The organism is Blastococcus sp. SYSU DS0753, from assembly GCF_054051175.1.
On the sequence record NZ_JBJHAT010000012.1, the window covers coordinates 1 to 57671 of the forward strand.

A 57671-nucleotide genomic window follows, 5' to 3' on the forward strand; every position below is an offset into this window, starting at 1 on the left:
CCCTGGCAGCAGCAGCCGGCGGTGACCGCGCACCTGACCGTGGTGGCGCCGCTGCCCGCGCTCACCCCGGCGGGTTTCCTCGCCTCTGGTGCATCACTGCCGGCCGCGTTCACCCGGCCCGGCACGCCCGCGCCGGTGGGGGAGGTGGACGGGGAACCGATCACCGCCGCCCACCTGCGCGAACTACTCGCCGCCCTGGATGCCGCAGGCGTGCAGGCCCCGCCCGCCGGCAGCCTGACCATCGCGCTCACCGACGCCACCGGAAGACTGCGGGCGGTCACCGGCCGCCGCGAGCTGGAGAAGCTGGCCACCCGCGGCTGCCCGCTGCTCGGCCCACCGGGTCCGGTGGACCGCTACCGGCCCTCGGCCGCCCAGCAACGCTTCCTCGCAACGCGGGACCGCACCTGCCGGCACCCCGGCTGCACCGTGCCCGCCGGCTGGGCCGATCTGGACCACGTCATCCCGCACGCCGACCGCGGCGCCACCGCCTGCGAGAACCTGTGCTGCCTGTGCCGCCACCACCACCGGCTCAAGACCTTCGCCCCCGGCTGGACCCACACCCTCAGCGACGACGGCGTCCTCACCGTCATCACCCCCACCGGGGTCACCCGCACCAGCCGACCACCCGGCTACCGCGTCCTCACCGCACCACCTCAACCACCACCGCCACCACCGGCGGAGGACCCACCACCCTTCTGAGGCCCCGCCGCGGGCGCCGGCCGCCGTCAGTCGCGGACAGGGAGCGCGTTCCACTCCGCCCAGGTGAGGTCCCGGCCGACGAGGCGGGCAGGGGCGGGCAGCGGCCACTCCTCGGCCAGCCACCGGGGCACGAACTCGTCCAGCGCGCGCTCGACGTCGCTGCCCACGAGCCGGTCGACGACCCACCACGACACCTCGGCCCCGACGTCGCCGGTCTTGGTGGGCGGGTCGATGTAGACACAGCCGAGCAGCTCGGCCTCGTCCTCGGGGAAGACCCCGTAGAGAAAGCTCTCGTGCGCGGCGATCTCGCGCTCGTGGTGCGCGAGGTCCTCGCGATCGGCCTCGACCGTCATGTGCGCCGGGGGCCAGCCCCACGCCTCGCCGTAGATCGACCACAGCCGCTCCCGCGATCCCATGACCGCCGGGTGGTCGATCTCGGTGTCCGCCGCCCCCATCGGGCGCAGGTGCTCCCCCGTGGGCAGCTCGGCACGCAGGGGGTGGGTGAAGGTCTCCGGCAACCAGGGCACGCGCCGGAACCTAGCGCCACCGGCGTCAGCGCGTCCGGCGGAGCAGCGCCATGAACATGGCGTCCGTGCCGTGCCGGTGCGGCCACAGCTGCGCGTAGTCGCCGCGTGCGATGCCGGGGATCTCGGGGAACAGCGGCGCCACCGGCAGCACCTCGACGTCGTCCCGGGCGGCGGCGGTGTCGACGACGGCCACCGTCTCCTCGGTGTGCGGCGAGCACGTCACGTAGGCCAGCACGCCGCCCGGGCGCACCGACGCCAGCGCGGCGGCGAGCAACTCGGTCTGCAGCTCCACCAGCGACGGGACGTCCTCCGGTGTCCGCCGCCAGCGGACCTCCGGCCGGCGGCGCAGCGCGCCGAGCCCGGTGCAGGGCGCGTCCAGCAGCACCCGGTCGAAGCTCCCCGGCGCCCACGGCGGCTCGCGGCCGTCGGCGGCCACCACCTCGACGTCGTCCTCGCCGGAGAGCGCCTGGCGCACCAGCTCGGCCCGGTGCGGGGCGCGGTCGGCCGCGGTGAGCCGCACGCCCTCCGGCCGGGTGACGGCGAGCAGCCCGGCCTTGCCGCCCGGCCCGGCGCACATGTCCAGCCAGGCGCTCTCCGGCCCCTCGCTCGGTGCCCGGGTGAGCAGCAGCGCGGCCAGCTGGCTGCCCTCGTCCTGCACCGCGGCGCGGCCCGAGCGCACCGACGCCAGGCGGCCGGGGTCTCCCCCGCCCAGCCGTACCGCGTACGGCGACCACGGCCCCGGCTCGCCGCCGGACTCCTCGGCGAGGTCCTCCCGCGCCATGCGCCGGGCGACCAGGTGCACCTCCGGGGCGGCGTCGTCGGCCAGCAGCGCCTGCTCCAGCTCCGCCTCGTCGCCGAGCGCGTCCCGCCAGGCGTCGACGATCCACCGCGGGTGGTCGGTCGTCAGCGCCAGTCGCTCGTCGCCCTCGGGGGCCAGCCTCGCCAACCACGCGGCCCGATCACCGCCCGCGGCGACCTTCCGCAGCACGGCGTTGACCAGCCCGGAGGCGCCCGCGCCCACGATCGCCCGGGTGAGGTCGACGGTGGTGTCCACGGCCGCGTGCGAGGGCACCCGGAGGTCGACCAGCTGGTAGGCGCCCAGCCGGAGCAGGTCCAGCACCCGCGGGTCCAGCTCGCCCAGCGGGCGGGAGACGAGGCCGGAGAGGATCGCATCGAGCGTCCCCTGCGCGCGCAGCGTCCCGTAGGCCAGCTGGGTGGCGAAGCCGGCGTCCCGCGGGTCGAGCTGCCGCTCGCGCAGCAGCTGCGGCAGCAGCAGGTTGGCGAACGCCTTCCGCGAGGAGACGGCGTCCAGGACGTCGTAGGCGGTCAGCCGGGCGCCGTCCAGCACCGGGCGGCGGGTGGCCGGGTGCCGCCGTCGCCCCTGACCGCCGCCGCGCGCCGGGCGGGTCACTCGCCGCCCAGCCGCTCGCCGGGGGCCGGCCGGGCGCCGCGGGCCCAGTCGGCCGCCGGGAACATCCGCTTGCCCGCCGGCTGCACGTCGCCCAGCCGCACCGGGCCGCTCCCGGTACCCACGAGCACCTCCCGGCCCTCGGCATGCACCTCGCCGGGATCCAGTGCGGCTCCGTCGGGCAGCGGCGTGACGGGCCCGAGCCGCAGCCGCTCGCCGCGCCACGTCGTCCAGGCACCGGGCGCCGGCGTCACCCCCCGGATCCGCCGGTCCACCACGTGCGCGGGCAGCGCCCAGTCGACCCGGGCGTCCGCGGTCTCGACCTTCGGGGCCAGGCTGACGCCGTCGGCCGGCTGCGGACGGGCCTCCAGTGCTCCGGCGGCGATGCCGTCGAGGGTCGCCAGGAGCAGCTCCGCGCCGCTGACCGCCAGGCGCTCGAGCAGGTCACCGGCGGTGTCCCGCGGCCTGATCGTCTCGGTGAGGGTGCCGTACACCGGGCCGGTGTCCAGCCCCGCCTCCAGGAGGAACGTCGATGCCCCGGTCACCTCGTCGCCGGCCATGATCGCGTGCTGCACCGGCGCGGCGCCCCGCCACGCGGGGAGCAGCGAGAAGTGCAGGTTGACCCAGCCGTGCCGCGGCACGTCGAGCGCCGCCTGGGGCACGAGGGCGCCGTAGGCGACGACGGGCACACAGTCGACGCCGAGCTCCACGAGCTGCTCGAGGAACTCCGGGTCCCGGGGGGTCCGTGGCTGGAGCACCGGGACGCCGGCGGCATCGGCCCGCTCGGCGACCGGCGAGCGGCTGACCTTGCGGCCTCGCCCCGAGCGGGCGTCCGGGCGGGTGAGGACGGCGACGACCTCGTGGTCGGAGGCGAGCAGCGCCTCCAGGGACGGGACGGCGGGTGCCGGGGTGCCGGCGAACAGGAGCTTCAGTGCGGACTCACCTTCACGACGGGGAGGTAGCTGCCGTAGCCGGCCCACTCGGCGGCCTGGATCTCGGCGAGCGCGGCGGCGCGGTCGACCTCGGACAGCCGGTCGACGAACAGGACGCCGTCGAGGTGGTCGGTCTCGTGCTGGATGGCCCGGGCCAGCAGCTCCGAGCCCTCGACGCGCACCGGGTCGCCGTGCATGTTCCAGCCGGAGGCGACCACGTGCAGGTGCCGGCGGCAGTCGTAGCGCAGGTCGGGGATGGACAGGCAGCCCTCGGGGCCGTCCTGCACCTCCTCGCCCACGGCAGCGACGTCCGGGTTGACCAGGTGACCCACCTCGCCGTCGACGTACCAGGTGAACACGCGCAGCCCGACGCCGATCTGCGGCGCCGCGAGCCCGGCACCCCCGGCCGCCTGCATGGTCTCGGTCAGGTCGGTGACGAGCTGCCGGAGCTCGGCGTCGAAGTCGACGACCGGCGCGGCCGGCCGGTGCAGCACCGGGTCGCCGAACAACCGGATGGGGGTGACGCTCACCCGACGATCGTAGGCGGGAGCCCGGCACGGTCCTCGGCCAGCGCGGCCCGGACGGCGGCGGCCACGTGCAGCGCCGTCGTCGGGAAGGTGGGCACGGCGACGTCGTAGGGCCGCCGGACTACTCCAGGACGGTCCCCAGCACCTCACACCAGGTCGAGCGGGTCCAGGTGGACGCGGACGTGCTCGGGCACCTTCTTCGCGCTGCGGACGCCCTGCACCTCGGCCAGCGCGGAGGCCAGCGCCGCCCCGGAGCTGCGGGGCACCCGCACCAGGTAGCGCTCCCGCTCGCCCTCCTGCCCGGGCCGGGGACGTTCGGGGACGGGCCCCAGCAGGTCGGCGTCCTCGGGCAGCCGCAGCGCCGCGAGGAACTCGGCGAGGGCCGCGGGCGAGGCGGACAGCGATGCCATGCGGGTCACCGGGGGGAAGCCCAGCTCGCGGCGGTCGGCGAGCTCGCGTTCGGCCAGCCACGCCGGGTCCCAGCGCACCAGCGCCTGCACGACCGGATGGGCGGCGTCGGCGGCGACGACGACCTGCCCGCCCGCCGGCGCCGGGCGCACCAGCGCCGCGGCGTTCATCCAGCGGCGCAGCGTCTCCTCCCCCGCCCGCAGATCGGCCCGGCCGAGCAACGCCCACGAGTCCAGCAGCAGCGCGGCGCCGTAGCCGTCCTGGGCCACCGGTTCGGCGCCGGGCGTGGCCACGACCAGCGCCGGACCGGCCGGCACCGTGGCGAGCACGCCCGAGGTGCTGCCGGAGGTGCGCACGGTCGTGCCCGCGAACGCCCGCGCGAGCTCCTCGGCGGTGCGCGACTCCCCCACCACCGCGGCCCGCAGCTTCGTGCCGTGGCAGTGCGGGCAGTCGAAGGTGGCGGCCGGGCGGGCGCACCAGCGGCAGGCCGGGATCCGGGTGCCGTCGGGGCCCGGCCGCGGGGAGATGCCCAGCGGACCGGCGCAGTGGGCGCACCGTGCCGGCGCCCGGCAGCGCGCGCAGGACAGCGACGGGACGTAGCCGCGGCGGGGCACCTGCACCAGCACCGGGGCGCCGGCGGCCAGCGCCCTGCGCGCCGCGTCGTAGGCCAGCGAGGGCAGCCGGGCGGTGCGGGCCGCTGCGTCGCGCGCCAGCTCGAAGTCGTCCCCGAGCGCCTGCACCCGGGGAGCCGCGGCGCGCAGCACCGCGCGGTCGGCGACCAGCTCGTGCGCCCAGCCGGACTCCACCAGCAGCGCGGCCTCGGCGGTGCGCGAGGTCCCCGCGACGACCGCGGCGCAGGAGTCCAGCCAGGCCCGCTGCACCAGCACGTCGCGGGCGTGCGGGTAGGGGGCACGCTCCTCGGAGTGCAGGTCGTCGCCGTCGTCCCACACGACCACCAGACCGAGGTCGCGGACGGGGGCGAACATCGCCGCCCGGGTGCCCAGCACCACCTGGGCGGCGCCGCGGGAGGCCGCGAGGAAGCGGCGGTAGCGCTTCTCCGGCGCGTCGTCGGCCCGCAGCACCGTGAACGAGTGCTCCGGCAGCAGCCGCTCCGCCGCCGCCGTCAGCCGGTCCAGGTCCTTGCCGTCGGGCACGACGACCAGGGCGCCGCGTCGGCCCGACAGCGCGGCGCGGCAGAGCTCGACCATCCGGGTGGGCCAGTCCTCACCGGGCAGCGCCGTCCAGACGGCGCGCGCCGGGCGCCCCTCGGCCAGGGCACCCAGCAGCGCGGGGCCGGCCTGGTACCGGGCGAAGCCGACCGCATCCGGCGGGGCGGGCAGCTCCTCGGGGGTGGGCGAGGGGCGCTTCTCGGCGGCCCCCCGGCGCGGCGGCAGGGCCAGGCGGAGCACGTCGCTCGCGGTGCCCGCGTACCGGTCGGCGACGGCGCGGACCAGGCGGGCGACCTGCGGGGTGAGCACCGGCTCCCCGGAGGGCACGTGCGACAGCGGCTGCAACCTGCCCGCGAACTCGGTGGTGCCCGCCAGCTCCCACACCACGCCGTCGACCAGCCGGCCGTGGAACCGGACCCGTACCCGGCAGCCGGGCCGCACCGTGTCGGCGTACTTCTCCGGGACCGCGTAGTCGAACGGCCGGTCCAGGTGGGCCAGCGGGACGTCGACGACGACCCGGGCGACCTGCACCGGACCAGTGTCCCCGGCCCCACCGACAGGACCGCGCTCCTCCCCCGGCCCCGCGGCGGGCGGGCGGGGCCGGGGGGCGGGCTCGGGCCTCAGGCCCCCACGGCCGAGCGCAGCGCCTCGACGCGGTCCAGCCGCTCCCACGGCAGGTCCAGGTCGGTGCGGCCGAAGTGGCCGTAGGCGGCGGTCGGCCCGTAGATGGGGCGCAGCAGGTCCAGGTCGCGGACGATGGCGCCGGGGCGCAGATCGAACACCGAGGTGATCGCCTTCTCCAGCACCTCGTCGGCGACCGTGCCGGTGCCGTGCGTGTCGACGAACAGGCCGACCGGGTGCGCGGCGCCGATGGCGTAGGCGACCTGCACCTCGCAGCGGCGGGCGAGGCCGGCGGCGACGACGTTCTTCGCCACCCAGCGCATCGCGTAGGCCGCCGAGCGGTCCACCTTCGACGGGTCCTTGCCGGAGAAGGCGCCGCCGCCGTGGCGGGCCATGCCGCCGTAGGTGTCGACGATGATCTTGCGGCCGGTCAGGCCGGCGTCGCCCATCGGGCCGCCGATGACGAACTTGCCGGTCGGGTTCACCAGCAGCCGGTGGCCGGTGGTGGGCAGGCCGAGGGCGGCCAGCTCCGGCTCGACGACGAGCTCCTCGATGTCGGGGGTCAGCAGCGTCTCGATCGAGATGTCCTCGGCGTGCTGCGAGGAGACGACCACGGTGTCGACCGCCACCGGCCGGTCGTCCTCGTAGACGACGGTGACCTGGGTCTTGCCGTCGGGCCGCAGGTAGGGCACCGAGCCGTCCTTGCGCACCGCGGACAGCCGGCGGGAGAGCCGGTGAGCGAGCGCGATCGGCAGCGGCATCAGCTCGGGGGTCTCGTCGGTGGCGTAGCCGAACATCAGGCCCTGGTCACCGGCGCCCTGGCGCTCGATCGCGTCGTCCTCGGAGCTGCCGCCCGTGCGCGACTCGTACCCGGTGTCGACGCCCTGGGCGATGTCCGGCGACTGGGCGCCGATCGACACGCTGACGCCGCACGACGCGCCGTCGAAGCCCTTGCGGGAGGAGTCGTAGCCGATGCGGAGGACCGTCTCGCGGACGATGGCCGGGATGTCGACGTAGCCGGCGGTGGTGACCTCACCGGCGATGTGCACCTGGCCGGTGGTGATGAGGGTCTCGACGGCGACCCTGCTGCGCGGGTCCTGCGCCAGCATCGCGTCCAGGATCGAGTCGCTGATCTGGTCGGCGATCTTGTCCGGGTGGCCCTCGGTCACCGACTCGGACGTGAAGAGACGGCGTGGCATGTCGGTACTCCTGGGTCGCGGGACACGATTCGGCGAGCCGCTCGGTGCCACGACTCGTGGAGGGACGTTACCCGGGCGAGACCGGGCGCCCCTCGGCGCGGGTGGACCCGTGCCAGGGCCTCGGCGCCGGCGCCTCCGCGCCGCAGTGCGCCCGCGTCCGTGCGGGAGCCCGACCCGGTCCGCGCCGGACCCCGCCGAGGAGGCGGCCCCGCCCCGGTCGCGTGAAACCACCGGGGGCGGGGCCTGGGCCCGCCGCTCATGGCGAGTGGGCGGAGGACCTGGACCCGACCGTACGTGCCGACGGCCCCGCCCGTGGACGGGTGGGGTCGGGCACGGGAACGCGCGGTGGCGGGAGAACGCGCCCGGCACGGTGACTAGACAGAGCGTCTGAGTAGAGGCACTATCGAGTCATGACCGGCCCCGCCCAGCCCAGTGAGTGGCTGCGCGGGGTCCTGGAACTGTGCGTGCTGCGCGTCATGGCCGACGGACCGACCTACGGCTACGCCATCGCCAGCGAGCTGGCGGCCGCCGGTTTCGGGGACGTCAAGGGCGGCACGCTGTACCCACTGCTGGCCCGGCTGGAGAAGAACTCGCTGGTCACCGTGGCCTGGCGGACGGGAGACGGGGGGCCGGAACGCAAGTACTTCACGCTCACCGACGCCGGGCGCCGCGAGCTCGAGCACGGCCAGGACCGGTGGCAGAGCTTCTCCGCCCGGGTCACCGACCACCTGTCGGCCGCCGACGCCATCACCCCGAGGAGCAGATCGTGAACGAGACCCCGCGCGTCCAGGAGCCGCACCAGGAGGTCTGGCAGCGTCCCTTCGTCCTCGCTCAGCAGGAGTGGTGCGGCGCGTTCGTGCTCGAGCTGCGGCTGCGCGACGTCCCCGGTCCGGTGATCGGGGAACGCCTGGCGGAGGTGGAGCGGCACTGCGCGGAGAGCGGCGAGACGCCAGCCGAAGCGTTCGGCGATCCGACGTCCTACGCCCGGCAGATCGACACGGAGAGCTCGCCCGAGCGGGTGTCCGGGGTCTGGACGGTCGCGGCGCTGGGCGCGGCGCAGGCCGTCGCCCTGATCGTGGGCACGGCAGCCACGCGGACCTGGGCCGAGGGTGGCGTCCTGACCTGGAACGGCGTCCAGGTCGGCTGCCTCGCCCTGGTCCTGCTCGTGGTGCTGGCCGTCCCCCGACTGGTCCGTCCGCTGATCACCCACACGTGGGTGGTCGGCCCCGCCGTGGTTGCCCTCGTCGTGCTGGCCTCGCTGGGCTCGGCGGTGTCCGGCCGGTTCGTGACGTCGTCGGTCCTGCCCGTGCCGGCGGCCGTGGTGGCCGTCGGGTTGTTCGGCGTGGTCGTGGTCCTGGCCTGGCTCGAGTACCGGGAGCTGGCGACCGACGACCTGGTCACCTCACCGCTGCCCCCCGCTGCGGGCGACGGGGCGCAGCAGGTCCGGCGTCGCTGGAACGCGCTCGTGCCGACAGCGCTGGTCCCGGTCTGCTACCTCGCCCTGGGGGCCGCTCCCTGGTTCGTGGGCTGAGCCTCGTCGCCGGGCCGCGATGGGCCCCCAGGGCGAGCTCCGGGCCGTGCTGGGCCCACCGGACGGGTCAGCGGCCCGTCAGCCGGGCTGCCGCCACGGTCCAGATGCCGGCGGCCACGGCGTCCTTGCTGCCCCGCGGCACCTCGGTCGCGGAACCGTCGGCCGCGAGCACCACGACGGCGTTCTCGGACCGGCCGAAGACCTGGCCGGCCGACACGTCGTTGACCACGAGCAGGTCGCAGCCCTTGCGGGCGAGCTTCGCGCGGGCGTGGGTGAGCACGTCGCCGTCGTCGTCACCGGTCTCGGCGGCGAAGCCGACCACGAGCCGGCCCGGCGCGCGTTCGGCGACCAGCTCGGCCAGGACGTCGGGGTTCCGGACGAGCTCGACGGCGCTCGGCTCGCTGGCCGCGCCCTTCTTCAGCTTGGTGGCGGCGACGCCGGCCGGCCGGAAGTCGGCGACCGCGGCGCTCATGACCACGACGTCGGCGGCGCCCGACTCCGCCAGCACGGCCGTCCGCAGCTCCTCGGCCGTCCCGACCGGGACCACCCGGACGCCGAAGGGCGCGGGCAGCTCCACGTTGGCGGCCACCAGCACGACCTCCGCGCCGCGGGCGGCGGCGACCCGCGCCAGGGCCCAGCCCTGCTTGCCCGACGACCGGTTGCCCAGGTAGCGCACCGGGTCCAGCGGCTCGCGGGTGCCGCCGGCACTGATGACGACCCGGCGGCCGGCGAGGTCCTGCGGCAGCGCGTCGGCGCCCCCGTCGAGCACGACCGCGGCCAGCGCGGCGATGTCGGCGGGCTCGGGCAGCCGGCCGGGGCCGGAGTCCGGTCCGGTGAGCCGGCCGACGGCGGGCGGCAGGACCACCGCTCCGCGGCGGCGCAGCGTGGCCACGTTGTCCTGCGTGGCGGGGTGCAGCCACATCTCGGTGTGCATGGCCGGGACGAACACCACCGGGCAGTGCGCGGTGAGCAGCGTCGCGGTCAGCAGGTCGTCCGCCCGGCCCGCCGCGGCCCGGGCCAGCAGGTCGGCGGTGGCCGGGGCGACGACGACGAGGTCGGCAGTCTGCCCGATCCGCACGTGCGCCACCTCGGGGACGTCGGACCAGACGTCGGTGGTGACCGGGTTGCCCGACAGCGCCTCGAACGTGGCCGCGCCGACGAAGTGCAGCGCGCCGGGGGTGGGGACGACGCGCACGTCGTGCCCGGCCTCGGTGAGGGCGCGCAGCAGCAGCGCGGCCTTGTAGGCGGCGACGCCACCGCTGACACCCAGCACGATCCGGCTCATGCGCTCATCCTCCCCCACGCACGACGACGCCCCCGGCACAGGCCGGGGGCGTCACCAGAAAGGGATGGAACGGCCCCCTCGCAGGGCCCCACCACGAGCGGAGCGAGTGGTGGGGGGCGAGGGGGTCCTTCCTCAGTTCTCGCCGGCGGTGTGCGCCAGGAGCCCCTCGTTGATCTCGCGGAGCGCGATGGACAGCGGCTTCTCCTGGGGCGCGGTGTCGACCAGCGGGCCGACGTACTCCAGCAGGCCCTCGGAGAGCTGGCTGTAGTAGGCGTTGATCTGGCGCGCGCGCTTGGCGGCGAAGATGACCAGGCCGTACTTGCTGCTGGTGCGCTCGAGCAGCTCGTCGATCGGCGGGTTGGTGATGCCCTCGGGGGCGGGTGCGACTCCGGACACGGTCGGACGGGTCTCCTCGATCGTTTTCGTGGGAGCGGGCGGGCCGGCTGACCGGCGGGCTCACTCGTGGGCGCCGCTGCCCGGAACGAGACCGGGTGACGGCGCAGTCAGCAAGCCTACCAACTCGTCCGCGGCGCGGGCCACGTCGTCGTTGACCACCACCACGTCGAACTCCCCGGAGGAGTCCAGCTCGGCCTGCGCGATGGCCAGCCGGCGCTCCTGCACGGCGGCCGGCTCCGACCCGCGACCGGCCAGCCGGCTGACCAGCTCGGCCCACGACGGCGGGGCCAGGAAGACCAGCTGCGCCTCCGGCGCCCGCGCCCGCACCTGCCGGGCACCCTGCAGCTCGATCTCCAGCAACGCCGGCCGCCCGGTGGCCAGCTGGGCCCGGACCGGCGCCACCGGGGTGCCGTAGCGGTTGCCCGCGTACTCGGCCCACTCCAGCAGCCCGTCCTCGGCGATCAGCCGGTCGAACTCCGCGTCGGAGACGAAGTGGTAATGCACACCGTCGACCTCACCCGGCCGGGGACGACGAGTGGTGGCCGACACCGACACCCACACGTCGGGGTGCCGCCGCCGGACCTCGGCTATCACGGTGCCCTTGCCGACCCCGGAGGGTCCGGAGAGCACGGTCAGCCGTGCCGGTGTCGCTGCAGCCACTCGTCGTCCTCGCCCGGGGTCGTCGGCGGTGCCGGCGGCCCCTCCTCAGACGGAGCCGTCAGCGGGAACCTGCTCGGCGTCGACCTTCTCGCCGCCGAACTCGGCCTCCAGCGCCCGCCGCTGGTTGGCGCCCAGCCCCCGCACGCGTCGCGTGGGGGAGATCTCCAGGCGTTCCATGATCTTCGCAGCCCGGGCCTTGCCGACCCCGGGCAGGGATTCCAGGACGGCGGAGACCCGCATCTTGCCGATCACTTCGTCGGTCTCGCCCTGCTTGAGGACGTCGCCGACCGTGGCGCCCTTGCTCTTGAGTCGCTCGCGCAGCTCGGCGCGCGCCTTGCGGGCGGCGGCCGCCTTCTCGAGAGCGGCGGCCCGCTGTTCCGGGGACAGGTCAGGCAGGGGCATGGTGCAACCCAATCGTCTCGTTCGTCGACCGTGCTCCGGCCGGCGGTCGTTCGGTTCGCGGGGACGCACCGCGCCCCCGCTGCGAGCCTCACCGTCGCGTTGGTTCCCGGCAAATCCGCTGGTCACGCACGAACGAGCAGGGCGGTCGCGGAGCCGTACGACCCCGGGTCCGCACGATAGCCGCCCATTGGGTCACTCGGTGTGATCATGCCTGGTCAGCCCCGGTATCCGGACGGTCTGGTTTCGCCGGGGCGGCTCCCGTCGCAGGTGGCGCGCCCGCCCCCGACACGCCGACGACACGACACGCCCGGCAGGGATGCGGCGCTGCTCAGGGGCCCGGCTGGACGGCGACGATGGCCACGTCGTCCTGACCACCGCGGGGCACCATCCGCGCGAGGACGGCATCGCACAGGTCCTCCAGCTCCTCCCCGGCGTGGTGGCCGACGGTCGCGAGCAGCAGCTCCAGCCCGTCGTCGAGCGTGTGCCCGCGGTCCTCGACGAGACCGTCGGTGAACAGCAGGAGTGTCGACCCGGGCGGCAGGGTCGTCTCCTCGGTGCGCCGGTGCGCGGCCGGGTCGACGCCCAGCAGCAGATCGGGTCGCCCGGCGCGGTACGTGAGCAACCGGGCGGTGCCGTCGGGTTCGAGGAGGACCGGTGGGGGGTGCCCGGCGTTGGACCAGCGCAGCCGTGCGCCGCCCCCGCCACCGGCACCCGTCGGCGACAGCTCGGCGAGGATCGCCGTCGCCATCGTCGCGAGCTCCAGCCCCTCGGCGGCCTCGTCGACCGCGGTCAGCACCTGGTCGGGCGCGCCCGCGGTGGTGTAGGCGATGCCGCGCACGAGCGACCGCAGCTGGCCCATGGCCGCCGCTGCCCGCGTGTCGTGTCCCACGACGTCGCCGATGACCACCGTCAGGTCGCCGGTGCGCCGGCGGAAGGCGTCGTACCAGTCGCCACCCACCTGGGCCTCCCGCGCCGCGGCGACGTAGCGCACCGCGACGCGGGCGAAGGGCAGGTCCGGCGGGGCGGTGAGCAGGCTGTTCTGCAGCTCGGTGGCCAGGTGCCGCTGGCCGGCGTAGAGCCGGGCGTTGTCGAGCGCGATGCCCGCCCGCCGGCCGATCTCCCTCGCCAGGGACAGGTCGCGCTCCCCGAAGGGCGCGGCACCGGCCCCGCGGGCCAGCAGCAGCGAGCCCAGGATGCCGGACCGCCCGGGCACCGGCACCGCCAGCGCGCTCGCCGTACCCAGGCGCTCCACGAGACCGCGCAGCTCGACGTCGGGCACTTCCTCGACCAGGGTGCCGGCGTCGACGACCGGCAGCAGGACCGCCTCCCCGGCCGCCGCCCGCCGGCCGAGCCCGCTCCCCGTACCCCGCGCGGCCACGAGCGCCTCGATCCGGCGGGCCACGGGCGCCAGCGCCGGGTCGCGCTGCCGGACGACGTGGGCGGCGAGCCGGTCGTGCTCCTCGCGCACCTGGACGCTCGCCCAGTCCGCCATCGCGGGGACCACCGCCTCGGCCAGCCGGGCGATCGATTCGGAGACGTCCAGGGAGCCGGCGAGCGACTCCGAGACCCGCGCGAGCAGGCTGACCTGACCGGCGAGCCGGTCCCGCTCCCGCTCCGCCTCCCGACGGGCGGTCACGTCGACCGCCAGGAGGAGCGCCACGGGCCGGCCGTCGTCGGTCTGGCTGCGGACCGCGGTCAGCTCCACGTCCACGCGGCCGCCGACGAGGACGTGGGCCGCCGTCGGGGTCGCCTCCGGGAGCTCGCTGCCCGAGGTTGCCCCGGCGAGGACCGGCGCCAGGAAGGCGGCGGCGCCCGGGAGCACGGTGTCCACCGGCCGGCCGGTGGGCGTGCGGACGAGCTCGAACAGGACCTCGGCACGGCGGTTCCAGCCCACCAGCGCCCCGGCGGGGTCCACGACGAGCACCGCGATGGGGGCGTGCTCGAGCACCCCGCCCACCTCCGCCGGGCCGCGCGGGGCGTCCTCGATCGCACCGGCCGCCCGGCGGGCCACTGCGGCCAGCACGGCGCTGTGCCGGCGCCGGTCGACGGCCGCCCGGCGGATGGCGCGCAGGCGCTCGGGCAGGTCCGGCTCGCCGGGCGAAGCGACCAGCAGCTCGAGCGGCACCCCCGGGGCGTACGACGTCTCGCGCCGCAGCGTCGTCGGGGTGGTCGACAGCACGGCCACGGCCGCCCCAGGCGCCAGCCGGTGCGCGCGCTGCACCAGCGCCACCGGAGCGGCGGCCAGCGAGCCGATCACCACCAGGTCGACCGGTTCGGGCGGGTCGACGAGGCGGACCTCCAGCTCCCCGGGGGCGACGTGGTCCATGCCGGGCAGCGCCCGGAGCAGCTCGACGTCGGTGGTGGAGGGCTCGACCAGGACCCAGCGGCCCGCGCCGTCCGGGGGGCCGGTCACTCGCCCAGCAGCGGCAGGCCGAGCGCCGCCCGGCCGGTCCAGGTGCGCAGGATGTCGGTCGTCGGGCTCATCACGTCGGCCGCCCGGGCGTCGCGCAGGTGACGCTCCAGCGGGGACCGGTCCCGGTAGCCGATGCCACCGACCAGGGTCATGGCCTCGTTGGTCACGTCGACGGCGCACCGGGCCACCTCGGCCTTCGCCGACGTCAGGCCCGGCAGCGCCGCGGGTCCGCCGGCGTCGGCCTCCTCGGCCGCCCAGTGGACCAGCCGGCGGGTGCGCTCCACCTGCGCCCAGAGGACGCCGAGCCGGTGCTGCAGCAGCGGCTCGCCCGCCAGCCGGCGGCCGGTGTGCGCGTGCGCCCGGCGGGACAGGTGCGCGGTGGCCTCGTCGAGCGACGCCTGGGCCACGCCGACGTAGGTGCCCGCCATGGCCATCAGGAAGTACGGCGCCACGACCTCGAAGACGTACCAGATCTGGTCGCCCTCGGTGCCGAGCAGGTGCTGGGGGGCCAGCCGGACGTCGTCGAGCCGCATGCCCCGGGAGGAGTTGCCGCGCATCCCGATGCCGGTCCACTCGTGCCCCCAGGCCACGCCCTCGGCGTCCGCCGGCACCAGGACGCAGGAGAACTCGCCCACCGGGGCCCCGGGGTCGGCCGCCACGGTGCTCACGACGTAGGAGTCGGCCCTGCCCCCGTTGGTCACGAACGACTTCTCCCCCGCGACCAGCAGGCCCTCGCCGTCCCGGGTCATCCGGGTCTGCGGCAACCAGAACTGGGCTCCGGTGCCCGGCTCGGACAGGGCCAGGGTGGTGAGGTGCTCACCGGCCACGATCGCGTCGAGGAACTCGCTCCGCTGCCGGTCGGTGTGCTTGGCCGACAGCACGGCGGTGGCCACGCAGTGCATGCCGAAGCACAGCGCCGTCGACGCGCACACCCGGCCCAGCGCCTCGCAGACCGCCTCCACCCCGCGCAGGCCCAGCCCGGAGCCGCCCACCGACCGGGGCGCGGCCAGCCCACCCAGCCCGGCGGCCTGCAGCGCGCGCACCGCTTCGGCCGGCCAGACCCCGGAGTCGGTCCGCTCCACCAGGGGCAGCGCGACGGTCCGCGCCACCTCCTCCGCGCGGGCGACGGCGTCCGCCACGCTGGTCGGGGTCGTGGTCACGATCGCCGAGGATAGGCGGACCGCTGCGCGGTCGAGGCGGCCGGGAGCAGGGCGTTCACCCGACGGAGGCCCACGGCCGCACCCGCCTCACGCGGCCAGCGCCTCTGTCCAGCGCTCCGCGGCGGCGCGCAGTGCGGCCGGGTCCGGACCGGCGCCGAGCACGTCGCGGGAGACCGTCGGCACGGCGGCGCGCCCGGCGCCGAAGAGCCGGCGCAGGTCGGCCGCTGTGCCCCCCTGGGCGCCGAGGCCGGGCGCCAGGATCGGCCCGCCGAGCCCGTCGAGGTCCACGTCGAGCTGCTCGAGCGTGGCGCCGACGACGACGCCGAAGGACCCCAGGGCCGGGCCGAATCCGCTGTCCGCCGTCCCGCCGGAGACGTTCCAGCCGCGGACGGTGTCGACGACGACCTGGGCGACCGACCGCTCCCCCACCACGGCGTGCTGCAGGGCGGCCGCGTCGGGGTTGGACGTGCGGGCGAGGACGAACAGCCCGCCGCCGGCGGCGCTCGCCGTGGCGACCGCGGGCGCCAGCGACTCCGGCCCGAGGTAGGGGCTGACGGTCATCGCGTCGACCTGCAGCGGGTGGCGGTCGCTCAGGTAGTCGGCGTAGGCGGCCATCGTCGAGCCGATGTCGCCGCGCTTGGCGTCGAGCAGCACCAGGGCGCCGGCAGCACGGCTGGCGGTGACCGCCTCCTCCAGCACCGCGATCCCCCGGGAGCCGAAGCGCTCGTAGAAGGCCAGCTGCGGCTTCAGCACGGACACCGTGCCGGCGAGCGCCTCGACCACCGCGTCGGTGAAGCGGCGGAGCCCGTCCAGCGAGTTCCCCACCCCCCAGTCGAGCAGCAGCTGCTCGTGCGGGTCGATGCCGACGCAGAGCGGGCCGCGCTCGGCGACGGCGGCCGACAGGCGCTGCCCGAAGGGGTCGGTCACGGGGCCTCCACGGCTCGGGGCAGGGTCTCGCCCAGGGCGGCGACGCACCGCTGGGCGAGGAACGGGTCGGCGAACGCGCCGGCCGCGGACTGCACCGCGTCGGCGCCGGCGGTGAAGATCGCCTCGAAGGACGCCGGGTCGGTGACCCCGCCCATGGCGAGGACGTCGAAGGGCACCCCGCCGGCCTCCCGCAGCGCGACGAGCCGCCGGGTGAAGTCCAGCGCGGAGTCGCGGACCGCGATGCCCGAGAGCCCGGCCAGCTCGCGGCCGGGGAAGGTGGGCCTGCCGTCCCTGCGGCGCACCCGGCTCTGCAGCGTGTTGATCCCGGCGATGCCGTCGACCAGCGGGGCGAGCCGCGGCACCAGGGCCGCGAGCCGGGCCTCGTCGAGCCAGGACAGCTTCGCCACCAGCCCGGTGCGGTCGTCCAGCGCCCGGCGCACCGCCTCCACCACGGCGACGGTCGCGTCGGGGTCCAGGCACAGCGGCGGCTTCACGCCGCTCCCGGAGGCCGACAGCGTGTTCGGGCACGACAGGTTCAGCTCGACGACCGACGCCCCGGCCTCCTGCGCCAGGCGTGCGGTCCGGGCGAAGTCCTCGACCAGGTCGAGCCCGTTCCCCTCCCCCATGACGCTCACCAGCAGCAGCTGCTCGTCGCCGACCGCGTCGACGGCGCGCGCCAGGTCGGGCATCCACTCCTCCGGCGCCGGGGAGGGGACGCCGAAGGAGTTGACGCTGCTGACCGCCGGCGAGCCCGGCGCGACCCAGTCCCAGGGGTCGGCGACCACGTCGGCGTCCGCTCCCGGCGGGAGGCCGGCGGTCTCCCGGGCGGCGAACACCCAGTTCGGCTGCTCGTTGGGCGGGTGGGCGCGGCCGCGGACGGTCTTGTAGGTCAGCACGTTCCAGCCGTTGGCCGCGTTGTGCCGCACCCACGCCTCGCTGCCGTTGAGCACGCAGGCGGGCACGCCGATCGGGAAGCCCACGGTGCGCCCCAGCAGCTGCCAGCGCCGGCCGCCTGCCGTCGGCCGCTCGGGCAGCCGCGGGCCGAGCGGCCGGTCGAGGTTCTCCCGGAAGGACCCGAGGACGTCGTACGCCGGCGTGGGCAGCCCGTGGGCGGCCAGCAGCTCGGGCTGCCGGGCGAAGAAGAGCACCCGGGTCAACAGCGGCAGGTCGTCCTCGCCGGCCGCCCCGGAGGCCAGCCGGGCGGCCAGGTCGGTGGCCGCGCCGGTCAGCGCGTCGAGCTCCGGCCGCGGGGGCCGCCCGAACCGGGTGACCCCCGCGGCGAACGCCGCCGGCAGCCCCTCCAGGAGGCCGCGCGCGACGAGGTCGTCGCGCAGCCCCTGGACCGCACCCGGCGACGGCGTCGTCACGCCCCCGTCCCGGCGAAGCTGCTCGGCCCGCCGTGCGTGCCGCCGGCCAGCGCCGCGTGCACCTCCTGCAGGCTGCGCACGCCGATGCCGCCCTGCCGCAGCGCCTCGATGCCCTGGACCGCGGCCGCCATGCCCTGCACCGTCGTGATGCACGGGATGCCGGCGCTCACCGCGGCCGTGCGGATCTCGTAGCCGTCCAGGCGGGGGCCGCTGTTGCCCGGCGCACCGAACGGCGTGTTGAACACCAGGTCGACGTCGCCGGCCTGGATGAGCTCCACGATGTTGCCCGGGCCCTCGCTGAACTTGCCGACCACCTCGGCGGCCACCCCGTGGCGGCGCAGCACCTGCGCCGTGCCGGTGGTGGCCAGCAGGCGGAAGCCCAGGTCGGCCAGCCGCTTGATCGGGAAGACCGCGGAGCGCTTGTCCCGGTTGGCCAGCGACACGAACACCGTGCCCTCGGTCGGCAGCGAGCCGTAGGCGGCGGCCTGCGACTTGGCGAACGCCGTTCCGAACTGCGCGTCCAGGCCCATGACCTCGCCGGTGGACTTCATCTCCGGGGACAGCACGGTGTCCACCCCGAACCCCTCGACGGTGCGGAAACGGTGGAAGGGCAGCACCGCCTCCTTGACTGCGATCGGCGCGTCGTCGGGCAGGTCGGTGCCGTCGCCGGTGGCCGGGAGCACGCCGGCGGCGCGCAGGTCGGCGATGGACTCGCCGACGGCGATCCGCGCGGCCGCCTTGGCCAGCTGCACCGCCGTCGCCTTGGAGACGAAGGGCACCGTGCGGCTGGCCCGCGGGTTGGCCTCGATGACGTAGAGGATGTCGTCCTTGATCGCGTACTGGACGTTCATCAGCCCGCGGACGCCGATCCGCTCGGCCAGCTTCCCTGTCGCCGCGCGGATCTTCAGCAGGTCCGCGGAGCCGAGGGTGATCGGCGGCAGGGCGCAGGCCGAGTCACCGGAGTGGATGCCGGCCTCCTCGATGTGCTCCATGACCCCGCCCAGGTAGAGGTCGGTGCCGTCGTAGAGCGCGTCGACGTCGATCTCGACCGCGTCCTCCAGGAACCGGTCGACCAGCACCGGGTGGTCGGCGCTGACCTCGGTGGCCTTGGCGATGTACGCCTCGAGCGTGGCGTCGTCGTACACGATCTCCATGCCGCGCCCGCCCAGCACGTAGGAGGGTCGCACCAGCACCGGGTACCCGATGCCGGAGGCGACCTCGTGCGCCTCGGCGAACGTCGTCGCCGTGCCGTGCTTCGGGGCGAGCAGGCCGGTGTCGGCCAGCACCCGGGAGAACGCCCCGCGGTGCTCGGCGTCGTCGATCGCCTCCGGCGACGTGCCCAGCACCGGCACCCCGGCGTCCTTGAGCCGCTGCGCCAGCCCCAGCGGGGTCTGCCCGCCGAGGGTGCAGATGACCCCGGCCACCGGGCCGGCCGCGCGCTCGGCCTCGACCACCTCGAGGACGTCCTCGAACGTCAGCGGCTCGAAGTACAGCCGGTCGGCGGTGTCGTAGTCGGTGGAGACGGTCTCCGGGTTGCAGTTGACCATCACCGCCTCGTAGCCGGCGTCCTGCAGCGCCATGACCGCGTGCACGCACGAGTAGTCGAACTCGATGCCCTGCCCGATCCGGTTGGGGCCCGAGCCGAGGATCAGCACCGCCGGCTTCTCCCGCGGCTGCACCTCGGTCTCCTCGTCGTAGGACGAGTAGTGGTACGGCGTGCGGGCGGCGAACTCCGCGGCGCAGGTGTCCACGGTCTTGTAGACCGGCCGCACGCCCAGCCGCCAGCGCAGCACCCGGACGCCGTCCTCGCCGGCGAGCTCCGGCCGCAGCGCGGCGATCTGCCGGTCGGAGAGGCCGTGCCGCTTGGCCCGCCGGAGCAGCTGCGGCGTCAGGGCCGGTGCGTCGCGGACCTCGGCCGCCACCTCCTGCACCAGCACGATCTGGTCGACGAACCACGGATCGAACCCGCTGGCCTCGGCGACCTGCTCGACCGTCGCACCGGCGGCCAGCGCCCGCTCCGCGGTGTAGAGCCGGCCGTCGACCGGGGTGCGCAGGACCTCCAGCAGCTCCTCGGCCGAACGGGGATCCGGCGTCCCCGTCCAGAAGCCGGCCACCTTCGTCTCGGTGGAGCGCATCGCCTTGCCCAGCGCCTCCGGGAAGTTCCGCCCCATCGCCATGACCTCGCCGACGCTCTTCATCGTCGTGGTCAGCCGGGGGTCGGCGCCGGGGAACTTCTCGAAGGCGAACCGCGGGATCTTCACCACGACGTAGTCCAGCGTCGGCTCGAACGCCGCCGGGGTGACGCCGGTGATGTCGTTGGTGATCTCGTCGAGCGTGTAGCCGATGGCGAGCTTCGCCGCGATCTTCGCGATCGGGAAGCCGGTCGCCTTGGACGCCAGCGCGCTGGAGCGGGAGACCCGCGGATTCATCTCGATGACGACCATCCGGCCGTCGGCCGGGTTGACGGCGAACTGGATGTTGCAGCCGCCGGTGTCGACGCCGACCTCGCGCAGCACCGCGATGCCGACGTCGCGCATCCGTTGGTACTCGACGTCGGTGAGGGTCATCGCCGGGGCGACGGTCACCGAGTCGCCGGTGTGCACGCCCATCGCGTCGATGTTCTCGATCGAGCAGATGACGACCACGTTGTCGCTGCGGTCGCGCATCAGCTCCAGCTCGTACTCCTTCCAGCCCAGCACCGACTCCTCGATCAGCACCGTGTGCACCGGGGAGTCGGCCAGCCCGTGGGCGGCCATGCGGCGCAGCATCGGCTCGTCGGTGGCGAAGCCCGAGCCGAGGCCGCCCATGGTGAAGCTCGGCCGGATGACGACCGGGTAGCCGACCTCCTCGGCGGTCTCCAGCGCCTCCTCGACGGTGCCGCAGACCCGCGACCGCGGGGCGTCGGCGCCGATCGAGCGGACGATGTCCTTGAACAGCTGCCGGTCCTCACCGCGGTTGATCGCGGCGACGTCGGCCCCGATGAGCCGGACGCCGTACTTCTCCAGCACGCCGTTCTCGTACAGGCCGATGGCGATGTTGAGCGCGGTCTGGCCGCCGAGGGTGGCCAGGAGCGCGTCGGGCCGCTCCTTGGCGATGACCTTCTCGACGAACTCCGGCGTCAGCGGCTCGATGTAGGTGGCGTCGGCGATCTCCGGGTCGGTCATGATCGTCGCCGGGTTGCTGTTCACCAGGCTGACCCGCAGCCCCTCGGCCCGGAGCACCCGACAGGCCTGGGTGCCGGAGTAGTCGAACTCCGCGGCCTGCCCGATCAGGATCGGCCCCGAGCCGATCACCAGCACGTGCTCGATGTCGGTGCGCTTGGGCATCAGTTCTTCTCCCCCGTGCTGGACTGGACCTGCGGTGCCGGCCCGCCGGCGCGGGCCTCGCCGTCGCGGGCGGACTGCATGAGGTCGACGAAGCGCTGGAACAGGGGTGCGGCGTCGTGCGGGCCGGCCGCCGACTCCGGGTGGAACTGCACGCTGAAGGCCGGCGTCTCGAGCAGCCGCAGGCCCTCGACGACGTCGTCGTTGAGGCCCACGTGGCTGACCTCGACCTGCCCGTAGGGGGTGTCGGTGGGCCGGTCCAGCGGGGCGTCCACGGCGAACCCGTGGTTGTGGCTGGTCACCCGGACGGTCCCGCTGACCCGGTCGAGCACCGGCTGGTTGAGCCCGCGGTGCCCGAAGCGCAGCTTGTAGGTGCCCAGGCCCAGCGCGCGGCCGAGGATCTGGTTGCCGAAGCAGATCCCGAACAGCGGCCGGCGGGCGTCGAGCACCCCGCGCACCGCTTCCACGGCGTAGTCGGCGGCGGCCGGGTCGCCGGGGCCGTTGGAGAGGAACACCCCGTCCGGGCCGGCCGCGAGCAGCTCCTCGGCGGTCGCCGTCGAGGGCAGTACGTGGGTCTCGACGCCGAGCGCCGCCAGGTGCCGCGGGGTCGCCGTCTTGATTCCCAGGTCGAGCGCGGCGATGGTGAACCGCTTCTCCCCCACCGCCGGGACGACGTAGGGCTCGCCGGTGCTCACCGTCGGTGCGAGGTCGGCGCCGGTCATGCCCTCGGCCGCGGTGACGCGGGCCAGCAGCTCCTCGGCGGTCAGCTCGGTGCTGATGCCGGCGCGCATCGCGCCGCGCTCGCGCAGGTGGCGGGTGAGCGCGCGGGTGTCGATCCCGCTGATGCCCACGACCCCCTGCGCGACCAGCTCGTCGTCGAGGGTGCCGGTGGCCCGCCAGTTGGCCGGGCGGCGGGCGGGGTCGCGCACGACGAAGCCGGCCACCCACATGCGGCTGCTCTCGTCGTCCTCGCCGTTGACCCCGGTGTTGCCGATGTGCGGGGCGGTCATTGCGACGATCTGGCCCGCGTAGCTGGGGTCGGTCAGCGTCTCCTGGTAGCCGGTCATGCCGGTGGCGAACACCGCCTCGCCGACCGTCGTCCCCGTCGCTCCGTAGGCCTCGCCCCGGAACGTGCGCCCGTCCTCGAGCACGAGGAGCGCTTCTGTCACTTGACTGCCTTTCCGTCCAGAACGGTCGGCGTCCCCCGCAGGAACGTCGCGACCACCCGGCCGGGGAGTTCCCGGCCGGCATAGGGGCTGTTGCGGCTGCGGCTGGCCAGCGCCGCGGGGTCGACCACCGCGCGGGCGGCCGGGTCGACGAGCACCAGGTTGGCCGGCTCGCCGGGGGCGATCGGCCGGCCGTGCTCACCGAGGCGGCCGATGGCGGCGGGCCGGACCGACATGCGGTCGGCGACGCCGGCCCAGTCCAGGCGACCGGGCTCGACCATCGTCTCGATCACCACCGAGAGCGCCTGCTCCAGCCCGAGCATGCCGGGCCGGGCCTGCGCCCACTCGCTCTCCTTGTCCTCCACCGCGTGCGGGGCGTGGTCGGTGCCGACGGCGTCGATGGTGCCGTCGGCCAGGCCCGCCCGGAGTGCCTCGACGTCGGCGTCGGTGCGCAGTGGCGGGTTGACCTTGAAGACCGGGTCGTAGGACTCGGCGCAGGCGTCGGTGAGCAGCAGGTGGTGCGGCGTGACCTCGGCGGTCACCTGCACGCCGCGGGACTTCGCCCAGCGCAGGATCTCCACCGACCCGGCGGTCGAGACGTGGCAGACGTGCAGCCGCGCGCCGACGTGCTCGGCCAGCAGCACGTCGCGGGCGATGATCGCCTCCTCCGCGGCGGCCGGCCAGCCGGTCAGGCCGAGCCGGGCCGAGCGGTCGCCCTCGTGCATCTGCGCGCCGGCGGTCAGCCGCGGCTCCTCCGCGTGCTGGGCGACCACACCGTCGAACGCCTTCACGTACTCCAGCGCCCGCCGCATGAGCGCCGGGTCGGCGACGCAGTGCCCGTCGTCGGAGAACACCCGCACCCGGGCGGCGGAGTCGGCCATCGCGCCGAGCTCGGCCAGCCGCTCCCCCGCCAGCCCGACCGTGACGGCGCCGACCGGGACGACGTCCACGAGCCCGGCCTCCTGCCCCAGCCGCCACACCTGCTCGACGACGCCGGCGGTGTCGGCGACCGGATCGGTGTTGGCCATCGCGTGCACTGCGGTGAACCCGCCGAGCGCCGCGGCGCGGCTGCCGGTCTCCACGGTCTCGGCGTCCTCCCGGCCGGGCTCGCGCAGGTGGGTGTGCAGGTCGACCAGGCCGGGCAGCGCGATCAGACCGGCGGCCTCGACCACCTCGGCGCCGGGGACGTCGAGCGACGCGCCGACCGCGGCGATCCGGCCGTCGGTCACCAGGATGTCGGCAGGGTCGCCGCCCAGCGGCCTGGCCCCCGTGATCAGGTAGGTGCTCACGTGTTCCCTCCGAGCAGCAGGTAGAGCACGGCCATGCGGGTGGAGACCCCGTTGGCGACCTGCTCGACGATCGTGGAGCGGACGGAGTCGGCCACCTCGGCGGCGATCTCCATGCCGCGGTTCATCGGGCCGGGGTGCATGACGATCGCCTCGTCGGGCAGCGCGGCCATCCGCGGCGCGTCGAGGCCGTAGCGGCGGCTGTACTCGCGGGCGCTGGGGAAGAACGAGGCGTTCATCCGCTCGGCCTGGACCCGCAGCATCATCACCACGTCGCTCTTGGGGAGCACGGCGTCGAGGTCGTAGCCCACCTCCGCCGGCCAGCTGCCCACGCCCACCGGCAGCAGCGTCGGCGGCGCGACCAGCGTGACCTGCGCTCCCAGCGTGTGCAGCAGCCCCACGTTGGAGCGGGCCACCCGGCTGTGCAGGACGTCGCCGACGATCGTCACGCGGACGCCGTCGAGCCGCCCCAGCCGCTGCCGGATCGTGTAGGCGTCCAGCAGCGCCTGGGTGGGGTGCTCGTGGGTGCCGTCGCCGGCGTTGACCACGCTGCCGCGCACCCAGTTCGCCAGCCGGTGCGGCGCACCGGAGGCCGAGTGCCGGACGACGACGGCGTCGGCGCCCATTGCCTCCAGGGTGAGCGCGGTGTCCTTGAGGCTCTCCCCCTTGGAGACGCTGCTGCCCTTGGCCGAGAAGTTGATGACGTCGGCGGAGAGGCGCTTGGCGGCGAGCTCGAAGCTGATCCGGGTCCGGGTGGAGTCCTCGTAGAAGAGGTTGACCACCGTGCGCCCGCGCAGCGTCGGGAGCTTCTTCACCTCGCGGCCGGCCAGGGCCGCGTCGATCTGGGCCGCGGTGTCCAGCACCAGCGTCGCGTCGTCCCGGTCGAGGTCCGCGGCCTCCAGCAGGTGCCGCTTCACGCGCCCTCCCCCTCGGTCAGCAGGACCTCGTCGATGCCGTCGACCTCCTGCAGGTGCACCTTGACCTGCTGGCTGCGTGCGGTCGGCACGTTCTTGCCGACGAAGTCGGCCCGGATCGGCAGCTCGCGGTGCCCGCGGTCGACCAGCACCGCCAGCTGGACGCCGCGCGGGCGGCCCAGGTCGCGCAGCGCGTCGAGCGCCGCCCGGACCGAGCGCCCGGAGAAGAGCACGTCGTCGACGAGGACGACGAGCCGGCCGTCGATGCCGGCGTCCGGGAGCACGGTGGGCTCGAGGGCCCGGACGCCGCGCAGCCGCAGGTCGTCGCGGTACAGGGTGATGTCGGCGGTGCCGACGTCCACCGCGGTGCCGGTGAACGCCTCGATGCGCGCGGCGAGGCGGCGGGCGAGCGGGGCCCCGCGGGTCGGGATGCCGACGAGGACCAGGTCGGAGAGCCCGCCGTCGGCGTGGTCGGCGCCGTCGTCGGCCCGGAGGCTCGCCGCCCGCTCGATGAGCTGGTGGGCCATGCGGTCGACGACGCGGGCGACGTCGGCGGAGGAGAGCAGGGTGCCGGGGGCGCTGCCGGGAGACGGGCTGCGGGCAGGCTCGGGTGAGCGGGCCATGAGGCCTCCTTCCCCGCCTCACTGGACGGGTCGTTAAAGGAGTGGTCGGACCGCGGTCGACGGTACTGCACGTCCGCTCGCGTCCCGCCGGCGCCCGGCCCGGTGCCCGGCCCTGCGCCCGGGGTGGTCGCCCGGCGCGGCGCCCGGGGCAGCGCCTGCCCCGGCACCAACCTGCGCTTTCGCGTCCACCCGCCTGTTGTGATCCCCGCTTCGCACGTACGCTGCGTGACGAACAACCTCGATCCGAGACGACGGACAGTGAGCAGACAGCGATGAGCACCGACTACTCACGGGCCCTCGGCGCCCGGCTTCGCGCGATCCGCAACCAGCAGGGCCTCTCCCTGCAGGGTGTGGAGGACAAGTCGCACGGCCGCTGGAAGGCGGTCGTGGTCGGCTCCTACGAGCGCGGGGACCGCGCCGTGACCGTGCAGCGCCTCTCCGAGCTCGCCGTCTTCTACGGCGTCCCGGTCTCCGAGCTGCTGCCCGACCCGCGGCCCAGCTCCGCGGTCACCTCGACGAACAAGATCGTCCTGAACCTGGAGTCGCTGGGCTCCCTGCCCGCGGACGAGGCCGGCCCGCTGGCCCGCTACGCCTCGACCATCCAGGCCCAGCGGCACGACTACAACGGCAAGGTCCTCTCGATCCGCGCCGAGGACCTGAAGTCGCTGGCCATCATCTACGACATGAGCCCCGACGAGCTCACCTCCCGGCTCATCGAGTGGGGGGTGCTCTCCCCCGGCATGGAGGGCATCGTCAGCTCCGGTGGCGACGACGACCTCGAGGAGGACGTCGACGAGTCCGCCTGGGGCGACCGCCGGCGCGCACCCCGCTGACGACCGGCTCCACCCAGCGAGTCACGAAGGCCCCCGCCGATCGGCGGGGGCCCTCGTCGTTTACGGCCCGGCCCGGTCTCGACACGCAGGTCGGGACACTGTTCCCGCAGCACCACGTGTGCCACTGTGCTGCCAGCCGGGTGCCCGGCCCGGACGAGCAGGGAGGCCGCATGCCGGCGGTGCAGATGGCGGGGGTCACCAAGACCTACCGCGGGAAGGGCGGGCAGCCGCACAAGGCGCTCGACGGGCTGGACATGACCGTCGACACCGGCGGCGTCCACGGCCTGCTCGGCCCGAACGGCTCGGGCAAGACGACGTCGATCCGGGCGCTGCTCGGGCTGGTGCGCGTCGACGCCGGTAACATGCAACTGCTCGACCGCCCGGTGCCCGCCGGCCTGTCCGGCGTGATCGGCGACGTCGGCGCCCTGGTCGAGACACCGCTGTTCTTCCCCGGCTTCTCCGGCCGGCGCAACCTGCGCCTGCTGGCCGAGACCGCCGGCGTCGCGCGGGCCCGCGTCGAGGAGTGCCTGGAGCTGGTCGACCTGCGCGACCGGGCCGACGACCGGTTCAAGGGCTACTCACTCGGCATGAAGCAGCGCCTCGGCATCGCCGCCGCGCTGCTCAAGGCGCCCCGGCTGCTGATCCTCGACGAGCCGAGCAACGGGCTGGACCCCGCCGGCATCCGCGACGTCCGCGAGCTGATCCGACGCCTGGGGTCCGACGGCCGGACGACGGTGCTCGTCTCCTCCCACCTGCTCGCCGAGATCCAGCAGGTGTGCGACTCCGTGACGATCCTGGCCCGCGGCCGGCGGGTGGCCTCCGGACCGGTCGCCTCGGTGCTCTCCCAGGCCGGCACGGGCGACGTCCGCGTGGCGGTCCCCGACCCGGCGGCCGCGGCCGCGGTGCTCGGCGCCGCCGGGTTCAGCCTCTCTCCCGCGCCCGACGGCCAGGTGCTGGTGCACGGCGCGCCCGCCACCGGCGAGATCACCCGCGTGCTCGCCGAGCACGGCCACTACGTCGAGGAGCTGGTCCGCGTGACCCCCGACCTGGAGAGCGCGTTCCTCGCCATCACCGGGGGCCAGGCATGAGCGCGGTGACCGAGCAGCCGACTGCCTCGCCCGAGCCGACGTCGGCCCGGCGGGGCGGCAGCCTGTTCCGGGCTGAGCTGCACCGGTTCACCGCCCGCCGGTTCATCCAGGTCCTGCTGGGGCTGGCCGTCCTCGGCTGGCTGGCTGCGATCGTCATCGGGTTGCTCCAGTTCGGCGAGCCGACCGACGCCGACTACGCCGCCGCCCGCGAGCGCATGGACGAGATCATCGCCAGCGAGGAGGCCTGGCGCGCGGACTGCGCGATCGAGGCCGAGAACGTCGGCGAGCCGGTCGACCAGTTCTGCGGCCCACCGCTGGATGCCTCCGCCTGGCGCGTCGAGGACTTCCTCGACAAGGCCCCCTTCGACCTCGGCGCGCTCGGGGAGCCCGGCGCGATCGGCTTCGCGGCCGCCGCCGCGGTGCTCGCCTTCCTCGTGGGCGCCACCTGGATCGGCGCGGAGTGGTCCACCCGGACCATCGTGGCGCTGCTGTTCTGGGTGCCGAACCGGCTGCGGGTCATCGGCACGAAGATCGGCGTCCTGGTCCTGGCCGCGCTGGTCATCGGCGTGGCGGCCCAGGTTGCCTGGCTGGTCATGGCCTGGGTCCTGCGGACCTTCGTGGGCACCGACCAGGCTCTGCCGGAAGGGTTCTGGGGAGAGCTGCTGGCCGCGCAGGGGCGCGGGGTCGTGCTCGGCGTCCTCGTCGCGCTGATCGGCTTCGGGCTGGCCAACCTGGTGCGCAACACCGGGGCGGCGCTCGGCATCGGGTTCGTCTACTTCGCGATCGTCGAGACCGCGCTGCGGATCTACGACCCCATGCTCGAGCGCTGGCTGCTGTCGACCAACGCGGTCGCCCTCGTCGTCCCCGGCGGCGTCCCGGTCGTCGACTACAGCGTCATGAGCACCGGGCCCGAGGGACCGCCGACCTACCTGGTCACGAACCTGCAGGGCGGCCTGGTCGTCGGCGCGTTCGCCACGGTGATCCTCGGCGCCGGCATCTGGCTCTTCGCCCGCCGCGACCTGCAATGACATCGTCGTCCTCCGGACGACACCGCGGCCAATGGCCGTTCCCGACCGGCGACGAGCGTGTCCGCACGCTCCTCGCCGGACCCTCCGGGCCCACCTCGTCGGTGCCGTGCGCCCTCGCTAGGCCGTGGGGACCTCGGCGGCGAGGATGGCGCCGAGGACGCCGTTCACGTACTTCGGCGACTCGTCGGTGGAGAGCGCCTTGGCCAGCTCCACCGCCTCGTCGATGACGACGGCGTCGGGCACGTCGTCGACCCAGAGCAGCTCGAAGGTGGCCATCCGCAGGATCGCGCGGTCGACGTCGGGCAGCCGCTCCAGCGACCAGCCGGAGGTGTGCGCCTCGATCAGCGCGTCGATGCGCGCGCCCTGCTCATCGACGCCCTCGACCAGCCGGATGGTGTGCTCCGGGACCGGCGGGTTGCCGTCAGCGACCCGCTCCCGGAGCAGCTCCAACCGGTCCCGCCCCCGGACGTCGGCCTCGTACAGGACGTCCACGGCGCGCTTGCGGGCCTTGGACCGTGCAGCCACGCGTCTGGCCCGCGCTCAGTTGACGCGGCCGAGGTACCGGCCGTCGCGGGTGTCGACCTTCAGCTTCTCGCCGGTCGTGATGAACAACGGCACCTGGATCTGCGCGCCGGTCTCCAACGTGGCGGGCTTGGTGCCGCCGGTGGAGCGGTCGCCCTGCAGCCCCGGGTCGGTGTGCTCGACGACGAGCTCCATGGTGACGGGGAGCTCGACGTACAGCGGGGTGCCGTCGTGCACCGCCACGATGACCTCGGTGTTCTCGAGCAGGTAGTCCGCGCCCCCGCCGACCGTCTCCGCCGGCACGTAGATCTGGTCGAACGTGTCGCCGTCCATGAAGACGAAGTCGGTGCCGTCCTTGTACAGGTACGTCATCGACCGCTTGTCCACGTTGGCCGTCTCGACCTTGGTGCCGGCGTTGAAGGTCTTGTCCACGACCTTGCCCGACAGCACGTTCTTCAGCGTCGTGCGCACGAAGGCCCCGCCCTTGCCGGGCTTGACGTGCTGGAAGTCGGTGACGGTCCAGAGCTGGCCGTCCAGGTTGAGGACGATGCCGTTCTTCAGGTCGTTGGTGGTAGCCATCTAGAGGACCAGCAGTTCCTTGCTCGTGAGGGTCAACAACTCGGGCGCGTCGTCGGTGACGATCAGGGTGTCCTCGATCCGGACACCGCCGTGGCCGGGCAGGTACACGCCTGGCTCCACGGTGACGGCCATACCGGCGGCAAGCCTACCCGCGCCCTGAGGGCCGATGCCGGGCGCCTCGTGGATCTCCAGCCCCACCCCGTGGCCGAGGCCGTGGGTGAAGTGCTCCCCGTGGCCCGCGGCGACGATCACGTCGCGGGCGGCGGCGTCCACCGCGACGACGTCGGCGCCCACCGCCAGCGCGGCCCGGCCGGCGGCCTGGGCGGCGGCAACGAGCTCGTAGATCTCCCGCTGCCAGTCGGCCGCGTGGCCCAGCACCAGGGTGCGGGTCATGTCGGAGTGGTAGCCGTCCACGGTGGCGCCGAAGTCGAGCTTGAGGAAGTCGCCCTCACGCAGGACGGTCGAGTCCGGGCGGTGGTGCGGGATCGCCGAGTTGGCGCCGGTGGCGACGATCGTCTCGAACGACGGCGCCTCGGCGCCGAGCGCCAGCATGCGCGCGTCGAGCTCGCGGCCGACCTCCAGCTCGGTGCGCCCCGGCCGCAGCGACCCCTCGGCGGCGAGCTCGGCCAGCGCCTGGTCGGCGACGGCGCACGCGCGGCGCAGGTACTCGACCTCGGTGTCGTCCTTGATCGCCCGCTGCCCCTCTACCGCCCGCCGCACGGAGGCCAGCTCCGGGACCGTGCCACCCGCGGCGGCGTCCGCCAGCACCCGCTCCAGGCCGTGCAGCCCGTCGACGGTGAGGTCGTGGGACTCGTAACCGATCCGCCCCGCGCCGCGCCGCACCGCCTCCCGGGCCAGGGCCGGCACCGTGGCCCGGTCGACGAGCAGCTCGACGTCGGGCACCTGCGCGCCGGCCTGGGTGGTGTAGCGCCCGTCCGTGCCGAACACGTCCCCGCCGTCCACCCGCAGCAGCAGGGCGCCGTTGGAGCCGGTGAAGCCGGTCAGGTACCGGACGTTGAGCAGGTTGGTGACCAGCACCGCGTCCAGGCCGCGCCCGGCCGCGGCGGTCCGCAGCGCGTCACGCCGGGCGGCCTCCCGCGCGGTGTCCCGGCTCACGACACGCCTCGCAGGGTCATCCACTGCAGCGCCAGCACGTAGCCGTGCACGCCGAGCCCGGCGATCACCCCGTCGGCGACCCGGGAGACGTAGGAGTGCTGGCGGAACTCCTCGCGGCGGTGGATGTTGCTGATGTGCACCTCGATCACCGGTGCGCCCACCGCGGCCAGCGCGTCGTGCAGCACCACCGAGGTGTGCGTCCAGCCGCCGGGGTTCACCACGATGGGGTCACCGGCGTCGGTCGCCTCGTGGATCCAGCGCAGCAGCTGGCCCTCGTCGTCGGTCTGGCGCACCAGCACGTCGACGCCGAGCTCCCGCGCCGCGGTCTCCACCAGCTCGACCAGCTGCGCGTAGGTCGTCGTGCCGTACACCTCGGGCTCGCGCGTGCCGAGCCGGCCGAGGTTGGCGCCGTTGAGCACCTGGATGGTCATGGCGTCTCCGATACTGCGGCCCACGCCGCATCGAGCCAGGCCTGCTGCGGGTCGGTCAGGATCCTGGGATGGCCGAGCCCGTCGAGGACGACGAACCGCAGCGACGCGCCTCGCGCCTTCTTGTCCACCCGCATCACCTGCTGCAGGCGCGCCCAGTCCCCGGCGTAACTGGTCGGCAGCCCCATCGCCGCGATCAGCGTGCGGTGCCGCGCGACCTCCGCCGGGGTCAGGAGGCCCGCCTGCCCGGCCAGCTCGGCGGCGAAGACGAGGCCGACGGCGACGGCCTCGCCGTGCCGCCAGCCGAAGTCCTCGACCCGCTCGATCGCGTGGCCGAGGGTGTGGCCGTAGTTGAGGAACTCGCGCACCCCGGTGTCGAGCAGGTCCTCCCCCACCGCCGCGGCCTTCACCCGCACCGCACGCTCGATGAGCTCCTCGGTGTCCCGGCGGCCGGTCGGATCGGCGTCCAGCAGCTCGAGGATGCGGCCGTCGGCGATGAACCCGCACTTGACCACCTCGGCCAGCCCGGCGCGGAACTCCGCCTCGGGCAACCCGGCCAGGAGGTCGGTGTCGGCCAGCACGGCGGCCGGCGGGTGGAAGGCGCCGACGAGGTTCTTCCCGGCGGCGGTGTTGATGCCCGTCTTGCCGCCCACGGCCGCGTCGACCATGCCGAGCAGGCTGGTGGGCACCTGCACGACGCGGATGCCGCGGGTCCACGTGGCGGCCAGGAAACCGGCCAGGTCGGTGACCGCGCCCCCACCCACCCCGACGACGGCGTCGGAGCGGGTCAGCCCGAGCCGGCCGAACTCCTCCCACACCTCGGCGGCGACCTGCGCGGTCTTCGCGGCCTCGCCGTCGGGGACGACGACCGCCTCGGCGGCCACACCGGCGGTCTGCAGCGTCTCGACCGCGGCGCCGGCCGCTGCGGCCAGCGGTGGCGCGTGGACGACGGCGACCTTCGCCGTGCCGGCCAGCACGAGCGCCAGCTCGGTCTGGGCGCCGGCACCGATGACGACCTCGTAGGGCTGCTCCCCCGCGACCGCGACGCGACGGCTCACCGGGCCTCCTCCGGGGTCAGGACGGCGAGCACCTCGGCGACGACCTCCTCCGGCGACCGCCCCGCGGTGGCGACCCGGTGCGTGGCCACCTCCGTGTAGAGCGGCGCACGCTGTTCGAGCATGGTGCGCAGCATGGCGCGCGGGTTGACCGCGAGCAGCGGCCGGTCCCGGGAGAGCCCCACGCGCCGCGCGGCGGAGGCGACGTCGACGTCGAGCCAGACCACGGCCCCGCCGGCGCTGCCGTGGGTGACCAGCAGCTCGCGGGTGGCGGCGCTGGTCACCGCCCCGCCGCCGAGCGCCAGCACCCCGGTGTGGTCGGCGAGCGCCCGCGCGACCGCCTGCTCCTCCAGCGCGCGGAAGTGCGGTTCACCGTGCTGGACGAACAGGTCGGCGACGGTCGACCCGGTCGCCTCCTCGACGTCGCGGTCGGTGTCCCGGAACGCCAGCCCCCGCGCATCGGCGACGGCCGTGCCGACCGTCGTCTTCCCCGACGCGGGCGGGCCGACGAGGACCAGGGCCGGCCCGCTCACCGGTACGGCAGGGAGTCGAGGTAGGCCCGCGCGTTGCGCCGGGTCTCGGCCACCGAGTCCCCGCCGAACTTCTCCAGCGCCGCGTCGGCCAGCACCAGCGCCACCATCGCCTCCATCACCACGCTGCCGCGGGGCACCGCGCAGGCGTCGCTGCGCTGGTTGATCGCGACCGCGGCCTCCCCGGTGGCGACGTCGACGGTCTGCAGCGCGCGCGGCACGGTGCTGATCGGCTTCATCGCGGCGCGCACGCGCAGCACCTCGCCGTTGGTCATCCCGCCCTCGATGCCACCGGCCCGGTCGGTGAGCCGCTGCACCCGCTGCACGCCGGCGCCGGCGTCCGCGTCGGCGAGCACGATCTCGTCGTGGGCGACCGAGCCGCGGCGGCGGGCGGTCTCCAGCCCGTCGCCGACCTCGACGGCCTTGACCGACTGCACGCCCATCAGCGCCGCGGCCAGCCGGGCGTCCAGGCGGCGGTCCCAGTGCACGTGGCTGCCCAGGCCCGGCGGGAGCCCGTGGACGACGACCTCGATGACCCCGCCGAGGGTGTCACCGTTCTTCCGGGCGTCGTCGATCTCGGCGGTCATGCGTGCGCTGGTGCCCGGGTCGGCGCAGCGCACCGGGTCCTCGTCGAGACGCGGGTTGTCGTCGGGCCCGGGCACGATGCCGTCGGGCGCGACGACCGGGCCGATGCCGACGACGTGGCTGACCACCGAGACGCCGAGCGCCTGGCGCAGGAACGCCTGGGCGATCGCGCCGAGCGCCACCCGGGCGGCCGTCTCGCGGGCGCTGGCGCGCTCCAGCACCGGGCGGGCGTCGTCGAAGCCGTACTTCTGCATGCCGGCGAGGTCGGCGTGACCGGGGCGGGGCCGGGTGAGCGGCGCGTTGCGCGCCTGGCCGGCGAGGATCTCGGGGTCGACCGGGTCGGCGGACATGACCGTCTGCCACTTGGGCCACTCGGTGTTGCCCACCTGCACCGCGATCGGGCCGCCCTGGGTGCGGCCGTGGCGCACCCCGCCGGTGAGGGTGACGACGTCCTGCTCGAAGGACATGCGGGCGCCCCGCCCGTGCCCGAGCCGGCGGCGGGCGAGCTGCAGGTCGAGGTCGGCGGTCGCCACCTCGACCCCGGCCGGGAGCCCCTCGAGGATGGCGGTGAGCTGCTGGCCGTGCGACTCACCGGCGGTCAGCCAGCGCAACATGCCGGCAATTCTAGAAGGACCACCCTTCCCCCCTTCCCTCGCGGGCTCGGGCGGGCCCCGGAAGGGTGGCCGTCAGGGGGCTGGGACGCCGCCGACCGCCAGCGCCAGGACGGCACCGACCAGCAGCGGCGGGCCGAACGGCACGGTGCTGCGCCACCCCGCCCGCCCGGTGGCCACCAGGACCACCGACACCGCGGCGCCGGTGACCAGGCCGAGGAACAGCCCGGCGAGCAGCACCCCCCAGCCGGACCACCCGAGCACCAGCCCCAGCAGGCCGAGCAGCTTGACGTCACCGAGACCGAGGGCGGCCGGGGCGGCCAGCCGTGCCGCACCGGAGACGGCCAGCGCGGCGGCCCCCGCCGCGACGCCCCGGACCAGCGCCCCCCACGTGCCGAGGACGGCGGCGTCGACGAGCAGGGCCACGCCGCAGACGACGGCCGCCGGGAGGAGGACGCGGTCGGGCAGCCGGTGGGCGGCGAGGTCGACGCCGGCCAGCACCACCGCCGCGCCCGCGGCCCACACCAGCGCGGCGGTGGCCGGGCGGCCGCCCCCGAGCAGGACGGCGGCGGTGAGCAGGCCCGCGGTCAGCGCAGCGGTCAGCGCCGTGCGGGAGCCGGACGGCGCCGCCGCATCGTCGCGGGTGGCCAGCCGGACGGTGCTGCGCGCCAGCGCCGGCCCGACGAGGAGCCCGGCCAGCACGGCGACCCCGGCGAGGACGGGGCGGGAGACGTCCACGGCGGGGAGGTCAGCGCGCGTCGAGCGCCGCGCGCATCGCGCCGATGGGGGCCGGCCGGCCGGTCATGAGCTCCACCTGCACGGTGGCCTGCCAGAACAGCACCTCCAGCCCGCTGATCACCGCGCCGCCGGCGGCGGAGACGCGCTCGGCCAGCGGCGTGGGCCAGGGTGCGTAGAGGACGTCGAGCACCGTCTGCCCTCCGCGCCACTCCAACGCGGCGACGGCAGGCTGACCGTCGACCGGAACGGTGCTGACGACGACCGGGGCCTCGACGCGCACCCCGGCCAGGGGGAGCACCCGCGTGGGCACGCCCAGGGTGTCGAGGACCCGCACCACCTCACCGGCGCGGGCGGGCTCGCGCACGACGACGTCGACCCGGTCGGCCCCCAGCGAGGCCAGCGCCACCGCCGCGGCAGCCGCGGTCCCCCCGGCGCCGAGGATCGCGGCGTGCCCCACCTGGTCGACCCCGCCCACCTGCAGGGCGGTGCCCACGCCGGTGACGTCGGTGTTCTCGGCCCGCCAGCCGGCCCCGGTGCGGACCAGGGTGTTCGCGGCGCCCAGCAGCCGCGGGAGCGGCTCCACCTCGTCGGCGACCTCGACCGCGGCCTGCTTGCACGGCATGGTCACCGAGAAGCCGCGCCACTCCTCGCCCAGCCCGGCCAGCAGGTCGGGCAGGTCCCCGGCACCCACGTCGAGCGCGTCGTAGGACCAGTCGGCCAGCCCGAGCGCCGCGTAGGCGGCGCGGTGCAGCAGCGGCGAGAGCGAATGGCCGACCGGCCGCCCGAGGACCGCTGCCCGCTGCGGCCGCTCAGCCACCGCACCCGAGACCGGCGTCGGCACACCGCTGGCGGGCCTGCTGGAACTCGGCGTAGTCGCTGGTGAAGAAGTGCGACCCGTCCTCCGACTCGAGCACGTAGTACAGGAGGTCGCCGCTGCTCGGGGCCAGCGCCGCCTCCAGGCTGGCCTCCCCCGGCGAGCTGATGGGGGTGGGCGGCAGCCCCTGGCGCGTGCGCGTGTTGTACGGGCTGTCGGTCTGGAGATCGGTGACGGTGAGCTCGTTGCCGCTCTTGTCCAGCCCGTAGGCCAGCGTCGCGTCGATGCCGAGCGCGATGCCGGCGTCGAGCCGGTTGTAGATCACCTGGGCGACGTCGGGCCGCTCCTCGTCCAGCCGGGTCTCCGACTGCACCATGGAGGCGACCGTCACGATCTCGCCCGGGGTCCGCCCGAGGGCGGCGGCCCGCTCCTCCAGCCGCAGCCGGGCGGCCGTCTGGTTGAAGGTCTCGACCATGCGCTGCAGCATCTGCTGCGGCGTGGTGCCGGGCTCGAAGTCGTAGGTGGCCGGGAAGAGGTAGCCCTCCAGCTGCCCACCCGCATACGCGGGCAGCGGCAACGCCGCCGGATCGGCCGCCGCCTCCAGCTCCGCGAGCGGTGTGCCGGTCTGCTCCGCGAGCCGGGCGAGGATCTGGTCGACCGTGAACCCCTCGGGCACCGTCACGCGGGAGATCTGCCGGGAGGCCGGGTCCAGCAGCAGCTCCAGTGCGGCCTCGCCGCTCATCTGCTCCCGGAGGGTGTACACACCGGGCTGGATCGAGGTGGCCGCCGGGTTCTCCTGGGCGGCGCTCACGAACGGCCCGGTGGAGGCGATGACGTCGGCGTCGGCCAGGGTGCGGGCGATGTCGGTGAGCGTGTCCCCCTGCTGCACCCGCACGTCCACGCTGCCGCTGCCCGTGCCGGTGTAGTCGCGCGCGGCCGGGTCGAGCATGGAGAACAGCTGCTGGCCGCCGACGACGATGCCGGCGACGATGCCGCCGAGCACCAGGACGACCAGCGCGATCGCCAGCGGGCGGCGGCGCCGGCGCCGCCGGTCCCGGTCGCTGCGCGAGTCGTAGGGCGCGATCGGGATCTCGTCGTCGTGCAGCAGGGCGCCGTCGTCGAGGTGGTCCCCGTCGACCGCGGTGGCCCCGTGGGCGGCGTCGTCGTCCTGCCAGCCCGTCCGGTCGTCGTCGACGTTCGCGCCGATCACGTCCAGCCCGCCGGTCGGGTCGTCCGCCGAGGCGGGGCCGGGTGCGGCCGGCGTCTCGTCCGGGGTGTCGTCGGGTCCGGTGGACAGCCGGGGCGCGGCGACGGTGGCGTCGTCGCCCACGGCGTCCTCGCGCGGCCGCAGCCGACCCCACGCACCGGTCGGCAGCGGCGGCAGCGGGGCGGACGGGTGCTGGGCGCCGTAGCCGTGCCCGTCCCCGTCCCCGTGCCGGGAGGTCATCGGGAACCCCGGCGACGCCCAGCCGGACGCGCCCAGCGGCCCGGTCTGGTCGCCGGCGTGCCGCGGGTACGCGGTGCGGCCCGGCGGGAAGCCGCCGACAGGGGAACCGGAGCCGGTCGGGAACGGGAACGGCATGCCACCGGTCCCGTCGTCGAACGCGTGCCTCCCCCGCGGCGGCCGTCCGCCGGGCGCCGTCACGAGGGCGCCTTCCGGCTGTCCAGGTACTGCTGCAGGATCACCACGGCCGCGGCCTGGTCGATCACCGCCCGCTGGCGACGGCTGTCGATGCCGCCCTCCCGGAGGTGGCTGGCTGCGGTCACGGTCGAGAGCCTCTCGTCGATCAGGTTCACCGGCACGTCCGGGATGCGGTCGGCCAGTTCCTGTGCGTAATCGGCAGCATCCTGCGCGGAGACACCGGCCGCGCCCGACAGGTGCACCGGCTCTCCCACGACCACCTCTGTCACCTCGTGTTCCACCACCAGCGCGGCGAGCCGGTCGAGGTCTGCCTTGTCCTTGGCCCGGCGGAGGGTCTCCAGCGGGCTGGCGAGCGTGCCCGTGGCGTCCGACAGCGCCAGGCCCACCCGGACGGTCCCGACGTCGACGCCGAGGACCCGGCCGCGGGCGCGCGGCGCGCCGGGGCGGCGCGGCGGGATCTTGAGGTGCTGCGGCCAGCCACCGGACAGGTCGATCTCCGTGGTCTCGTGCTTGACCGGCGGGAACCCCTGGGTCAGGTCGATCTCGGTGGTCGGGTGGTGCGTCGGCTGCTCCCCCGTGGCCGGGCGCGGACGCGCCGGCGGGACGGCGGGCAGCTCCCGCCGCCGGCCGCCGACCGGCCCGGTGTCCTCGGGGCTGTGCTCGGATCCGGACACGATGCTCTACCTCCCAGTGACGGCCGCGACCGCCTGCTCGCCGGCCTGCAACGCCGCGGGGATACCCGCGGGATCGGTTCCGCCTCCCTGGGCGACGTCGGACTTGCCGCCACCGCGGCCCCCGACGGGGGCCGAGGCCGCCTTCAGGACGTCGTTGGCCGACAGCCCCTGCGAGACCGCGGCCGGGTTGAGTGCGGCCACCAGAGCTACCTTGCCACCGGACTCCGATGCCAGCAGCACGACGGCCGGCCGGTCGGACCCCAGCCGCCCGCGGACGTCGAGGGCCAGCGTGCGCAGATCGCCGCCGCCGAGGCCGGCCGGGGACCCGGTGACGACGGCGACGCCTCCGACGTCGCGGGCCGAGGCGGCCAGCTCGCCGGCGGCGGCGAGGGTCTGCTGCGCCCGCAGGTCGGCCAGCTCGCGGTCCAGGTCGCGCAGCCGGGCGACCATGCCGCTGACCCGCTCCACCAGGCCGTCCTGCGGCGCCTTGAGGATGTCCGCCAGCTGGCGCACCAGGTCGCGCTCGCGCGCGAGGTACCGGAACCCCTCGAGCCCGACGACGGCCTCGACCCGGCGGGAGCCCGAGCCCACCGACGACTCACCGGTCAGGGCGAGGGTGCCGATCTGCGCGCTCCCCCGCACGTGGGTACCGCCGCAGAGCTCGCGCGACCACGGGCCGCCGATCTCCACGACGCGCACCTGCTCGCCGTAGGTCTCGCCGAACAGCGCCAGGGCGCCGAACGCCTGCGCCTCCGGCAGCGTCATCCACGAGGCGGTGACCGTGTGGTCGGCCCGGACGGCGGCGTTGGCGACGTCCTCGATGTCGGTGCGCTGCTGCTGGGTCAGCGCGCCCTGCCAGGCGAAGTCCAGCCGCAGGTAGCCCGGCCGGTTGTAGGAGCCGGACTGCAGGGCCTGCGGGCCGAGCACCTGCCGCAGCGCCGCGTGCACCACGTGCGTCCCCGAGTGGGCCTGGCAGGCGGACAGGCGCCACTCCCGGTCCACCTCGGCGGTGAGCTCCGCACCACGGGAGAGCTCGCCCTCGAGCACCCGCACCTGGTGGGCGACCAGACCCTTCACCGGGCGCTGGACGTCGATGACCTCGGCCCGGCCGCCGTCCCAGGTGAGGAGTCCGGCGTCGGCCACCTGGCCGCCGGACTCCGCGTAGAACGGCGTCCGGTCCAGCACCACCCGGGTGATCTCCCCGGGGCCGGCCGGCCGCTCGCCCTCGTCGTCGCCCTCGGCCACGATGCCCAGCACCCGCGAGTCGGTGCGCAGCGTCTCGTAGGCCCGCCAGTCGGTGGGCCCGTGCTCGGCCAGCAGCCGGCGGTAGGCCAGGACGTCGACCGAGCCGGTGCGCTTGGCCCGGGCGTCGGCGCGGGCGCGGTCGCGCTGCTCCTTCATCAGGGCCCGGAAGCCCTCCTCGTCGACGGTCACGCCCTGCTCGGCGGCCATCTCCAGGGTGACGTCGATCGGGAAGCCGTAGGTGTCGTGCAGCGAGAACGCCTGCTCGCCGGAGAGGGTCGGGGCGCCGGCCTGCTTGGCCTGCTTGACCGCGGTGTCGAACAGCGCCGTCCCCGACGTGAGGGTGCGGCGGAACGCCTCCTCCTCGGCGTAGGCCACCGACGAGATGCGGGCGAAGTCGGTGTCCAGCTCGGGGTAGCTGGCCTGCATGGCGTCCTTCGACACCGGGAGCAGCTCCGGCAGCGTCGACTCGTCGACGCCCAGCAGCTTCATGGAGCGCACGGCGCGGCGCAGCAGCCGGCGCAGGATGTAGCCGCGCCCCTCGTTGCCCGGGGTCACGCCGTCGCCGATCAGCATCAGCCCGCTGCGCACGTGGTCGGCCACCACCCGCAGCCGGACGTCGGCGTCGACGTCCTTGCCGTAGGTGACCCCGGCGAGGTCGGCGGCCCGGCGCAGCACCGGGGCGACCTCGTCGATCTCGTACATGTTGTCGACGCCCTGCAGCAGGTACGCGACCCGTTCCAGGCCCATCCCGGTGTCGATGTTCTTCTTCGGCAGCTCGCCGACGACCGTGAACTCCTCCTTGCCGCGGACGTCGGTGAGCTCGTACTGCATGAAGACGAGGTTCCAGATCTCCAGGAACCGGTCACCGGCGGTGTCCACCAGCGGGCCGCCGTCGGGACCGAACTGCGGACCGCGGTCGAAGTAGATCTCCGAGCACGGGCCCCCGGGGCCGGCCGCCCCGGTGTGCCAGTAGTTGTCCTTCTTCCCCAGCCGCTGGATCCGCTCGACCGGGAGGCCGGCGATGCGGCGCCAGGCGTCGGCAGCCTCGTCGTCGTCGAGGTAGACGGTCACCCAGATCCGGTCGGGGTCGAAGCCCAGCCCGCCGTCCTCCAGCCGCCCGGTGATCAGCTCCCAGGCGTGCTGGATCGCCCCCTCCTTGAAGTAGTCGCCGAAGGAGAAGTTGCCGTTCATCTGGAAGAACGTGCCGTGGCGGGTCGTCTTGCCCACCTCCTCGATGTCGAGGGTGCGCACGCACTTCTGCACGCTGGTGGCCCGCGGGAACGGCGCGGGTTCGCGGCCGGTCAGGTACGGGATGAACGGCACCATGCCGGCGACGGTGAACAGCAACGACGGGTCGGGGGACACCAGCGAGGCGCTGGGCACGACGGTGTGCCCGCGCTGGGCGAAGTGCTCCAGGAAGCGGCGGCGGATCTCGGCGGTCTGCATCGTCTACTCAGTTCTGCGGGGCCCGCCACGGGTGCGGCGGGCCGGGGGGTCAGAGGTCGGCGGCGTGCGATCCGCGGCGCAGGGCCGCGGCGTCACCTGCGTCGGGCAGGGGCGCGTCCAGGCCGGTGCCGGCACGCAGCTCCAGCTCCCGCTCGCTCATCGCCTCGCGGACGTCGGCGCCGAAGTCGCCGATCGCGTCGGCGAGGTCGCGCAGCCCCTCGGCGATGGAGGCCCCGATCCCCGCCGGTGTCATCTTCTCCGCCGCGGCGGAGAGCTTGCGGACGACGAGCGCCCCGATGGTGATCCCCATGGCGAGCCAGAACAGCCGGCGCATCAGGCGGCCCGCCGGGCGGCCCGGCGCGCGCGGCGCGCCTCCTTGTCGCGACGGGCGGCGTCGGCGATGGCCTGGCCCTCCCGCTTCTTCTTCGCGGCGCTGCGCACGCCGTAGCTGAATGCGGCGACCTTGATCAGCGGGCTGCCCAGGGTGGCGGCGACGACGCTGGTGAGCGCGGCGACGTTGCTGGAGACGTTGGCGGCGTTGCCGGTGATGTCGTCGACCCGCTCCAGGTTGCTGTTCACGTGCGCGACCGTGGTGCTGGCCTGGCCGAGGATCGGCGCGCTCTGCTCGCGGACCTGGCGGATGGTCAGGGTGGTCTCGTCGAGCGTCCGGCCGAGCTTGAGCAGCGGGACGGCCACCAGGACCACCAGCAGCACCAGGGCCCCGGCTGCGATCAGCCCGGCGATCTCTCCTACGGACACGCGTGCTCCTGTTCTGAGGGGAATCGGCGCCGGGAAGCGACGTTCCGGCCACGCCACACTAGTCGCGGGCCCGCCCCGCCGTCCGTCCCCCGCCGGAGCGTCAGCGGGTTCGGCGGAGGATCGCCCGCAGCTTGCCCAGCCGTTCCGCCAGCCGCGCCTCCACGCCGCGGTTGGTCGGGCGGTAGTAGTCCCTGCCCACGAGCGCGTCGGGCGGGTACTGCTGCGGCACGATCCCGTCGGGGTGGTCGTGCGGGTACTGGTAGGTCTTCCCGTGGCCGAGCTTCTTGGCCCCCGCGTAGTGCGCGTCGCGCAGCCCCGGCGGCACCGGGCCGGCCAGGCCCGCGCGGACGTCGGCCACCGACTCGCCCATGGCCACTGTGACCGCGTTGGACTTCGGGGCGGTCGCCAGGTGCACGACGGCCTGGGCCAGCGGGAAGTGCCCCTCGGGCATGCCGATGAACTGCACCGCCTGCATCGCGGCCACCGCGACCTGCAGGGCCGTCGGGTCGGCCATGCCGATGTCCTCGCTGGCGCTGATCACCAGCCTGCGGGCGATGAAGCGCGGATCCTCCCCGGCCTCCACCATGCGGGCCAGGTAGTGCAGCGCGGCGTCCACGTCGCTGCCGCGGATCGACTTGATCAACGCGCTGGCGACGTCGTAGTGCATGTCGCCCTGCCGGTCGTAGCGCACCGCCGCCTGCGCCACCGCCGTCTCCAGGGTGGCGAGGTCGATCTCCGTCGCGCCGACGGCCCGCGCCGCCCCGGCGCCGGACTCCAGCGCGGTGAGCGCCTTGCGCCCGTCGCCGCCGGCGATCCGGACGAGGTGCTCCTGCGCCTCGTCGGTGAGCGTGACCTCCCCGTTCAGCCCGCGCTCGCTGGTGAGCGCGCGGTGCAGCAGCGCGCGGACGTCGTCGTCGGTGAGCGGCTGCAGCGCCAGGACGAGGCTGCGGCTCAGCAGCGGGCTGACCACGGAGAAGAACGGGTTCTCGGTGGTGGCGGCGATGAGGCTGACGATCCGGTCCTCGACCGCGGAGAGCAGGCTGTCCTGCTGGGTCTTGGAGAACCGGTGCACCTCGTCGATGAACAGCACGGTGCGCCGGCCGGCGTAGGTGAGCTCGCGCTTCGCGCTGGAGATGACCGCCCGCACCTCCTTCACCCCCGAGTCGAGGGCCGACAGCTGCACGAACTGGCGCTTGGTGGCCAGCGAGATCACGTGGGCCAGGGTCGTCTTGCCGGTACCGGGCGGGCCGTAGAGCACCAGCGACATCGGCTCGTCGGACTCGACCAGCCGGCGCAGCGGGGCGCGGTCACCCAGGAGGTGCTGCTGCCCGACCACCTCGTCGAGCGCGCGCGGGCGCATCCGCACCGCCAGCGGCGCCCCCGGGTCGACGACCGGCGCGCCGTCCTCCTCGGGAGCGGGGTCGAACAGCGAACTCACGGGTGAGGACGCTACCCGCGGGGCACGACGCTTCCCATGCAGCAGCGACGCATCGGGGACGCGACGGTCAGCGCGATCGGGCTGGGGGCGATGCCCCTGTCCACCAAGCAGGACCGGCCCTCCCGCGAGGAGGCGGTCGGCGTCGTGCGAGCCGCCCTGGACGCCGGCGTGACCCTGATCGACACCGCCGACGCCTACGCCCGCGACGAGGCCGACTTCGGGCACAACGAAGAGCTGGTCGCCGAGGCGCTGCGCTCCATCGGCGGCGGCGACGTCCTGGTGGCGACCAAGGGCGGGCACACCCGCCGCGGCACCGACTGGGAGCTCGACGGGTCGCCGGCCTACCTGCGGCGGGCGTGCGAGGCATCGCTGCGCCGGCTCGGGGTCGACGCCATCGGGCTGTACCAGTTCCACCGGCCCGATCCCGCGACCCCGTGGGAGGAGTCGATGGGGGCGCTGCGACAGCTCGCCGACGACGGGCTGGTGCGGATGGTCGGCATCTCCAACGCCGACGTGGGGCAGATCGACGTCGCCCGGTCGATCGTGGGCGACGCGCTGGTGAGCGTGCAGAACCAGTTCTCGCCGGGCTACCGCTCCTCGCACGGCGAGCTCGAGCACTGCGCGGCGCACGGGCTGGCGTTCCTCCCGTGGAGCCCGTTCGGCGGGGTGAGCGCCGCGGGCTCCCTCGGCTCGTCGGCACCGGCGTTCGCGGAGGTGGCCCGGGAGCTCGGGGTGTCGGTCTACCAGGTGACGCTGGCCTGGCACCTGGCGCAGAGCGAGGCCGTCGTCCCCATCCCGGGCGCGTCCCGGGCGGCGACGATCGTGGATTCCGCGGCCGCCGCCGACCTGGCCCTCTCCCCTGACCAGCTGGCCCGCCTGAACGCCGCCTGACGGGCCGGCCGGCGGTATCCCGACCGCCGAGTGCGCAGTTGCTGCCGCCGACACGCGCCGACACTCCGGCGGCGGCGACAAGGACCACGCACTCGGCGCCGTCCACACGCTGGGCGCCGTCCACGGATGGCGCCGCGACGATCGCGACGGGCGCACCACGCCCGACGCTCCGCCGGTGGACCGGACCGAGCTCTCCCCGGCCTACACCCGGGGCCAGGCGCTGGCCGCCGGGCTGACCCGCGCGCAGCTCCGGGACGACGGCGTGCGGGTGACTCGCGGCGCCTACCTCTCCCGGGCCGTACCGCTGTCGCTCCGAACGGCCTGCGCGGCGGCCCTGCCGGTGCTGCCACCCGACGTGACGTTCTCCCACCGGACCGCTGCCGGCCTGCTCGGCGCACCCGTGCCGCACGAGTGGCCCCTGTCTGTCAGCGTGCCGCCCGGGTCGACACGACCCAGACGGGAGCGCATCCGCACGCACGTACGCCGACTCGAAGCCGCCGACGTGGTGCGGCACCGCGGCATCCCGGTGACCAGCGGCGCCCAGACCTGGCTCGACCTCGTCGCGGCGCTGCCTCCCGGCTCGAGCGGGCCGGTGGCACGCGGGGCATCGTCCTCGCCCGGGAGCTGGCGCCGCTGCTCTCGCCGTTCGCCGCCTCCCGCCCGGAGAGCCTGGTCCGGTATGCGCTGGTCAGCGCCGGACTCCCCCACCCCCGCGTGCAGGTCCCCATCCTCGACCGGGCGGGCCGCGTGGTGGCGCACGCCGACCTCGGGTGGGGCGCTGGAGGGTGGCGCTGGAGTACGAAGGCCGGCAGCACGCCGAGCGCGAGCAGTTCGGCCGCGACATCGACCGGTACTCGCTCATGGCAGCCGGCGGGTGGCTGGTCCTCCGGTTCGCCGGCCGCCACCTGGGCCGCCTGGACACCGTCGTCGACCGTGCAGCCGGCGCACTGCGGAGCCGTGGCGCCCAGTGGTGAGCCCGAGGCGTCAGCCGGGCCGGGCGGAGAGCTCCTGCGGCTGATCGGCCCGCGAGCCCGCCGGCGGTCGCAGCCGCGGGAGGACGACGGCCACCGCCGCCGGTCCCGCGATGGCGGCCAGCCACGGCACCAGGTCCCGGTTCGCCGGCAGCGACGCGAGGCCGAACACATGCCAGGCCGCGTCGAGCGCGTCGGGCAGCGTGGCCGGCAACCCGGCGCCGGGCCGCAGCAGCTGCTCGAGGTAGCTCACCGCGGTCAGGGCCGGGGCGACGAACCACGCGAGGAGCACCACGGCCGGCCACCACGCGAGCCGGGCGACCGGCCGGGCACCCACCACCACCAGGGCCGTTCCGAGCAGCGCGGCACCCAGCCACGACCCGAGGCGCCCCAGGGAGCCCGCACCGCCGACACCGACGAGGGCGAGCACGACCTGCGACACCCACCAGGAGGCGGCACCGGCGAGCACCGCCAGCCCCGGCGCGGCACCGGCGGCACCGAGGGCGGCCGGCGCGCCCAGCGCCCAGCCCGCCGCCGAGACCAGCACGACGACCACGCTCAGGCCTCCGACGACCGCCGGGTCCGTCTCGAACGTGTCCGGCGCGTTCGTCCGGAGCGTCGACGCCGTGCTCACCAGGGCGAGACCGACGGCCAGCGCGATCCCCGCCGCAGTGGCCAGCACCCCGGCCGCACGGCGCTCCGCGGCCCGGGCGAGCAGCCCCGCGGCCACGCCCCCGACCAGGGCCCCCAGCACGAGGGCACCGATCACCGAGGGCACCAGCGGGAGCGCGGTCCGGGCCCCGACCGGCACCATCCGCAGGCCGTCGAGCAACCAGAACAGGTAGCCGCCCACCCACCAGACGGCGGCCGCGAGCGGGACCAGCGCCCACCAGGGCAACCGCCGCCTGGCCCGGTTCGCGGGGACGACCTGGGCCACGGGCACCTCCTGGTTGCGGAACGCCCCGGGACCCTAGCGCCCGAGGACCGCCTTCAGCGCCGACAGCACGAGCGCCACCTTCGCGGGGGCCGCGTTCGGGCCCATCAGGCCGATCCGCCAGACGGTCGAGGCGTACGCGCCCACTCCCCCGCCGATCTCCAGGTCGTAGCGCTCCAGCAGCTCGCGGCGGACGGCGGCCGAGTCCACACCGTCGGGAACCTTCACCGTGGTCAGCTCCGGCAGCCGGGAGCCCTCGGCGGCGAAGAGCTCGAGGCCCATCTCCTGCAGCCCCTCGTGCAGCAGCCGGCCGGCGTCGGCGTGCCGGGCGTGGACGGCGTCCAGCCCCTCGTCGAGGATGCGCCCGAGCCCCGCGTGCAGCGACACGACCATCCCGGTCGGCGCGGTGTGGTGGTACGTGCGGCCACCGGACCCGGCCGCCTCGCCCGCGTACCCGCCGAGCATGCCCAGGTCGAGGTACCAGCTCTGCGGCTTCTCGATCCGCCGCTCCCACGCGCGGTCGTTGATCGTGAACGGCGCGAGCCCCGGCGCGACGCCCAGGCACTTCTGCGACCCGGAGTAGGCGAGGTCCACCCCCCACTCGTCGAGCTGCACCGGGATGCCGCCGAGCGAGGTGACGCAGTCGGCCAGCAGCAGCGCGTCACCCTTGCCGGCAGCCAGCGGCTGGAGGTCGGAGCGCACCCCCGTGGAGGTCTCGGCGTGCACGGCGGCGATGAGCTTCGGCGACGGGTGGGCGGCCAGCACGCGCTCGGCGTCGACCGGCTGCCCCCACTCGTGCTCCACCGCTACCACCTCGGCGCCGCAGCGGGCGGCGACGTCGGTCATCCGCTGGCCGAACAGGCCGTTGACCGCGACGACGACGGCGTCTCCGGGCCCCACGGTGTTGACGAACGCCGCCTCCATGCCCGCCGACCCGGTGGCCGACAGCGGCAGCGTGCGCCGGTTCGCCGTGCCGAACACCTGGCGCAGCCGGTCGGACGTCTCGTCGAGGATCCGCAGGAACTCCGGGTCGAGGTGGCCCAACAGCGGCTGCGCCAGCGCGACCTGCGCCTCCGGGTACGGGTTCGACGGGCCGGGTCCGAGCAGGGTGCGGGCACGCAACGGCATACGGGGCAACCTACCCAGGGTCGGGCCCGGCCACCGGGTCCGGGCCGGCGGGCCGGAGGGTCAGGCGGGGCGGTGGTGCAGCGCCGACCGGGGGCAGGTCATGGTCGCGGCCGTGGATCCGGAGCACCGTCCAGTCGTGCGGGTCCAGACCGGCCGGCGTCTCGATGACGGTGACGTGGGCGGCGAGGTCGGCGCTCATCGCCCCACCGCCGGAGTCGCGCACCGCCACGGACACGGTGAGGCAGCCGCCCTCGACCTCGACGTCGACCGGCACGCCCGGAACGCTGCTGCTCCCCCAGGTGGTGATCGCCAGACCGGCGCCACCGTCGATCCAGACGGCCGGGGCAGCGGTCCGGTCGGGGAACCCGCGCCCGGGACTCGGCGGCGAACCGGCCAGCGGCCGGCGCGCCCCGTCCGGTCGCCCCTCGTCCACCACGACCGGAACCACCACCGGGCCCTACTTCGTCGGGTCGGAGGGCCCCGGCGCCCCGGGCTCACCGGGCAGCGGCGGCTCCTCCGGCTTCGCGTCGATGCCGGCCTCCTTGCGCTGCGCCTCGGTGATCGGCGTCGGCGCGCCGGTCAGGGGGTCGAAACCGGCGCCGGTCTTCGGGAAGGCGATGACCTCGCGGATCGACTCCACCCCCGACAGCAGCGCCGACAGCCGGTCCCACCCCAGCGCGGCACCGGCGTGCGGCGGCGGGCCGTAGGCGAACGCCTCGAGGAAGAACCCGAACCGCTCGCGGGCCTCCTCGCGCGACATCCCCAGGGTCTCGAACACCCGCTCCTGCAGCTCGGCGTCGTGGATACGCACCGACCCGCTCATGACCTCGTTGCCGTTGATCACCATGTCGTAGGCGTCGGACAGCGCCGCGCCCTTGTCCTCGGCGAACCGGTCCCGCCACTCGGGGGTGGGCGAGGTGAAGGGGTGGTGCATGAACGTCCAGTCGCCGTCCTCGGTCTCCTCGAACATCGGGAAGTCGACGACGAACAGGAACGACCAGGTGCCGGGCTCGATCAGGTCGAGGCGCTTGGCGATCTCGTTGCGCGCGGCGCCGAGCAGTTCCTGGGAGGAGCGCCGGGCCCCGGCGGCGAAGAAGACGCAGTCGCCCGGCTTGGCACCGACGGCCTCGACGAGACCCTCGCGCTCGGCGTCGGAGATGTTCTTGGCCACCGGGCCGCCGAGCGTGCCGTCCTCGGCGATCGTCACGTAGGCCAGCCCGCGGGCACCGCGGGACTTGGCCCAGTCCTGCCAGGCGTCGAACGCCCGCCGGGGCTGCGACCCGCCGCCGGGCATCACGACGGCGCCGACGTACGGCGCCTGGAAGACGCGGAACGGCGTGTCGGCGAAGTAGGAGGTCAGCTCGGTCAGCTCGACGCCGAACCGCAGGTCCGGCTTGTCCGAGCCGAACCGGTCCATCGCCTCGCGGTAGGTCATCCGCGGGATCTCGGGGATCTCGTACGACGCCAGCTCCCGCCACAGCGAGCGGACGACGTCCTCGGCGATCGCGAGCACGTCGTCGCGCTCGACGAAGCTCATCTCGAAGTCCAGCTGGGTGAACTCCGGCTGCCGGTCGGCCCGGAAGTCCTCGTCCCGGAAGCAGCGGGCGATCTGGTAGTACCGCTCCAGGCCACCGATCATGAGCAGCTGCTTGAACAGCTGCGGCGACTGCGGCAGCGCGTACCACTTGCCCTGCTGCAGCCGCACCGGCACGAGGAAGTCCCGGGCGCCCTCGGGCGTGGAGCGGGTGAGGTTCGGCGTCTCCACCTCGACGAAACCGTGCTCCGCCATCACGCCGCGGGCGATGCGGCTGATCTCCGAGCGCAGCCGGATCGCCCGCGCCGGGCCCTGACGGCGCAGGTCGAGGTAGCGGTACCGGTAGCGGACGTCGTCGCTGGCGGCCTGGTCGGTCTCGATCGGGAACGGCAGCGGGGCCGACGTCGACAGCACCCGCAGCTCGGAGGTGGCCACCTCGATCTCGCCGGTGGGCAGCTCGGGGTTCTCGTTGCCCTCGGGCCGCCGGCGCACCTCGCCGGTGACGAGCACGCAGTACTCGTTGCGCAGGTGGTGGGCCTCCTCCTCGCGGACGACGACCTGCACGTAGCCGGAGGCGTCGCGCAGGTCGAGGAAGACCACGCCGCCGTGGTCGCGGCGGCGGGCGACCCAGCCGGCGAGGGTGACGGTGGTGCCGGCGTCGGACGCACGCAGCGTTCCGGCGTCGTGGGTGCGGAGCACGTCGGGCCTTTCGGTGGAGCGGAAGGAGGGGGTGGCTTACCAGCGGTCGTGCACGTGGGCGCGGATGCGCTCGTCGTACACCCGCTCGAGGCCGGCGAGCTGGGCGTCCGACAGCGGCGCCATGGTGGCTGCGGCGACGTTGCCGCGCACCTGGGTGACGTTGCGCGCCCCCGGGATGACGGTGGTGACGCCGGGCTGATCGATCACCCAGCGCAGCGCGAAAGCCGCGGTGGGCACGGCGTCGCCGGCGATCTCGGCCACCTCGCGGGCGGCCGCGACACCGACGTCGAAAGGCACGCCGGCGAAGGTCTCGCCCACGTCGAAGGCCTCGCCGTGCCGGTTGAAGTTCCGGTGGTCGTTCTCCGGGAACGTCGTCGACTCGTCGTACTTGCCGCTGAGCAGGCCGCTGGCCAGCGGAACGCGGGCCAGGATGCCCACGCCGGCGTCGGCAGCCGCGGGCAGCAGCTCCTCCAGCGGCTTGCGCCGGAAGATGTTCAGGATGACCTGGATGGTGGCCACCCCCTCGTGCTGCAGCGCGGTGAGACCCTCGGCCACCGTCTCGACCGAGACGCCGTAGGCCGCGATCGAGCCGTCCGCCACGAACCCGTCGAGGGCGTCGTAGACGCGCTGGTCGGAGTAAACGGCGGTCGGCGGGCAGTGCAACTGGACCAGGTCGAGGGTGTCCACGCCCAGGTTCCGGCGCGACCGGTCGATCCACGCGCGCAGGTTCTCGGGCGTGTACTGCTCCGCGGTGAAGGGGTCGGCGCGGCGGCCGGCCTTGGTGGCGACGAACGGCCGGTCGGCCCGGGGCGCGAGCGCCTTGCGGATGCGCTCCTCCGAGCGGCCGTCGCCGTAGACGTCGGCGGTGTCGAGCAGGGTCACCCCGGCGTCGAGCGCGGCGTCGAGGACCTCGGCGGCGGTGTCCTCGTCGACGTCGCCCCAGTCACCGCCGAGCTGCCACGTGCCCAGCCCGATCACGCTGACGTCGGCCCCGGTCTTCCCGAGCGGTCGCTGCTCCATCGAAGAAGTCACCCCTCCACACTCGCACGCACCCGGTCGAACAGCTCACCCACGGGGACGGCGACCTGCTCACCTGTGCGCATGTCCTTGAGCTGGCCCACGCCGTCGGCGAGGTCCCGCTCCCCGATGACGACGACGTGCGAGGCACCCGACCGGTCGGCGGCCTTCATCGCGCCCTTGAGGCCGCGGTCGCCGTAGACCGTGTCGGCCGCGACCCCGGCGGCGCGCAGCTGACCGACCAGCCGCACGGCCACCCGCTTCGCCTCGGCGCCCAGCGGGACCACGAACGCCTGCACGCCCGCGACCGCGCCGACGTCGAGCCCCTCGGCCTGGACGGCCAGCAGGGTGCGGTCCACCCCGACGGCGTAGCCGATGCCGGATACGTCGGGGCCGCCGAGCGCGGCCGAGAGCCCGTCGTAGCGCCCCCCGCCGCCGATGGCCGACTGCGCGCCGAGGCCGTTGTGCACGAACTCGAACGTCGTCTTCGTGTAGTAGTCCAGCCCGCGCACCAGCCGCGGCGCCTCGGTCCAGGTCACGCCGAGGTCGGTGAGGTGCTGGCGGACGGCGTCGTAGTGCGCCTTCGTGGTGTCCGACAGGTGGTCGACCATCAGCGGGGCCTCGTCGAGCTGGGCCTGCACCTCGGGCCGCTTGTCGTCGAGCACCCGCAGCGGGTTGATCGCCGCCCGGCGCCGGGTCTCCTCGTCGAGGTCGAGCTTCGCCAGGTAGGCCACCAGCAGCTCGCGGTACTGCGGCCGGCAGGTGGCGTCCCCCAGCGAGGTCAGCAGCAGCTCGAAGTCGGTGAGCCCGAGGTCGCGGAACCCCTGCACGCCCAGCGCCACCACCTCGGCGTCCAGCGCGGGGTCGTCGACGCCGAGCGCCTCCATGTCCACCTGGGTGAAGTGCCGGTAGCGGCCGGCCTGCGGGCGCTCGTACCGGAACGCCGAGCCGACCGTCCACAGCTTCACCGGCAGTGCGGCGGCGTGCAGCCGGTGCTCGATGAACGCCCGCATGAGCCCGGCGGTCAGCTCGGGGCGCAGGGTCAGCGACCGGCCGCCCCGGTCCTCGAACGTGTACATCTCCTTGGTCACGACGTCGGTGGACTCACCGACCCCGCGGGAGAAGACGGCGGTCTCCTCGAACACCGGCGTCTCGACGTACCCGTAGCCGGCCCGGCGCAGCGGCGCGGTCAGCGCGTCCCGGACGGCGAGGAACCGTGCCGAGTCCGGCGGCAGCGTGTCGAAGGTGCCCTTCGGGGCGGTCAGCCCGCTCACAGCCCGCGCCCCTTCGGCGCCTGCGCGGCCTCGGCCAGGTAGGGGTTGGTCGCCCGCTCCCGACCGATCGTGGTCGCCGGGCCGTGGCCGGGCAGCACCACGGTCTCGTCGTCCAGCGGCAGCACGACGTCGCGCAGCGAGCGCAGCATCGCGTCCCACGAGCCGCCCGGCAGGTCGACGCGGCCCACCGAGCCCGCGAACAGCACGTCCCCGGCCAGCAGCCCGGGCGCCTCACCGAGGTCGAGGGAGAACATCACCGAGCCCTGGGTGTGCCCGGGCGCGTGCCGGACGGTGAGATCCACCCCGGCCAGCGACAGCACCGCGCCGTCGTCCAGCGTGCGGACCTCCGACGGGTCCGGGAGCCGGACCCCCGTGATCAGCGGCGCCAGCTGCGGCCCGTGCCAGCGCACCGGGTCGGAGAGCATCCCGAAGTCGTCGGGGTGCAGGTAGGCGGGGATGTCGTAGCCGTCGCACACCGGCAGCACCGAGAAGGTGTGGTCCAGGTGCCCGTGGGTCAGCACGACCGCGACCGGCTTGAGACCGTCGTCGGCGAGCATGCGGGCCAGGGGCTCGACGGCGTCCATGCCCGGGTCGACGACGACGCACTCCTGGCCCGGCCCGGAGGCGACGGCGTAGCAGTTGGTGCCGAACGCGCCGGCGGGGAACGAGCGGATGAGCACCCGTGCAGGTTACGCGGGGCTCCCCGCCGCACCCGGCGCTGCCAGGGATCGCCCAGCCCCGGCACCTAGACTCGCACCCCGACCAGCGCCGCCGCCCGCCGCACCCGGCCGTGCACCGCGCCCCGTCCGCCGAGGAGTCCGCCCCCGTGCCCACGAACAAGCAGCGCCGGGAAGCCGCGCAGCGCCACCTGCAGCGCCAGCTGGAGCGCCGCACCGAGCAGGCGAAGAAGCGCCGCCGCAACCTGGGGCTGCTGCTCACCGCGATCGCCGTCGTCGCGATCGTGGGCGCCGCGCTGCTCATCACCAACGTGTTCGGCGGGGACGACGAGACCGACGACCTGGCGGCCGACCCGACGACCCCGGCGGCCACCTCGTCAGCGGCGCGCACCACCAACGCCGACGGCACCGTCACCTGCGAGTACCTGCCCGACGAGTCGGGGAACACCAACCTGACCGACGTCGGGACGCCGCCGAACCCGGAGGCCACCCCCACGCAGGGCACCGCCACCCTCCTGATGAGCACGAACCAGGGGGATCTCACCCTCACGCTGGACCGGGCGCAGGCCCCGTGCGCGGCGGCGAGCTTCGTGTACCTGACCGAGCAGGGCTTCTACGACGACACCTCCTGCCACCGGCTGGTGAACGCCGAGACGTTCGGGGTGCTGCAGTGCGGCGACCCGACCGGCACCGGCGCCGGCGGCCCGAGCTACAAGTACGCCGAGGAGGTCACCCCGGACACCACGTACCCGCGGGGCACCGTGGCCATGGCGAAGACCGCCGCGCCCAACAGCACGGGCGGTCAGTTCTTCCTGACCTTCGTCGACACCGAGCTGCCGCCGGAGTACACCGTGGTCGGCTCGATCGACGAGGCGGGGCTGGCCGTGCTCGACGAGGTGGCCGCCGGTGGGGTCCAGGGCGCGGACGGCCCCGGCGACGGCGCGCCGAACATCCCGGTGACGATCGAGGACATGGCCGTCGTCGGCTGAGGCGCGGCGCCGCCGTCGGGCGCCGGCACGTCCTGGCTCACCTGGCAGGGTCCTGGCTCAGCGTCGACAGTGAGCCAGGACCCCGAACGATCAGGTGACCTGATCATCAGGGGACGCCCCGGTCCGGCGGTCGCCGTGCGGGCTGCGGCTACGCGGTGACGCGCTCGACGTCGAAGACGCCGTCCACGTTGCGCACCGTCTGCAGCACCGCGCCCAGGTGCGCCGGGTCCGCCAGCTCGAAGGTGAACCGGCTGATGGCCACGCGGTCGCGGCTGGTCTGCACCGACGCCGAGAGGATGTTGACCCGCTCGTCGGCCAGCGCCTTGGTCACGTCGGAGAGCAGCCGGTGCCGGTCGAGGGCCTCCACCTGGATGGCCACGAGGAACACCGACCCCGGCGACGACGCCCACTCGACCTCGACCAGACGTTCAGGCTTGCTGCGCAGGTCCCCGGCGTTGGTGCAGTCGGTCCGGTGCACGCTCACGCCGCCGCCGCGGGTCACGAACCCAAGGACGTCGTCGCCGGGGACCGGGGTGCAGCACTTGGCGAGCTTGGCCCAGACGTCGGTCATGCCGTGCACGACGATGCCCGGGTCGCCACCGGCCGAGCGGCGCGCCACCGGCCGGCGGGTGGGGATCGCGGTCTCGGCGATGTCCTCGGTCGCGCCCTCGCTGCCGCCGAGCGCGGCCATGAGCTTCTCGACCACGGAGGCCGCGGAGAGCTGGTTCTCCCCCACCGCGGCGTAGAGGGCGGTGACGTCGGCGAACCGCAGGTCCTTGGCCAGCGTCGACAGCGCCTCGCCGCCGAGCAGCCGCTGCAGCGGTAGCCCGGCCTTGCGCATCGCGCGGGTCAGCGACTCCTTGCCGGCGTCGACGGCGTCCTCGCGGCGCTCCTTGGTGAACCACTGGCGGATCTTGGTACGGGCGCGGGAGGAGCCGACGAAGGTCAGCCAGTCCTTCGAGGGGCCGGCCGTGGGCGACTTCGAGGTGAAGATCTCGACGACGTCGCCGTTGCTGAGCTTGCTGTCGAGCGACACGAGCGAGCCGTTCACGCGGGCGCCGATGGTGCGGTAGCCGACCTCGGTGTGCACCGCGAAGGCGAAGTCGACGGGCGTGGAGTCCCCGGGCAGGCTCACCACGTCGCCCTTGGGCGTGAAGACGAAGACCTCCTGCGGCCCCAGGTCGTAGCGCAGGGTCTCGAGGAACTCCCCCGGCTCCTGGGCCTCCCGCTGCCAGTCCAGCAGCTGGCGCAGCCACAGCATGTCGTCGGGCGAGCCGGCCTTGGGCGGCGCACCGCTCTCCCCCGCGGCCGGCTTGCCCCCGGCGCGGGCCTTCTCCTTGTACTTCCAGTGCGCCGCGATGCCGTACTCGGCGGTGCGGTGCATGTCGTGGGTGCGGATCTGCAGCTCGACCGGCTTGCCCTGCGGCCCGATGACGGTCGTGTGCAGCGACTGGTACATGTTGAACTTCGGCATCGCCACGAAGTCCTTGAAGCGGCCCGGCACCGGCTGCCAGTGGGCGTGCATGATGCCGAGCGCGGCGTAGCAGTCGCGCACCGAGTCGACCAGGATGCGGATGCCGACGAGGTCCCAGATGTCGGTGAAGTCCCGGCCGCGGACGATCATCTTCTGGTAGATCGAGTAGTAGTGCTTCGGCCGCCCGGTGACGACCGCGTCGATCTTGGCCGCCTTCAGCTGCTCGGTCACCGACGCGGCGACCTCGGCCAGGTAGGTGTCGCGGGAGGGGGCCCGCTCCGCCACCAGCCGCACGATCTCGTCGTAGCGCTTGGGGTAGAGCGTGGCGAACGCGAGGTCCTCCAGCTCCCACTTGATCGTGTTCATGCCCAGCCGGTGGGCCAGCGGGGCGAGGATCTCGAGCGTCTCGCGCGCCTTCTTCTCCTGCTTCTCGGGCGGGAGGAAGCGCAGCGTGCGCATGTTGTGCAGCCGGTCGGCCAGCTTGATGACCAGCACCCGCGGGTCGCGGGACATCGCCACGATCATCTTGCGGATCGTCTCGGCCTGGGCGGCGTCACCCAGCTTCACCTTGTCGATCTTGGTGACCCCGTCGACCAGGTGGGCGACCTCCGAGCCGAAGTCGGTGGTGATCGTCTCCAGGGTGACGCCGGTGTCCTCGACCGTGTCGTGCAGCAGCGCCGCGATCAGGGTGGTCGTGTCCATCCCGAGGCCGGCGAGGATGGTGGCGACGGCGAGCGGGTGGGTGATGTAGGGGTCGCCGCTCTTGCGCTTCTGGCTGCTGTGCGCGGTCTCGGCGACGTCGTAGGCGCGTTGCAGCAGCGCCAGGTCGGCCTTGGGGTGGCTCTGCCGGTGCAGCGACGCCAGTGGCTCGAGCACGGGGCGCACCAGGCCGCTGCGCTGCCCGGCGACGATCCGCCGGGCGAGGCGGTCGCGCACCCGCCGGCGGGGGGTGCCGAGGTCGGCGTCGGGCGGGTCGGCGCCGACGTCGTCGGGACGGCGGACCGCGGGCCGCTCGGGCAGCGGGCTGCGGACCGGCGCCTCACCCACTGCATCGGCGACGGCCCCACCGGAGACCGCACCGGGCCGCGCCACAGCCGCGTCGGCGGCTACTTCGGAGGCCACGGGCGACTCCTGCGGCTGGCAGAGGGGGGACCCCCACCATGCTAGCCGGACCGCGCCCGCCGCCGCCCGGGCGGCGAGCGGGTTCTCCCTCGGTCAGGTGGTCCAGAGTGCGTGCACCGGGTGCGGTGCCAGTAGGGCCCGCCCTCCGAGGGCGTCCAGCTCGACGACCACCGAGATCGCCGCCACGACGCCGCCGAGCTGCTCGACCAGCGCCACGGCGGCGCCGAGCGTGCCGCCGGTGGCGAGCACGTCGTCGACGAGCAGCACCCGCTGACCGGGGCGGACCGAGTCCGCGTGCAGCTCCAGCGTCGCCGTCCCGTACTCCAGGGTGTAGTCGGCGGACACCCGCTCGCGCGGCAGCTTGCCCGCCTTGCGGATGGGCACCACGCCGACCCCGGCGTCGAGCGCCACCGCCGCGGCCAGCAGGAACCCGCGCGCCTCCACCCCGGCGACGACGTCGAACGGCCGCGGACCGGACCCGTGCGGCGCCGCCAGCTCGTCGACCATGCGCCGGAAGGCGGGCCCGTCGGCGAAGACCGGGGTCAGGTCGCGGAAGACGATGCCCGGTTCCGGGTGGTCGGGGACGTCGACGGTGAGGGAGGCGATGAGCTCGTCGAGCGGCTGCACGACCGGGGCCGCGCTCACCGGCGCCGCTTGCCCGACGGCCGGCTGGAACCGGGGCGCTGCGGGCGGGCACCCGGCCGCGGGGCGGCGCTGGCGCCCCGCGGCGCGTCCGGCCGCACCGACGGCGGCGACTCGACGACGACGTCGGCGGTGACGGCACCGGGCAGCTCGGAGGCCGCGGCCGCGCCGGTGCTCCGGCGCCGGCGGGCACTGGCCACGGGGCCGGCTGGGACGGCGACGCCGTCGGCCCGCGCGGCCGAGGAGCGCCTGGCCAGCACCCGCCGGCGCAGCGCCTGCTGGGCCGGCTCGCGCTCCTTGAGGTCGGCGACGATCGGCGTGGCGAGCACGATCGACGAGTAGGTACCGGCGGCCAGGCCCACGAAGAGCACGAGGGCCAGGTCCTTGAGGGTGCCCACGCCGAGCAGGCCGGCACCCACGAAGAGCAGTCCGGCGACCGGGAGCAGCGCGATGACCGAGGTGTTGATCGACCGCATCAACGTCTGGTTGACGGCGAGGTTGGCCGCCTCGCCCCAGGTCATGCGGGCGCTGCGCTCCAGGTCGCGGGTGTTCTCGTCGACCTTGTCGAACACGACGACGGTGTCGTACAGGGAGAAGCCGAGGATCGTGAGGAAGCCGATGACCGTCGACGGCGTGACCTCGAAGCCGACCAGGGCGTACACCCCGGCGGTGACGACGATGTCGTGCACGAGCGCGGCCATGGCGCCGACGGCCATCTTCGGCTGGAAGCGCACGGCGAGGAAGAGCACGACGGCGACGAGGAAGACCGCCAGCGCCACGAGCGCCTGGTCGGTGATGTCCTGGCCCCACTCCGCGCTGACCGACTCCGGGCTGACCTGCTGCGGGGCGATGCCGACGGCCTCGGCCATCTCCTCCACCACGGCGCGCTCGGTCTCGTTGTCCAGCTGCGAGGTGCGGATGAGCAGCGTGTTGCCGCCGACGACCTGGGCGGAGGCGACACTGGCGCCGGCGTCCTCCGCCGCGGCACGCGCCTGCTGCAGCTGCTGCTCGGTGCCGGGCAGCCGGAAGCTGTTGCCGCCCTCGAAGTCGATGCCGAAGTTGAACCCGCGGAAGACCATCGAGAGCAGGCACAGCAGCACCACGACCGCGGTGATCCGGTAGATCAGGCGGCTGCGACCGACGACGTCCAGGCCGGCCTCGCCGTTGTAGAGCCGGTGGGCCAGTCCGCCGCGTCCGCCGCGTCCGCCGGGCGCGGCCGGGGTGGCGGCGTCGTCGTCGCTGCCCGGGTCCTGGGGGAGCCCGGCGTCGGCGAGCGCCTCCTCGCCGGTGCTCACCGGCGGCTGCTCGGAGGTCGGCTCGGCCGGGTCCGTCGGGCGGGTCATGAGGTGCTCCTGTCCTGCCGGCCGCCGACCGCGGCGGTGGCACCGACGAGTTCCCGCGCCGGTGCGGCGGGGCCCGTGCGACGGGTGTGCTCCACCCGGCCGAGGCCCGAGAACCGGTTCTTGCCGAAGTTCTTGAACCGGGAGAGCACGGCCATGAGCGGGTGGGTGAAGAGGAAGACGACGACGAGGTCGAGCACCGTCGACATGCCGAGGGTGAAGGCGAAGCCCTTCACGTCGCCGATGGCGAGCAGGTACAGGATCGCCGCGGCCAGGAAGCTGACCGCGTCCGCGGACAGGATGGTGCGCCGCGCCCGGACCCAGGCCCGGGGAACCGCCGACCGCAGCGACCGGCCCTCCCGGATCTCGTCCTTGAGCCGCTCGAAGTACACGACGAAGGAGTCGGCGGTGATGCCGATCGAGACGATGAACCCGGCGATGCCGGCGAGGCTGAGGGTGAAGCCGATCTCCCGCCCCAGCAGGATCAGGCAGGCGTAGACCACCACCGCCGAGAGGATCAGGCTGGCGATCATCACGAGGCCGAGCAGGCGGTAGTAGACCAGCGCGTACACGAAGACCAGCGCGATGCCGAGGGCGCCCGCGATGAGGCCTGCCTCCAGCTGCTCCTCGCCGAGCTCGGTGGAGATCGACTGGGCGGTGGCCTGGGTGAAGGTCAGCGGCAGGGCGCCGTACCGGAGCTGGTTGGCCAGCTCGGTGGCCGACTCCTGGTCGAAGCTGCCCTGGATCGTGGTCTGGCCGTTGATGGCGCCCTGGATGGTGGGTGCGGAGACGACCCGGCCGTCCAGGGTGAAGGCCACGTTCGACCCCACGTTGGCCGCGGTGTAGTTGGCCCACGTCTCCCGCCCGCCGGACCGGAAGTCGAGCAGGACGATCCAGCTGCCGTC

Annotated in this window: 54 protein-coding genes (1 of these 54 running past the window's edge); 9 read left to right on the forward strand and 45 right to left on the reverse strand. The window is 74.8% G+C overall.

Annotated elements, in window-relative coordinates; all coding sequences use genetic code 11:
- The coding region (locus ACI799_RS11145) for an HNH endonuclease signature motif containing protein (protein ID WP_456613087.1) at positions 1 to 699 on the forward strand (699 nt) is incomplete at its 5' end.
- A 26-nt stretch (positions 700 to 725) separates the two neighbouring features.
- Here the strand turns inward: ACI799_RS11145 and ACI799_RS11150 are convergent.
- From ACI799_RS11150 to metK, 6 genes are all read right to left on the reverse strand, one after another.
- Positions 726 to 1226, reverse strand: a complete 501-nt coding sequence (locus ACI799_RS11150; RefSeq protein WP_456613088.1) for a hypothetical protein — start codon at positions 1224 to 1226, stop codon at positions 726 to 728.
- 25 nt (positions 1227 to 1251) lie between these two features.
- Positions 1252 to 2637, reverse strand: coding sequence for an RsmB/NOP family class I SAM-dependent RNA methyltransferase (locus ACI799_RS11155; protein WP_456599369.1), 1386 nt, complete (start codon positions 2635 to 2637; stop codon positions 1252 to 1254).
- Entirely contained in the window at positions 2634 to 3614 is a 981-nt protein-coding gene (gene fmt, locus ACI799_RS11160) for a methionyl-tRNA formyltransferase (RefSeq protein WP_456599368.1), read from the reverse strand. Before fmt ends, ACI799_RS11155 begins: the two co-directional genes overlap by 4 nt.
- Positions 3563 to 4096 (reverse strand): peptide deformylase, encoded by a 534-nt coding sequence (gene def / locus ACI799_RS11165; RefSeq protein WP_456597758.1) that lies wholly within the window; start codon positions 4094 to 4096, stop codon positions 3563 to 3565. The genes fmt and def overlap by 52 nt, the downstream gene beginning before the upstream one ends.
- A gap of 143 nt (positions 4097 to 4239) precedes the next feature.
- Positions 4240 to 6201 carry a primosomal protein N' gene (locus tag ACI799_RS11170; protein WP_456613089.1) on the reverse strand — a complete coding sequence of 654 codons (1962 nt, stop codon included), beginning with the start codon at positions 6199 to 6201 and terminating at the stop codon, positions 4240 to 4242.
- 89 nt (positions 6202 to 6290) lie between these two features.
- Positions 6291 to 7490, reverse strand: a complete 1200-nt coding sequence (gene metK / locus ACI799_RS11175; protein WP_456588676.1) for a methionine adenosyltransferase — start codon at positions 7488 to 7490, stop codon at positions 6291 to 6293.
- 410 nt (positions 7491 to 7900) lie between these two features.
- Between metK and ACI799_RS11180 the strand changes: the two genes are divergently transcribed.
- Together ACI799_RS11180 and ACI799_RS11185 are read left to right on the forward strand one after the other, a co-directional pair.
- Positions 7901 to 8260 carry a PadR family transcriptional regulator gene (locus ACI799_RS11180; RefSeq protein WP_456599366.1) on the forward strand — a complete coding sequence of 120 codons (360 nt, stop codon included), beginning with the start codon at positions 7901 to 7903 and terminating at the stop codon, positions 8258 to 8260.
- Positions 8257 to 9021, forward strand: coding sequence for a hypothetical protein (locus ACI799_RS11185; RefSeq protein ID WP_456599365.1), 765 nt, complete (start codon positions 8257 to 8259; stop codon positions 9019 to 9021). Before ACI799_RS11180 ends, ACI799_RS11185 begins: the two co-directional genes overlap by 4 nt.
- A 67-nt stretch (positions 9022 to 9088) precedes the next feature.
- Here ACI799_RS11185 and coaBC read toward each other — a convergent pair whose 3' ends face one another.
- The 13 genes from coaBC to pyrR form a co-directional block, all read right to left on the reverse strand.
- Complete coding sequence (coaBC, locus tag ACI799_RS11190; RefSeq protein WP_456613090.1) at positions 9089 to 10306, reverse strand: bifunctional phosphopantothenoylcysteine decarboxylase/phosphopantothenate--cysteine ligase CoaBC; 1218 nt, start codon at positions 10304 to 10306, stop codon at positions 9089 to 9091.
- Between the two features lie 132 nt (positions 10307 to 10438).
- Positions 10439 to 10702, reverse strand: a complete 264-nt coding sequence (rpoZ, locus tag ACI799_RS11195) for a DNA-directed RNA polymerase subunit omega (RefSeq protein ID WP_014376157.1) — start codon at positions 10700 to 10702, stop codon at positions 10439 to 10441.
- Positions 10703 to 10762: 60 nt separating this feature from the next.
- Positions 10763 to 11362 carry a guanylate kinase gene (gene gmk, locus ACI799_RS11200; RefSeq protein ID WP_456613091.1) on the reverse strand — a complete coding sequence of 200 codons (600 nt, stop codon included), beginning with the start codon at positions 11360 to 11362 and terminating at the stop codon, positions 10763 to 10765.
- 45 nt (positions 11363 to 11407) lie between these two features.
- Entirely contained in the window at positions 11408 to 11764 is a 357-nt protein-coding gene (gene mihF / locus ACI799_RS11205) for an integration host factor, actinobacterial type (protein ID WP_456582244.1), read from the reverse strand.
- A gap of 328 nt (positions 11765 to 12092) precedes the next feature.
- Positions 12093 to 14177, reverse strand: coding sequence for a SpoIIE family protein phosphatase (locus ACI799_RS11210; RefSeq protein ID WP_456599362.1), 2085 nt, complete (start codon positions 14175 to 14177; stop codon positions 12093 to 12095).
- Entirely contained in the window at positions 14174 to 15337 is a 1164-nt protein-coding gene (locus ACI799_RS11215) for an acyl-CoA dehydrogenase family protein (protein ID WP_456588670.1), read from the reverse strand. Before ACI799_RS11215 ends, ACI799_RS11210 begins: the two co-directional genes overlap by 4 nt.
- 87 nt (positions 15338 to 15424) lie before the next feature.
- Positions 15425 to 16264, reverse strand: coding sequence for an orotidine-5'-phosphate decarboxylase (gene pyrF, locus ACI799_RS11220; RefSeq protein ID WP_456599361.1), 840 nt, complete (start codon positions 16262 to 16264; stop codon positions 15425 to 15427).
- Entirely contained in the window at positions 16261 to 17631 is a 1371-nt protein-coding gene (locus ACI799_RS11225) for a dihydroorotate oxidase (RefSeq protein ID WP_456613092.1), read from the reverse strand. The genes pyrF and ACI799_RS11225 overlap by 4 nt, the downstream gene beginning before the upstream one ends.
- On the reverse strand, positions 17628 to 20957 hold the full coding sequence (carB, locus tag ACI799_RS11230; protein ID WP_456588667.1) for a carbamoyl-phosphate synthase large subunit: 3330 nt from the start codon (positions 20955 to 20957) through the stop codon (positions 17628 to 17630). Before carB ends, ACI799_RS11225 begins: the two co-directional genes overlap by 4 nt.
- The gene (carA, locus tag ACI799_RS11235; protein WP_456588666.1) at positions 20957 to 22123 is read right to left on the reverse strand and encodes a glutamine-hydrolyzing carbamoyl-phosphate synthase small subunit; all 1167 of its coding nucleotides are present in this window, start codon (positions 22121 to 22123) and stop codon (positions 20957 to 20959) included. Before carA ends, carB begins: the two co-directional genes overlap by 1 nt.
- On the reverse strand, positions 22120 to 23409 hold the full coding sequence (locus ACI799_RS11240; protein WP_456588665.1) for a dihydroorotase: 1290 nt from the start codon (positions 23407 to 23409) through the stop codon (positions 22120 to 22122). The genes carA and ACI799_RS11240 overlap by 4 nt, the downstream gene beginning before the upstream one ends.
- Positions 23406 to 24323, reverse strand: a complete 918-nt coding sequence (locus ACI799_RS11245; RefSeq protein WP_456588664.1) for an aspartate carbamoyltransferase catalytic subunit — start codon at positions 24321 to 24323, stop codon at positions 23406 to 23408. Before ACI799_RS11245 ends, ACI799_RS11240 begins: the two co-directional genes overlap by 4 nt.
- Complete coding sequence (gene pyrR / locus ACI799_RS11250) at positions 24320 to 24943, reverse strand: bifunctional pyr operon transcriptional regulator/uracil phosphoribosyltransferase PyrR (RefSeq protein WP_456588663.1); 624 nt, start codon at positions 24941 to 24943, stop codon at positions 24320 to 24322. The genes ACI799_RS11245 and pyrR overlap by 4 nt, the downstream gene beginning before the upstream one ends.
- Positions 24944 to 25215: 272 nt before the next feature.
- On the opposite strand from pyrR, the gene bldD reads away from it, so the two are divergent.
- From bldD to ACI799_RS11265, 3 genes are all read left to right on the forward strand, one after another.
- Positions 25216 to 25776 carry a transcriptional regulator BldD gene (bldD, locus tag ACI799_RS11255; RefSeq protein ID WP_456588662.1) on the forward strand — a complete coding sequence of 187 codons (561 nt, stop codon included), beginning with the start codon at positions 25216 to 25218 and terminating at the stop codon, positions 25774 to 25776.
- 170 nt (positions 25777 to 25946) lie between these two features.
- The gene (locus tag ACI799_RS11260; protein ID WP_456613093.1) at positions 25947 to 26864 is read left to right on the forward strand and encodes an ABC transporter ATP-binding protein; all 918 of its coding nucleotides are present in this window, start codon (positions 25947 to 25949) and stop codon (positions 26862 to 26864) included.
- On the forward strand, positions 26861 to 27892 hold the full coding sequence (locus ACI799_RS11265) for a hypothetical protein (protein ID WP_456588660.1): 1032 nt from the start codon (positions 26861 to 26863) through the stop codon (positions 27890 to 27892). Before ACI799_RS11260 ends, ACI799_RS11265 begins: the two co-directional genes overlap by 4 nt.
- A gap of 117 nt (positions 27893 to 28009) precedes the next feature.
- Here the strand turns inward: ACI799_RS11265 and nusB are convergent, their stop codons facing one another.
- The 15 genes from nusB to ACI799_RS11340 form a co-directional block, all read right to left on the reverse strand.
- Positions 28010 to 28417 (reverse strand): transcription antitermination factor NusB, encoded by a 408-nt coding sequence (gene nusB, locus ACI799_RS11270; RefSeq protein ID WP_456613094.1) that lies wholly within the window; start codon positions 28415 to 28417, stop codon positions 28010 to 28012.
- A 15-nt stretch (positions 28418 to 28432) separates the two neighbouring features.
- Positions 28433 to 28993 carry an elongation factor P gene (gene efp, locus ACI799_RS11275; RefSeq protein WP_456597742.1) on the reverse strand — a complete coding sequence of 187 codons (561 nt, stop codon included), beginning with the start codon at positions 28991 to 28993 and terminating at the stop codon, positions 28433 to 28435.
- Complete coding sequence (locus ACI799_RS11280; protein WP_456588657.1) at positions 28994 to 30109, reverse strand: M24 family metallopeptidase; 1116 nt, start codon at positions 30107 to 30109, stop codon at positions 28994 to 28996.
- Positions 30106 to 30540, reverse strand: a complete 435-nt coding sequence (aroQ, locus tag ACI799_RS11285; RefSeq protein ID WP_456588656.1) for a type II 3-dehydroquinate dehydratase — start codon at positions 30538 to 30540, stop codon at positions 30106 to 30108. Before aroQ ends, ACI799_RS11280 begins: the two co-directional genes overlap by 4 nt.
- A complete protein-coding gene (aroB, locus tag ACI799_RS11290) occupies positions 30537 to 31595 on the reverse strand; it encodes a 3-dehydroquinate synthase (protein ID WP_456588655.1) in 1059 nt (352 codons plus the stop codon). Before aroB ends, aroQ begins: the two co-directional genes overlap by 4 nt.
- The gene (locus tag ACI799_RS11295; protein ID WP_456588654.1) at positions 31592 to 32125 is read right to left on the reverse strand and encodes a shikimate kinase; all 534 of its coding nucleotides are present in this window, start codon (positions 32123 to 32125) and stop codon (positions 31592 to 31594) included. Before ACI799_RS11295 ends, aroB begins: the two co-directional genes overlap by 4 nt.
- A complete protein-coding gene (gene aroC / locus ACI799_RS11300) occupies positions 32122 to 33321 on the reverse strand; it encodes a chorismate synthase (RefSeq protein ID WP_456588653.1) in 1200 nt (399 codons plus the stop codon). Before aroC ends, ACI799_RS11295 begins: the two co-directional genes overlap by 4 nt.
- A 72-nt stretch (positions 33322 to 33393) precedes the next feature.
- A complete protein-coding gene (locus ACI799_RS11305) occupies positions 33394 to 34056 on the reverse strand; it encodes a prepilin peptidase (protein ID WP_456588652.1) in 663 nt (220 codons plus the stop codon).
- A 10-nt stretch (positions 34057 to 34066) separates the two neighbouring features.
- On the reverse strand, positions 34067 to 34873 hold the full coding sequence (locus ACI799_RS11310) for a shikimate dehydrogenase (RefSeq protein ID WP_456588651.1): 807 nt from the start codon (positions 34871 to 34873) through the stop codon (positions 34067 to 34069).
- Positions 34866 to 36452: an endolytic transglycosylase MltG gene (gene mltG, locus ACI799_RS11315; protein WP_456613095.1), complete on the reverse strand. Its 1587-nt coding sequence runs from the start codon at positions 36450 to 36452 to the stop codon at positions 34866 to 34868. Before mltG ends, ACI799_RS11310 begins: the two co-directional genes overlap by 8 nt.
- A 59-nt stretch (positions 36453 to 36511) precedes the next feature.
- Complete coding sequence (ruvX, locus tag ACI799_RS11320; protein WP_456597736.1) at positions 36512 to 37186, reverse strand: Holliday junction resolvase RuvX; 675 nt, start codon at positions 37184 to 37186, stop codon at positions 36512 to 36514.
- Between the two features lie 6 nt (positions 37187 to 37192).
- A complete protein-coding gene (gene alaS / locus ACI799_RS11325; RefSeq protein ID WP_456588648.1) occupies positions 37193 to 39877 on the reverse strand; it encodes an alanine--tRNA ligase in 2685 nt (894 codons plus the stop codon).
- A gap of 49 nt (positions 39878 to 39926) precedes the next feature.
- A complete protein-coding gene (locus ACI799_RS11330; RefSeq protein ID WP_456588647.1) occupies positions 39927 to 40211 on the reverse strand; it encodes a hypothetical protein in 285 nt (94 codons plus the stop codon).
- Positions 40211 to 40636 (reverse strand): DUF948 domain-containing protein, encoded by a 426-nt coding sequence (locus ACI799_RS11335; protein WP_456588646.1) that lies wholly within the window; start codon positions 40634 to 40636, stop codon positions 40211 to 40213. The genes ACI799_RS11330 and ACI799_RS11335 overlap by 1 nt, the downstream gene beginning before the upstream one ends.
- Before the next feature lie 100 nt (positions 40637 to 40736).
- On the reverse strand, positions 40737 to 42074 hold the full coding sequence (locus ACI799_RS11340) for a replication-associated recombination protein A (RefSeq protein ID WP_456599352.1): 1338 nt from the start codon (positions 42072 to 42074) through the stop codon (positions 40737 to 40739).
- Positions 42075 to 42110: 36 nt separating this feature from the next.
- Between ACI799_RS11340 and ACI799_RS11345 the strand changes: the two genes are divergently transcribed.
- Positions 42111 to 42965, forward strand: a complete 855-nt coding sequence (locus ACI799_RS11345; protein ID WP_456613096.1) for an aldo/keto reductase — start codon at positions 42111 to 42113, stop codon at positions 42963 to 42965.
- Positions 42966 to 43735: 770 nt separating this feature from the next.
- Positions 43736 to 43939, forward strand: coding sequence for a DUF559 domain-containing protein (locus ACI799_RS11350; RefSeq protein WP_456613097.1), 204 nt, complete (start codon positions 43736 to 43738; stop codon positions 43937 to 43939).
- Between the two features lie 10 nt (positions 43940 to 43949).
- Here ACI799_RS11350 and ACI799_RS11355 read toward each other — a convergent pair whose 3' ends face one another.
- From ACI799_RS11355 to ACI799_RS11385, 7 genes are read right to left on the reverse strand one after another with little or no spacing between them, the layout of a single operon-like run.
- A complete protein-coding gene (locus ACI799_RS11355; RefSeq protein WP_456613098.1) occupies positions 43950 to 44873 on the reverse strand; it encodes a hypothetical protein in 924 nt (307 codons plus the stop codon).
- Positions 44874 to 44906: 33 nt separating this feature from the next.
- The gene (locus ACI799_RS11360; RefSeq protein WP_456613099.1) at positions 44907 to 45998 is read right to left on the reverse strand and encodes a pyridoxal-phosphate-dependent aminotransferase family protein; all 1092 of its coding nucleotides are present in this window, start codon (positions 45996 to 45998) and stop codon (positions 44907 to 44909) included.
- Positions 45999 to 46008: 10 nt separating this feature from the next.
- The gene (locus ACI799_RS11365; protein ID WP_456613100.1) at positions 46009 to 46449 is read right to left on the reverse strand and encodes a hypothetical protein; all 441 of its coding nucleotides are present in this window, start codon (positions 46447 to 46449) and stop codon (positions 46009 to 46011) included.
- A gap of 6 nt (positions 46450 to 46455) precedes the next feature.
- Complete coding sequence (gene aspS / locus ACI799_RS11370) at positions 46456 to 48231, reverse strand: aspartate--tRNA ligase (protein WP_456588639.1); 1776 nt, start codon at positions 48229 to 48231, stop codon at positions 46456 to 46458.
- Between the two features lie 36 nt (positions 48232 to 48267).
- Entirely contained in the window at positions 48268 to 49251 is a 984-nt protein-coding gene (locus tag ACI799_RS11375; protein ID WP_456613101.1) for an aldo/keto reductase, read from the reverse strand.
- Between the two features lie 8 nt (positions 49252 to 49259).
- Complete coding sequence (hisS, locus tag ACI799_RS11380) at positions 49260 to 50522, reverse strand: histidine--tRNA ligase (protein WP_456613102.1); 1263 nt, start codon at positions 50520 to 50522, stop codon at positions 49260 to 49262.
- Positions 50519 to 51202 carry an MBL fold metallo-hydrolase gene (locus ACI799_RS11385; protein WP_456588636.1) on the reverse strand — a complete coding sequence of 228 codons (684 nt, stop codon included), beginning with the start codon at positions 51200 to 51202 and terminating at the stop codon, positions 50519 to 50521. The genes hisS and ACI799_RS11385 overlap by 4 nt, the downstream gene beginning before the upstream one ends.
- 146 nt (positions 51203 to 51348) lie before the next feature.
- Here ACI799_RS11385 and ACI799_RS11390 point away from each other — a divergent pair, with 146 nt between their 5' ends.
- Positions 51349 to 52188 (forward strand): peptidylprolyl isomerase, encoded by an 840-nt coding sequence (locus tag ACI799_RS11390; RefSeq protein ID WP_456588635.1) that lies wholly within the window; start codon positions 51349 to 51351, stop codon positions 52186 to 52188.
- Positions 52189 to 52336: 148 nt separating this feature from the next.
- Here ACI799_RS11390 and ACI799_RS11395 read toward each other — a convergent pair whose 3' ends face one another.
- From ACI799_RS11395 to secD, 4 genes are all read right to left on the reverse strand, one after another.
- Positions 52337 to 54784: a RelA/SpoT family protein gene (locus ACI799_RS11395; RefSeq protein WP_456599344.1), complete on the reverse strand. Its 2448-nt coding sequence runs from the start codon at positions 54782 to 54784 to the stop codon at positions 52337 to 52339.
- A gap of 93 nt (positions 54785 to 54877) precedes the next feature.
- Positions 54878 to 55429 (reverse strand): adenine phosphoribosyltransferase, encoded by a 552-nt coding sequence (locus tag ACI799_RS11400; protein WP_456613103.1) that lies wholly within the window; start codon positions 55427 to 55429, stop codon positions 54878 to 54880.
- Complete coding sequence (secF, locus tag ACI799_RS11405) at positions 55426 to 56769, reverse strand: protein translocase subunit SecF (RefSeq protein ID WP_456613104.1); 1344 nt, start codon at positions 56767 to 56769, stop codon at positions 55426 to 55428. Before secF ends, ACI799_RS11400 begins: the two co-directional genes overlap by 4 nt.
- On the reverse strand, positions 56766 to 57671 hold the 3' portion of the coding sequence (secD, locus tag ACI799_RS11410; protein WP_456613105.1) for a protein translocase subunit SecD. The gene runs 726 nt beyond the window's last position; the window shows 906 of its 1632 coding nt (coding positions 727-1632); the start codon falls outside the window, past its right edge; the stop codon is at positions 56766 to 56768. The genes secF and secD overlap by 4 nt, the downstream gene beginning before the upstream one ends.

Excerpts from the sequence above, each read along its gene's own strand:
- ACI799_RS11375 (WP_456613101.1), bottom strand. The coding sequence starts at position 49,251 with ATGGAGCAGCGACCGCTCGGGAAGACCGGGGCCGACGTCAGCGTGATC.
- bldD (WP_456588662.1), top strand. The coding sequence starts at position 25,216 with ATGAGCACCGACTACTCACGGGCCCTCGGCGCCCGGCTTCGCGCGATC.
- mihF (WP_456582244.1), bottom strand. The coding sequence starts at position 11,764 with ATGCCCCTGCCTGACCTGTCCCCGGAACAGCGGGCCGCCGCTCTCGAG.
- ACI799_RS11345 (WP_456613096.1), top strand. The coding sequence starts at position 42,111 with ATGCAGCAGCGACGCATCGGGGACGCGACGGTCAGCGCGATCGGGCTG.
- efp (WP_456597742.1), bottom strand. The coding sequence starts at position 28,993 with ATGGCTACCACCAACGACCTGAAGAACGGCATCGTCCTCAACCTGGAC.
- mltG (WP_456613095.1), bottom strand. The coding sequence starts at position 36,452 with ATGCCGTTCCCGTTCCCGACCGGCTCCGGTTCCCCTGTCGGCGGCTTC.
- metK (WP_456588676.1), bottom strand. The coding sequence starts at position 7,490 with ATGCCACGCCGTCTCTTCACGTCCGAGTCGGTGACCGAGGGCCACCCG.
- aroQ (WP_456588656.1), bottom strand. The coding sequence starts at position 30,540 with ATGACCATCCAGGTGCTCAACGGCGCCAACCTCGGCCGGCTCGGCACG.
- ACI799_RS11180 (WP_456599366.1), top strand. The coding sequence starts at position 7,901 with ATGACCGGCCCCGCCCAGCCCAGTGAGTGGCTGCGCGGGGTCCTGGAA.
- aroC (WP_456588653.1), bottom strand. The coding sequence starts at position 33,321 with ATGTTGCGCTGGCTGACCGCCGGTGAGTCGCACGGCCAGCAGCTCACC.
- alaS (WP_456588648.1), bottom strand. The coding sequence starts at position 39,877 with ATGCAGACCGCCGAGATCCGCCGCCGCTTCCTGGAGCACTTCGCCCAG.
- coaBC (WP_456613090.1), bottom strand. The coding sequence starts at position 10,306 with ATGAGCCGGATCGTGCTGGGTGTCAGCGGTGGCGTCGCCGCCTACAAG.
- pyrR (WP_456588663.1), bottom strand. The coding sequence starts at position 24,943 with ATGGCCCGCTCACCCGAGCCTGCCCGCAGCCCGTCTCCCGGCAGCGCC.
- ACI799_RS11265 (WP_456588660.1), top strand. The coding sequence starts at position 26,861 with ATGAGCGCGGTGACCGAGCAGCCGACTGCCTCGCCCGAGCCGACGTCG.
- ACI799_RS11330 (WP_456588647.1), bottom strand. The coding sequence starts at position 40,211 with ATGCGCCGGCTGTTCTGGCTCGCCATGGGGATCACCATCGGGGCGCTC.
- secF (WP_456613104.1), bottom strand. The coding sequence starts at position 56,769 with ATGACCCGCCCGACGGACCCGGCCGAGCCGACCTCCGAGCAGCCGCCG.
- ACI799_RS11260 (WP_456613093.1), top strand. The coding sequence starts at position 25,947 with ATGCCGGCGGTGCAGATGGCGGGGGTCACCAAGACCTACCGCGGGAAG.
- ACI799_RS11360 (WP_456613099.1), bottom strand. The coding sequence starts at position 45,998 with ATGCCGTTGCGTGCCCGCACCCTGCTCGGACCCGGCCCGTCGAACCCG.
- carB (WP_456588667.1), bottom strand. The coding sequence starts at position 20,957 with ATGCCCAAGCGCACCGACATCGAGCACGTGCTGGTGATCGGCTCGGGG.